General features: G+C 42.9%; 44 protein-coding genes (1 of these 44 running past the window's edge). 25 read left to right on the forward strand and 19 right to left on the reverse strand.

Going from position 1 to position 57,671, the window contains the following annotated elements:
- Positions 1-4,174: VWA domain-containing protein (locus tag CWO13_RS09760; RefSeq protein WP_108082859.1), on the forward strand; the 4,174-nt coding region annotated here is incomplete at its 5' end.
- A gap of 69 nt (positions 4,175-4,243) precedes the next feature.
- On the opposite strand, the gene CWO13_RS09765 is transcribed toward CWO13_RS09760, so the two are convergent.
- Positions 4,244-5,437, reverse strand: a complete 1,194-nt coding sequence (locus CWO13_RS09765; protein ID WP_108082860.1) for a class I SAM-dependent methyltransferase — start codon at positions 5,435-5,437, stop codon at positions 4,244-4,246.
- Between the two features lie 128 nt (positions 5,438-5,565).
- Positions 5,566-6,969 carry a methyl-accepting chemotaxis protein gene (locus CWO13_RS09770; RefSeq protein WP_107899244.1) on the reverse strand — a complete coding sequence of 468 codons (1,404 nt, stop codon included), beginning with the start codon at positions 6,967-6,969 and terminating at the stop codon, positions 5,566-5,568.
- Between the two features lie 88 nt (positions 6,970-7,057).
- Here CWO13_RS09770 and yccX point away from each other — a divergent pair, with 88 nt between their 5' ends.
- Entirely contained in the window at positions 7,058-7,345 is a 288-nt protein-coding gene (gene yccX / locus CWO13_RS09775) for an acylphosphatase (RefSeq protein ID WP_048660773.1), read from the forward strand.
- Positions 7,346-7,404: 59 nt separating this feature from the next.
- Here the strand turns inward: yccX and CWO13_RS09780 are convergent, their stop codons facing one another.
- The 6 genes from CWO13_RS09780 to CWO13_RS09805 all read right to left on the reverse strand — a co-directional run bounded on the left by CWO13_RS09780 (position 7,405) and on the right by CWO13_RS09805 (position 13,047).
- Positions 7,405-7,734, reverse strand: coding sequence for a TusE/DsrC/DsvC family sulfur relay protein (locus CWO13_RS09780; RefSeq protein ID WP_017057205.1), 330 nt, complete (start codon positions 7,732-7,734; stop codon positions 7,405-7,407).
- A gap of 160 nt (positions 7,735-7,894) precedes the next feature.
- On the reverse strand, positions 7,895-8,560 hold the full coding sequence (locus CWO13_RS09785; protein WP_102432721.1) for a Bax inhibitor-1/YccA family protein: 666 nt from the start codon (positions 8,558-8,560) through the stop codon (positions 7,895-7,897).
- A 295-nt stretch (positions 8,561-8,855) separates the two neighbouring features.
- Positions 8,856-9,620, reverse strand: a complete 765-nt coding sequence (locus tag CWO13_RS09790; protein WP_017059704.1) for an amino acid ABC transporter ATP-binding protein — start codon at positions 9,618-9,620, stop codon at positions 8,856-8,858.
- 22 nt (positions 9,621-9,642) lie between these two features.
- A complete protein-coding gene (locus CWO13_RS09795; RefSeq protein WP_048660774.1) occupies positions 9,643-10,740 on the reverse strand; it encodes an amino acid ABC transporter permease in 1,098 nt (365 codons plus the stop codon).
- A 1-nt stretch (position 10,741) separates the two neighbouring features.
- Complete coding sequence (locus CWO13_RS09800) at positions 10,742-11,947, reverse strand: amino acid ABC transporter permease (protein ID WP_048660775.1); 1,206 nt, start codon at positions 11,945-11,947, stop codon at positions 10,742-10,744.
- A gap of 71 nt (positions 11,948-12,018) precedes the next feature.
- Positions 12,019-13,047 carry an amino acid ABC transporter substrate-binding protein gene (locus tag CWO13_RS09805; protein ID WP_004733634.1) on the reverse strand — a complete coding sequence of 343 codons (1,029 nt, stop codon included), beginning with the start codon at positions 13,045-13,047 and terminating at the stop codon, positions 12,019-12,021.
- 480 nt (positions 13,048-13,527) lie between these two features.
- Here CWO13_RS09805 and CWO13_RS09810 point away from each other — a divergent pair, with 480 nt between their 5' ends.
- A complete protein-coding gene (locus CWO13_RS09810; RefSeq protein ID WP_108082861.1) occupies positions 13,528-14,469 on the forward strand; it encodes a precorrin-2 dehydrogenase/sirohydrochlorin ferrochelatase family protein in 942 nt (313 codons plus the stop codon).
- A gap of 190 nt (positions 14,470-14,659) precedes the next feature.
- Here CWO13_RS09810 and CWO13_RS09815 read toward each other — a convergent pair whose 3' ends face one another.
- Positions 14,660-15,142 carry a YajQ family cyclic di-GMP-binding protein gene (locus CWO13_RS09815; RefSeq protein ID WP_004733632.1) on the reverse strand — a complete coding sequence of 161 codons (483 nt, stop codon included), beginning with the start codon at positions 15,140-15,142 and terminating at the stop codon, positions 14,660-14,662.
- 12 nt (positions 15,143-15,154) lie between these two features.
- Positions 15,155-16,213: a 3-deoxy-7-phosphoheptulonate synthase gene (locus CWO13_RS09820; RefSeq protein ID WP_048661946.1), complete on the reverse strand. Its 1,059-nt coding sequence runs from the start codon at positions 16,211-16,213 to the stop codon at positions 15,155-15,157.
- Positions 16,214-16,420: 207 nt separating this feature from the next.
- Here CWO13_RS09820 and CWO13_RS09825 point away from each other — a divergent pair, with 207 nt between their 5' ends.
- Together CWO13_RS09825 and CWO13_RS09830 are read left to right on the forward strand one after the other, a co-directional pair.
- Positions 16,421-17,308, forward strand: coding sequence for a putative PEP-binding protein (locus CWO13_RS09825; protein WP_102432718.1), 888 nt, complete (start codon positions 16,421-16,423; stop codon positions 17,306-17,308).
- A 164-nt stretch (positions 17,309-17,472) separates the two neighbouring features.
- Complete coding sequence (locus tag CWO13_RS09830; protein WP_017082222.1) at positions 17,473-17,958, forward strand: PaaI family thioesterase; 486 nt, start codon at positions 17,473-17,475, stop codon at positions 17,956-17,958.
- 76 nt (positions 17,959-18,034) lie between these two features.
- Here the strand turns inward: CWO13_RS09830 and CWO13_RS09835 are convergent, their stop codons facing one another.
- Positions 18,035-19,390: a hypothetical protein gene (locus CWO13_RS09835; protein WP_061038971.1), complete on the reverse strand. Its 1,356-nt coding sequence runs from the start codon at positions 19,388-19,390 to the stop codon at positions 18,035-18,037.
- A 28-nt stretch (positions 19,391-19,418) separates the two neighbouring features.
- On the opposite strand from CWO13_RS09835, the gene CWO13_RS09840 reads away from it, so the two are divergent.
- Positions 19,419-20,327 (forward strand): CvfB family protein, encoded by a 909-nt coding sequence (locus tag CWO13_RS09840; RefSeq protein ID WP_181359915.1) that lies wholly within the window; start codon positions 19,419-19,421, stop codon positions 20,325-20,327.
- Between the two features lie 303 nt (positions 20,328-20,630).
- Here CWO13_RS09840 and rsmF read toward each other — a convergent pair whose 3' ends face one another.
- The 4 genes from rsmF to CWO13_RS09860 all read right to left on the reverse strand — a co-directional run bounded on the left by rsmF (position 20,631) and on the right by CWO13_RS09860 (position 27,978).
- Positions 20,631-22,052, reverse strand: a complete 1,422-nt coding sequence (gene rsmF / locus CWO13_RS09845; RefSeq protein ID WP_108082862.1) for a 16S rRNA (cytosine(1407)-C(5))-methyltransferase RsmF — start codon at positions 22,050-22,052, stop codon at positions 20,631-20,633.
- A gap of 147 nt (positions 22,053-22,199) precedes the next feature.
- Complete coding sequence (locus CWO13_RS09850; RefSeq protein ID WP_108082863.1) at positions 22,200-24,857, reverse strand: MlaD family protein; 2,658 nt, start codon at positions 24,855-24,857, stop codon at positions 22,200-22,202.
- Positions 24,844-26,127, reverse strand: coding sequence for a paraquat-inducible protein A (locus CWO13_RS09855; RefSeq protein WP_048660782.1), 1,284 nt, complete (start codon positions 26,125-26,127; stop codon positions 24,844-24,846). The genes CWO13_RS09850 and CWO13_RS09855 overlap by 14 nt, the downstream gene beginning before the upstream one ends.
- Positions 26,128-26,181: 54 nt before the next feature.
- On the reverse strand, positions 26,182-27,978 hold the full coding sequence (locus CWO13_RS09860; RefSeq protein ID WP_102432715.1) for an ABC transporter ATP-binding protein: 1,797 nt from the start codon (positions 27,976-27,978) through the stop codon (positions 26,182-26,184).
- A gap of 89 nt (positions 27,979-28,067) precedes the next feature.
- Between CWO13_RS09860 and CWO13_RS09865 the strand changes: the two genes are divergently transcribed.
- From CWO13_RS09865 to rmf, 14 genes are all read left to right on the forward strand, one after another.
- Positions 28,068-28,559, forward strand: coding sequence for a GAF domain-containing protein (locus CWO13_RS09865; RefSeq protein WP_057622357.1), 492 nt, complete (start codon positions 28,068-28,070; stop codon positions 28,557-28,559).
- A gap of 97 nt (positions 28,560-28,656) precedes the next feature.
- Complete coding sequence (gene proQ, locus CWO13_RS09870) at positions 28,657-29,280, forward strand: RNA chaperone ProQ (protein ID WP_017057223.1); 624 nt, start codon at positions 28,657-28,659, stop codon at positions 29,278-29,280.
- Positions 29,281-29,297: 17 nt separating this feature from the next.
- Complete coding sequence (gene prc / locus CWO13_RS09875; protein WP_048660784.1) at positions 29,298-31,292, forward strand: carboxy terminal-processing peptidase; 1,995 nt, start codon at positions 29,298-29,300, stop codon at positions 31,290-31,292.
- A 262-nt stretch (positions 31,293-31,554) separates the two neighbouring features.
- Positions 31,555-32,238, forward strand: coding sequence for a hypothetical protein (locus CWO13_RS09880; protein ID WP_108082864.1), 684 nt, complete (start codon positions 31,555-31,557; stop codon positions 32,236-32,238).
- A 217-nt stretch (positions 32,239-32,455) separates the two neighbouring features.
- Complete coding sequence (pepN, locus tag CWO13_RS09885) at positions 32,456-35,062, forward strand: aminopeptidase N (protein WP_108082865.1); 2,607 nt, start codon at positions 32,456-32,458, stop codon at positions 35,060-35,062.
- Positions 35,063-35,263: 201 nt separating this feature from the next.
- Entirely contained in the window at positions 35,264-35,482 is a 219-nt protein-coding gene (locus CWO13_RS09890) for a DUF2835 domain-containing protein (RefSeq protein WP_004733645.1), read from the forward strand.
- A 228-nt stretch (positions 35,483-35,710) separates the two neighbouring features.
- Positions 35,711-40,552, forward strand: a complete 4,842-nt coding sequence (locus CWO13_RS09895) for an NAD-glutamate dehydrogenase (protein WP_108082866.1) — start codon at positions 35,711-35,713, stop codon at positions 40,550-40,552.
- Positions 40,553-40,881: 329 nt separating this feature from the next.
- The gene (pyrD, locus tag CWO13_RS09900; protein WP_017059681.1) at positions 40,882-41,892 is read left to right on the forward strand and encodes a quinone-dependent dihydroorotate dehydrogenase; all 1,011 of its coding nucleotides are present in this window, start codon (positions 40,882-40,884) and stop codon (positions 41,890-41,892) included.
- A gap of 206 nt (positions 41,893-42,098) precedes the next feature.
- Entirely contained in the window at positions 42,099-42,647 is a 549-nt protein-coding gene (locus CWO13_RS09905; RefSeq protein ID WP_017059680.1) for a cell division protein ZapC, read from the forward strand.
- A gap of 508 nt (positions 42,648-43,155) precedes the next feature.
- Positions 43,156-45,276 carry a bifunctional 23S rRNA (guanine(2069)-N(7))-methyltransferase RlmK/23S rRNA (guanine(2445)-N(2))-methyltransferase RlmL gene (rlmKL, locus tag CWO13_RS09910; protein ID WP_102432710.1) on the forward strand — a complete coding sequence of 707 codons (2,121 nt, stop codon included), beginning with the start codon at positions 43,156-43,158 and terminating at the stop codon, positions 45,274-45,276.
- 25 nt (positions 45,277-45,301) lie between these two features.
- Positions 45,302-45,562 (forward strand): glutaredoxin family protein, encoded by a 261-nt coding sequence (locus tag CWO13_RS09915; protein WP_102432709.1) that lies wholly within the window; start codon positions 45,302-45,304, stop codon positions 45,560-45,562.
- A complete protein-coding gene (locus CWO13_RS09920) occupies positions 45,540-47,456 on the forward strand; it encodes an ABC transporter ATP-binding protein (RefSeq protein ID WP_108082867.1) in 1,917 nt (638 codons plus the stop codon). Before CWO13_RS09915 ends, CWO13_RS09920 begins: the two co-directional genes overlap by 23 nt.
- Before the next feature lie 9 nt (positions 47,457-47,465).
- The gene (locus tag CWO13_RS09925) at positions 47,466-49,160 is read left to right on the forward strand and encodes a DUF3466 family protein (RefSeq protein ID WP_108082868.1); all 1,695 of its coding nucleotides are present in this window, start codon (positions 47,466-47,468) and stop codon (positions 49,158-49,160) included.
- A 160-nt stretch (positions 49,161-49,320) separates the two neighbouring features.
- Complete coding sequence (rmf, locus tag CWO13_RS09930; protein ID WP_017059676.1) at positions 49,321-49,494, forward strand: ribosome modulation factor; 174 nt, start codon at positions 49,321-49,323, stop codon at positions 49,492-49,494.
- Positions 49,495-49,745: 251 nt separating this feature from the next.
- On the opposite strand, the gene fabA is transcribed toward rmf, so the two are convergent.
- Together fabA and CWO13_RS09940 are read right to left on the reverse strand one after the other, a co-directional pair.
- Entirely contained in the window at positions 49,746-50,261 is a 516-nt protein-coding gene (gene fabA / locus CWO13_RS09935) for a bifunctional 3-hydroxydecanoyl-ACP dehydratase/trans-2-decenoyl-ACP isomerase (protein ID WP_017059675.1), read from the reverse strand.
- A gap of 70 nt (positions 50,262-50,331) precedes the next feature.
- Positions 50,332-51,984 (reverse strand): AAA family ATPase, encoded by a 1,653-nt coding sequence (locus CWO13_RS09940; protein ID WP_048661958.1) that lies wholly within the window; start codon positions 51,982-51,984, stop codon positions 50,332-50,334.
- A gap of 189 nt (positions 51,985-52,173) precedes the next feature.
- On the opposite strand from CWO13_RS09940, the gene matP reads away from it, so the two are divergent.
- From matP to CWO13_RS09960, 4 genes are all read left to right on the forward strand, one after another.
- Positions 52,174-52,629, forward strand: a complete 456-nt coding sequence (gene matP / locus CWO13_RS09945; RefSeq protein WP_010440786.1) for a macrodomain Ter protein MatP — start codon at positions 52,174-52,176, stop codon at positions 52,627-52,629.
- A gap of 23 nt (positions 52,630-52,652) precedes the next feature.
- Complete coding sequence (locus CWO13_RS09950) at positions 52,653-52,961, forward strand: DUF3634 family protein (protein WP_017059672.1); 309 nt, start codon at positions 52,653-52,655, stop codon at positions 52,959-52,961.
- A gap of 105 nt (positions 52,962-53,066) precedes the next feature.
- On the forward strand, positions 53,067-53,378 hold the full coding sequence (locus tag CWO13_RS23680; RefSeq protein ID WP_055318438.1) for a hypothetical protein: 312 nt from the start codon (positions 53,067-53,069) through the stop codon (positions 53,376-53,378).
- A gap of 144 nt (positions 53,379-53,522) precedes the next feature.
- Positions 53,523-54,743 (forward strand): hypothetical protein, encoded by a 1,221-nt coding sequence (locus tag CWO13_RS09960; RefSeq protein ID WP_048661960.1) that lies wholly within the window; start codon positions 53,523-53,525, stop codon positions 54,741-54,743.
- A gap of 83 nt (positions 54,744-54,826) precedes the next feature.
- On the opposite strand, the gene CWO13_RS09965 is transcribed toward CWO13_RS09960, so the two are convergent.
- A complete protein-coding gene (locus CWO13_RS09965; RefSeq protein ID WP_048661961.1) occupies positions 54,827-55,429 on the reverse strand; it encodes a DUF2971 domain-containing protein in 603 nt (200 codons plus the stop codon).
- A 905-nt stretch (positions 55,430-56,334) separates the two neighbouring features.
- Here CWO13_RS09965 and CWO13_RS09975 point away from each other — a divergent pair.
- Positions 56,335-56,703: a phage protein gene (locus CWO13_RS09975; RefSeq protein ID WP_108082869.1), complete on the forward strand. Its 369-nt coding sequence runs from the start codon at positions 56,335-56,337 to the stop codon at positions 56,701-56,703.
- 69 nt (positions 56,704-56,772) lie between these two features.
- On the opposite strand, the gene CWO13_RS09980 is transcribed toward CWO13_RS09975, so the two are convergent.
- Positions 56,773-57,671: the 3' portion of a DUF4435 domain-containing protein gene (locus CWO13_RS09980; protein ID WP_108082870.1), read on the reverse strand. The gene runs 85 nt beyond the window's last position; 899 of the gene's 984 nt are visible here — the last part of the coding sequence; its start codon lies off the right edge, out of view — the gene reads right to left on this strand; its stop codon occupies positions 56,773-56,775.

Genomic DNA, 57,671 nt, shown 5'->3' on the forward strand with positions numbered 1-57,671 from the left:
CAATCTGAAAGTGACGGCGACAGAAGCGGGCGGTCTTGGCGATGTGAAGTCGACCGAAATCGACGTGACGCTGAACGAGCAGAACCTGAATGAAGCCCCAACATCATCTGGCGGAGTTATCACAACTGACGAAGATACATCAACCTTCATTGAATGGGATTCATTCGGAATTACCGATGTTGATTCACCTGATTCAGCTCTAGGTATTGAGATTACCGATTTACCAGATAACGGTCAGTTTGAGTATTTCGGTGATGATGGTCAGTGGCATGACATTTCGGTTGGTCAAGTTATTGACAAGGGCGAGTTTGATGCAAATAGAGTTAGATTTACTCCGGATGAAGATGAATCTGGGTACGATAGTCACTCAACTCCAGGTATCGGGGATCAACAACAAGATTATGCACAGATTGGTTTCAAACCAACGGATGGTGTAAACGTAGGCCAAGAGTCGACTATAGCGATAAATGTTACGCCAATTGCTGATGCGCCTAACTTGATTACTAACATAGACGGTATTGAACTACCGGATCAACAATTCAACGTAAATATGTGGAATAGTGTCTCTGTTGGTTCCCAATATGGGGTTGGTAATGGTGTGGACCCTGTTACCTTGATAAATGTCATCGATGGTTTGGATAGCAACAGTAGTTCTCCAAGTAATGTCAACGATGTGCGTGATGCTAGTCAAGGTGCGGGTCAAGCTACACTCATCACTGGCTTAATTTATTTAGAAGCAGGTAAATCTTATGATTTCGTTGGTAATGCGGATGATAGTTTAGCGATAAAAATTGGTGGCGAGCTTACAGATGATGCTCGATGGGGAGATAGTAGTGGGAGTATCCAAGGGATTGCATTTACACCGACTGTGTCAGGTTTCTATCCGATAGAGGTTTACCACCATAACCAGAGTGGCCCTGGTAATTTCGATGTCAATGTTTCTGTAGATGGCGCGAGTCCTGTCAACTTAGATAACACGAACTTTGGTGTAGTCAGTGATGTGTCTCAGCTTGATAATATTGACATAAGAACATCACAACTAATTAACGAAAATGGCGTTGAGTTCTATCAGGTCTATACAACGAATGAAGGTCCGCAAGACACCCTTATTCCACTGACGGAGCTGCAAGCAAATTTAAATGATACTGATGGTTCAGAAACTTTGGCTGTTAATGTAAGTGGTTTCCCTATCGGTTCTGAGTTAAGTGATGGAGTTAATTCTCACACATTCACTAGCACTAATGAGACGTTTGATATCAGTAGTTGGGAGATGACAAATCTAACTGTCTTACCGCCTTCGGGAAGTCACGACGATTTTACTATTGATGTGGAAGCGATCGCTAGTGAAAAGGATTCAACAAGTACTGCTACGACTACGACAAGTATTGATGTGGTTGTTCATGAATACAATGTTACAAACACGCAGCCAGACACCCGTACTGTAGATGAAGATACAAGCGTCTCTGGTAACGTTTTAACAAACGATACTGATGCAGATAACATATTATCACTGCAGTCAATTGAAGTAGGAGGAACCTCCTATAACGTTGGTGAAACTATCACGCTAACTGGTGGTGAGTTGACGGTTGAGCAAGATGGTAGTTACGCGTTTGTACCATCTGATCATTGGTCAGGTAACGTTCCGACGGTGACTTACACTACAAATACTGGTGTGAGCGATACTCTCGATATTACCGTTAGTGCGGTTGCTGATGCTCCTCGCGTAACTATTGCGGTCGGAGAGCTGCAACAATCACAAGCTGTGCCTGAATTTGGTACTTCACCTAGTGATATTAGAGACCTTGTAAGTAGTGGTGAGACATCTATTGGGGGTGTTAACTTCGACCACGTTGATCAGTCTCCAGCTTTCAATAATGGCAATCAAGGCGATGACTTGATGATCGCACCGGACAATGCGGCGGCTCAGCAGTTTGTTGGCGATCAGCAAGCCGTTAACCTGAGTCAGCAGGGTAGCGATACGTTTGTTGGTACTAGTGGCAATGATTCGTTTTATGGTGGTAATGGGTCTCAGGATAGTAAAGTTGAAACGGATACAGTTATCTATCAAGGTAAATTGTCTGAATACGATCTTGATTTTAGAGGCCTGGAGCATAGCCAAGTACCTTATTGGTTAGTTAAAGATTCTCTTGAAAGAGATACATCTAGTGATAATTCACCTTCTACTGAAGATGGTGATCACTTATATGGTATTGAACGAATTATTTTCTCAGATGCTGTTGTTGAGATTGATAGTGAGACCGGAGAATATACAGTCCTACAAGACAGCGTAATACCGCTAGATATTTCAGCGGAACTCGTTGATAACGATGGTAGTGAATCGCTAGGTAATGAATTTACTCTTGAAGGCATCCCTCATGGTGTCGACTTGTACGTTGGTGGTCAGCTTATATCTCCAAACATCGACGGTTCGTATTCAATTGTTATACCTGTTTCTGGTGATGTTAGTGCAGAGCTTCGAATTCCTTATTCTTATGAAGGAGACCTTGATTTTGAGCTTTCTGTATCTGCATCATCTTCTGAATTGATTAATAATGATGAAGCAATAACTATCACGTCAGCAGATATAAGTTTCAGAAGCTATGATTTGGAATCTGGTTCCCACGGGGATGACAATATCAAAGGGACAGAGAACAACGATTTGATTGTTGGTGATGTTCAAGGGATTCAAATTGTTGCCGGTGAGGATTACAACATAGCGTTTATTCTCGATACGTCGGGTAGCATGGGAAGAGATGTCGAAACCGCAAAAGATGAACTGTTGGTTGTTTTTGACGCGATTTTTGCTAGTTCACAGGGGCAACATTCAGGGCAAGTTAATATTCTAATCACGGATTTTTCAAACAACTCAAATACGTCAGTATCTGTCGACTTGAGCAGTCAGAACCCAAGAGAACAGTTTGTCGCAGCACTTGACTCCATCACTGATGTTGGCGGAGGTGGTACCAATTACGAAGCTGGATTTCAATCTGCTGTTGAATGGTTCGCTGACCAAAACGGTGGGAACAACATTTCATATTTCATTTCTGACGGTGAGCCGACTTCCTTTACTGACAGTAGGTTAATGAAAAGTGAGTTCGATGAAATATTGATCGATTATGATTTGAGTTCGAACCAAGTTATAACACTGGCCGATTTGTTACCTACCGGATATACAAGTGGTGTTGTTAATTATAAAGGTAGTGTATTAATTGATGATAATGCCAAGTTATATTCACCATTAACAGGGGATAGAATTGGTGACTTAAGCATTAATGGTAATTCTTACGATTACTATGATAAGGGTGGCGTCAATAAACAAGGTCAACATATGTATCAATTGCTCGCATTGATGTCATCTGTTGATGCTATTGGGCTCGGTAATTCATTAGATGAAGATGTTCTCGAAGATTACGACTCTGATGGCCTAGTTGAAACGTCAATAGACGTAACGAAATTATCAGAGGTTATTCTTGGTAAAGAGGTTAGCTTGTTGCAAGGTGAAGACCAGATCGATGCCTTGGCTGGTGATGACATCATGTTCGGTGACTTAGTGCAATTTGACGGTATTTCAGGACAGGGCGTCGCAGCGATACAGAAGTACGTAGCTCAAGAAACTGGTGAGCAATTATCTTCTGTGTCAGCGCGAGATATACACAACTATATTTCAGATAACGTACAAGATTTTGACCAATCTCGAGTGAACGACAAGGACGATGTTTTATCGGGCGGCGAAGGCGACGATATTTTGTACGGTCAAGGTGGTAAAGATACGCTTATCGGTGGTCTTGGTGATGATATCTTAACTGGTGGTGACGGTGACGATCTGTTCAAGTGGGTCGACGAACCTTTCCAAGGTGATGTCGATACGATAACCGATTTTGCTCTAGGGGAAGACCATCTTGATATCTCTGAGTTGTTACCAAACGAAAGTTCAATGTTTGATCTTCTTGATCATATCACTATTGAAAAGGTTGATAATGGCGGCGGTGATAAAGACCTCGTGATTACCATTTCAGAAAACACAGATAATACAGGCCAAAGTCAAACGATTGTTCTCGACAACGTAGGTAATCAGTTCGACTCGGTAAATTCACAAGGTGATGGCTCTGTTGTTAATGGTGATTTGACCAACTTGGTGAGTCAGTTGTTCGTGAACTTACCTGACCAATACTAAAAAAGGGCCGAAAGGCCCTTTTTTAATACGTCTGCTTTGCTATAAAAGAGAGATTCTAAAGCTCTAAAATTAAAGAACCTTACAAGCAAAGCCTTTCAGGTAGAAACCTTCTGGGTAGGCTGTGTCTGTTAGGTGGTCGGCTGCTTGCTCGAAGCGCTCTACGAACTTAACAGTGCGGCCTGCGTCTAATGCTGCATCAGCGATGATCTTTTGGAATAGGTCTGTACCCATTAAGCCAGAGCAAGAGTAGGTGAGTAGGGTGCCGCCTGGTTTCAGGATTTGCATTGCAAGCATGTTAACGTCTTTGTAGCCGTTAGCGCCTGAAGTTAGGTTGTTCTTGCTTGAAACAAACTTTGGTGGGTCCATGATCACTACGTCAAACTTAGTGCCTTGGTCACGGTACTCACGAAGCAGTTTGAAAACGTCAGCGTTTAGGAATACCGCGCGCTTTTTCGAGATATCAAACTCATTCAGTTCAGCGTTCAACTTCGCTGTATCAAGAGCAAGTTGAGATACGTCAGCGTTGATAACACGCTTCGCGTCGCCTTTGAGTGCGTAAAGGCCAAAGCCACCTGTGTATGAGAAACAGTTAAGGACATCTTTGCCTTTAACGTACTTCATCGATTCTTTGCGGCTATCACGTTGGTCCATGTAGAAGCCCGTTTTGTGGCCTTCCATAATGTTCACGCTGATCTTAACGCCGTTTTCTTCAATCACGATAGACTTCGGTGGTTCTTCACCGTGAAGAACGCCAACAACCTGTTCTAAGCCTTCTTTCTTACGAACTGCCACGTCTGAACGCTCGTAGATGTTACAGTCAGGGAAGCATTCAATTAACGCTTCAACCAACACGCTTTTGTTAAACTCAGCGCCAGCACTTAGCAGTTGGCAAACAAGGAAGTCTTGGTATTTGTCGATTGTGATGCCAGGCAGGCCATCAGACTCTGCAGCTGTTAGACGGTAACCCGTTAGGCCGTCACGTTCGATGATGTCTTCACGTAAAGACTGTGCATCTTGAATTCGTTTTACAAAGAACGCCTTGTTGATTTCTTCTTTTTCAAATGTCCAAACACGAGCTCGAATTTGAGATTCTGGTGAGTAAGCCGCTTTTGCAAGCCACTGACCATTTTGAGCATATACGTCTACAGTTTCACCTTGTTTTGGTTCGCCTTCGACCTTATCGATACCGCGAGAAAATACCCAAGGGTGTTTGCGGCGTAGTGATTTATCTCGGCCTTTAGCTAGATGAATTGAAGGAGTCATAATTTACTCTGTTTGTTGAATTTGAAGGAGGGGTATTGTCGGGGAAGTACAGGTGAAAAGCAAATAAGAAAGGGCTGCAGAAGCAGCCCTAGTATGATTAATCAACACTTAGTGGTTGGATATCAGTATTAAGCTTTAAGACCTGTCAGCAAACCTTCCATCGTATCGCTTTGTTTACGAAGTTGGTCGACATTGGAATTACTCTTACTGATCATCTCGCAGATACTGTCTGATTGATGACGAATCTCTTCAACACTTTGTGCAATGTTGTCAGCGACTACGCCTTGTTCTTCAGCCGCGGTAGCAATTTGAGTGCTGCTATCTGAAATAGACTGGTTCTTTTCAGCTAATGAACCGATCTCAACGTTCACTTCCGACATCAGTGTTTGGCCTTCACCAGCATTGTTTACCGTTACTTCCATCAGTTTGGTCAGTGATTGGCTGTTACGTTGTAATGACTCAATCATACTTTGGATTTCAACCGTTGCTTGTTGAGTACGACCAGCAAGGGCACGAACTTCATCGGCAACAACAGCGAATCCACGACCTTGCTCGCCTGCACGTGCAGCCTCTATGGCAGCATTCAGTGCCAATAGGTTAGTCTGCTCTGAAATGCCATTGATGGTTGCGACCACTTCATCGATCTGCGCCGCGTTGGCATCAAGTTCTTCTACTGCTTGTGAAGCGGATTGGATCTCTTGAGATAGGTTAGAGATAGACTCCAATGTATTTGAAACCTTGACTTGACCACTCTGCGCAACGCCGCGAGCGTCCATCGTTTGTGAACTAGACTCATGAGCAAGGGTAGCTACTTCGCGAATCGTAGCAGCCATTTGCTCCGTTGCACTTGCTAAGCTATTCAGGTGTTCTTGTTGGTTACCAGAGATGTCTGAACTTTGTTGTGTTGACTGGTTTAAGTCCGAGCTGATCTGCTGCATTAGAGCGACAGACTCTTGGATTGACAGAACCATGTTTTGTTCACGCTCTGCTACTTTGTCGATCGTAATAGCGATTTCACTAAACTCATCACGAACTAAGAAGTAGTTCATGCGGCAAGTTAGGTCACCATTAGCCAGTGTGTTTAAAGCTTTGTTCATAGAGAACATCGCACCACCGATGAAGGTCATGATGTAGTAAACACCCAGCGCGATAAGCGTTAGGGTTACAGCGATGATAGAAACCTGAGTCGTAGACAGAGCAGACCAAAGGTTTTGGTCATGGTTAGCAACTAGGTTGAATGCACCATTCATTACCGAAACAGAACCAGCACCGTAGCCCAAAGAGATGGTTTCAGAGCTGCTGACAAGTTGAGCGACTTGATCTTTAGTGAGTTGACCTGCTTCGATAAGTCCTTTCATCAAGAGCATTTCTTCTTGATAAAGGTGAGCAAGCAAAGAGTCCGCGGCGCTATCTAAAACGAGAGTTAATATAACTAGGGCGAGAAGAGGTAATAAGAAGAGTAGATAGAACTTTTCTTGGATTTTTAGGTGAATGAGATATTTGTCAATCCAACGAAATGGGATTTCTTTCATAATCGTTATACTCGAAGTAAGTCCACCAATAAGTGGTGAATGAATAGAAGCTCAACTATATCATTCATATAAATTATGAGGCAACGTTATGGAAAGTTCACAATATATTTTTGTCGTGTCAGGCGTAGTTCAATGTGTTGGGTTTCGTTACCACACCAGTAGGCAGGCGCAAGCTATGGGTCTCTCAGGCTATGCGAAGAACTTAAATGATGGTCGAGTTGAAGTATTAGCTGTCGGAGAGAGTCAGCAAATAGAGAAGTTGCATGCTTGGCTCAACATAGGCCCTTCGAGTGCAATCGTAGACAACGTAGAGATGCATCAAGTTAAAGATAGTGAGCGCCAAGACGTACGTGTAGGGACGTTTAAAATACTGTAGTTATGGCACTACAGTATTTATATCGAGCGTAATTAAATAACTTAAAGCGGGTTAGGTTTTTACAAGCACTTTGCTGGTTTAGGTAAACCGGCGAGCTTGGTTGCTTGTTTTGCCGGCCCTTTTTTGAATAACTTGAATAGGTACTTGCTGTTACCTTTTTCTGGGCCGTGCGCTTTTTCCATCGCTTTAACTAGCATACGAACCGCTGGTGAGGTATTGAACTCTTCGTAAAAGCTCCTTACAAAATGGACGACTTCTAAGTGTGCATCCGTAAGTTCAATAGCTTCATCTTGAGCAAGTATTTCAATCATACCTTCTTCCCATTGCGTGTAATCCAATAGGTAGCCTTGAGCGTCGGTTTCGATTTGCTTGCCGTTATATTCAAACATGTTTAATCCAGAATCCAATTAACTATGCGGGTAGGGTACATGACCAAGTTTATCTTTCTCAACTGAAATTGTAGCTATCCATAGAAATATCGTACTTATAGATACAAAAAAGCCCAAGAGGTAGGCTCTTGGGCTAGATATTCTTCAATGATGGGAACGATTAGTCGTCGTTGCCCATGATGCCTAGGATGCTTAGCAGGCTGATGAAGATGTTGTAGATTGATACGTACAAGCTGATCGTTGCAGAGATGTAGTTTGTTTCACCGCCACGAATGATGTTTTGCGTTGTAAGCAAGATAACACCAGTCGAGAATAGGATGAACATACCGCTCATTGCCAATGATAGTAGAGGCATCTGTAGGAAGATATTTGCAACCATACCTACAAGCAGTACTACAAAACCAGCTAATAGCATGCCGTTAAGGAACGACAGGTCACGCTTAGTTGTTAGCGCGTAAGCTGATGCGCCCATAAACGCCAGTGCTGTACCGCCAAGTGCAGTTAGGATGACATCACCCATGCCTGCGCCAACGTACATATTAAGAATTGGACCAATGGTGTAGCCTAAGAAACCTGTAAATAGGAATGTGAAGACTAGACCCATGCTGTTGTCACGGTTCTTCTCTGTTAGGAAAAGTAGGCCGTAGAAGCCAACAAGCATGATAATAAGACCCGGGCGAGGAAGGTTCATCGCCATGGATACGCCTGCTACAACAGCAGACCAAAGTAGTGTCATAGACAGTAATGCGTAGGTGTTACGCAACACTTTATTGGTTTGCAGAGCACTTTCTTGAGATGCTGTGCGTGAAAACATAGGGCTGTTCATAATCTTCCTCGTAAGGTGACTTCAATAGTTATTAGTACATTTATGGGGGTGAAAGTTCGAAAAATCAAGTCTTTCATTCCTCCTGTATACGTAAAATAATAATAAAAATAGTCGGTTAAGTGTTTCTGAAGGTGTAACAAAGTATTTCTTTAGGCTGTAATTAAGTATAGCTAAAATACGATCTTCAACCTTTAGTCGTCATAGCCAGTTATTTAGAACTTTAGAAAACCATCTATAACCTTGAAAAATAAAGAGGCGACCTAAGCCGCCTCTATAGTTTATGCATCATAACACATTAATGGTGTAAGATTTGACTTAAGAAGTTCTGCGTTCTGTCTGATTGTGGGTTTTCAAAGAAGTCGACAGGGTTGTTCTCTTCTATGATTTCACCGGCATCCATGAAGATAACGCGATCTGCTACCTCTTTAGCAAAGCCCATCTCGTGCGTCACACAAAGCATTGTCATGCCTTCTTCCGCTAGCTCAACCATTACGTCTAATACTTCACGAACCATTTCTGGATCGAGTGCCGACGTTGGCTCATCAAACAGCATCACTTGAGGGTTCATACACAAAGAGCGAGCGATAGCTACACGCTGTTGTTGACCACCTGAAAGTTGACCTGGGAACTTGTCTGCTTGCTCAGGAATTTTCACACGCTCTAGGTATTTCATCGCAATCGCTTCAGCTTCTTCTTTCGGCATCTTTTTGACCCAGATAGGGGCCAAAGTACAGTTCTCTAATACCGTCAGATGTGGGAACAGATTGAAGTGCTGGAAACACATGCCTACATCTCGGCGAACGGCTTCGATGTTCTTGAGATCTTCCGTCAATTCATTACCTGAAACAAAGATATGACCCTTTTGGTGCTCTTCTAATCGGTTGATACAGCGGATCATCGTTGATTTACCTGAGCCGGAAGGGCCACAGATAACGATTTTCTCGCCTTTTTTAACTTCTAGGTTGATGTTCTTAAGTACGTGGAATTCACCGTACCATTTGTTCATGTCTTTCAACTCGATCATAAGACCTTGAGAGTTGTTTTCTGTCTGCTGCGTCATAATACGTCCTTGATCTTGTTAATTATCGTTTGTGACCGGTGTGAAGTCTGTTTTCTAGCCATATCGAATATCTCGACATGCCAAAACAAAACACCCAGAACACTAACGCGACAAATACATAACTTTCTGTTGAATACCCAAGCCATTCAGGGTCGGTATTCGCGGCTTGGCCAATTCCTAACACATCAAACATACCAATAATTAAAACAAGACTGGTATCTTTGAACAAACCAATGAAGGTGTTCACAATTGAAGGAATCGTGATTTTAAGAGCTTGAGGAAGAATGATAAGCCCTGTCTTTTTCCAGTAGCTTAGTCCCAGAGCATCAGCCGCTTCGTATTGGCCTTTTGGTATTGCTTGTAAACCACCACGAATTACTTCTGCCATGTAGGCTGCACTGAATAGTACTACCCCAACAAGTGCTCTAATCAGCTTATCGGTTTCTGTTCCTTCTGATAAAAAGAGCGGGAGCATAACTGAGGCCATGAATAGAACGGTAATGAGCGGTACGCCACGCCAAATTTCGATGTATACGGTACACATACTACGAATGATCGGCATCTCTGAACGACGCCCAAGCGCAAGTGCAACACCAATAGGGAGTGACACTACAATACCAACAAGTGCGATGATCAGTGTGACCAGTAGACCACCCCATTTATGGGTATCGACAACTTCTAATCCAAAGACACCACCGTATAGCAAGCCAGCAATGATAAATGGGTAGATGTTTACGAAGAACAACCAGATCCACGTACGTTTAGGTGTTTTTTCGTAGGCCAGTAAGGCCACAAAAATGGCTAACGTAGCGTAGAAGAGGCGAGGTCGCCACAGTTCAGCTTCTGGGTAGAAGCCATACATGAATTGCTCCCAACGAACGCTAATAAAGACCCAACAAGCGCCTTCGCTAGTGCAGGCATCGCGTGTGGTTCCTATCCAGTCGGCACTGATGAATGCCCAATCCGCTACTGCCCATATAAGGGTAAAAGCAAAGTAAGCAAGAACCACAGTGACGACGCTGTTAATTGGTCCATTAAATAGATTTTTTCTTAACCAACCGACTGGCCCAACGGTATTCGCTGGAGGCGGAAGATCAGGTTGAAATTGATGTGTACTCATCTTATCTCTCCACCAACGCTACTTTGCGGTTGTATATGTTCATTAGAGCAGATGTTAATAGGCTCAAGGTCAGGTAGACGCCCATTGTCATCGCGATTACTTCGATAGCTTGTCCAGTTTGGTTTAATGTTGTTCCTGCAAATACAGAGACAAGATCAGGGTAACCAATGGCCATCGCAAGTGATGAGTTTTTGGTCAGGTTTAGGTACTGACTGGTTAGTGGTGGGATAATAATTCTTAATGCCTGTGGGATAATGACAAGCTTAAGGGTTCTAGATCGTGGGATTCCTAGAGACATAGCAGCCTCTGTTTGCCCATGGTTTACGGCGTTAATACCTGAACGAACAATCTCGGCAATGAACGCTGCTGTGTAGATACTTAAAGCAAGCATCAATGCAGCAAGCTCCGGGATTATGCTAATACCACCCTTGAAGTTAAACCCTTTTAAAACAGGGTAATCCGCAGAGATAGGCATACCCATAACAAAGTAAGTCACCAACGGTAAGCCTAAAATCAACGCTGCAGCAATTCGAAACATCGGTGTTTGTTGGCCGGTAAGTTTCTGTTTGTTATTCGCCCAAATGTTGATAATAAACGTAGCGATAATACCAACAATCAATGATGCGATAACAATGCTACTGCCTTGCTCTAACACTGGTGCAGGGAAGTACAATCCACGTACGTTCAAGAAAATTGCTTCACCTAGGCTCATGCTTTGACGAGCAGAAGGCAAGGCTTGCAGAACGGCGAAGTACCAGAAAAAGATTTGCAAAAGAAGAGGGATATTTCGGAATATCTCAATGTAGACAGCTGCAAATCGGCTAACTAGCCAGTTTGAAGAGAGTCTAGCGATACCCATACTAAAGCCCAGTATCGTGGCTAGCATGATGCCTAGTACTGAAACTAAAGCGGTATTGAGAAGACCGATAAAGAATGTACGACCGTATGAGAAGGTCTCGTCGTATTCAATTAGTGTTAAGCCGATGCCAAAACCAGCTTCTTGGGAGAGAAAATCAAAACCAGTGGCGATACCACGGGAATCTAAGTTAGTGAGCGCATTATTTACAATCGTGTAAAAGAAAGCACAAAGCGCCCCGACGGCGATAATTTGGAAAATGATGGAGCGAAAAGTGGGGTTGTAAAATAAGTTGGCACTTTTGGGCTGTGGCTTTGCCTGCGCTGGAGAAATAGTTTCATTAGGTTTCATACTACTATAACCTCAAATCCATTTAATAAATAGGGCGGAAAACTCCGCCCTAATTGATGCTTGAAAATTTATTAACGGATTGGTGGAGCGTACATAAAGCCGCCCGCATTCCATAATGCATTTACACCACGAGAGATTTGAAGTGGAGAACCTGTACCAACAGTACGCTCAAAACTCTCACCGTAGTTACCAACTTGCTTAATTACTTGGTAACCCCAGTCGTCACGAATGCCAAGGCCTTTACCTTTAGGACCGTCTACACCAAGAATACGTTTGATGTTTGGATCTTTTGACTTAAGCATTTCGTCTGCATTTTTAGAAGAGATGCCGTATTCTTCCGCGTTAATCATTGCTGAAAGTGTCCACTTAGCAACGTTAAACCATTTGTCATCATCTTGACGAACAACAGGACCTAGAGGTTCTTTAGAGATGATTTCAGGAAGTACTTGTGCAGATTTAGGGTCAGCGAGGTTTAGGCGAAGTGCGTATAGACCAGATTGGTCAGTCGTTAGCACGTCACAACGACCTGCGTCGAAGCCTTTAGATGTTTGTGCTGCCGTATCGAATACCACTGGCTTGTAAGACATGCCACTGTTACGGAAGTAATCGGCTAGGTTAAGTTCAGTTGTTGTACCTGATTGAACACATACAGAAGCACCATCAAGCTCTTGAGCACTTGTTAGGCCAAGCTCTTTCTTAACCATGAAGCCTTGACCATCGTAGTAGTTAACGCCTACGAAGTTCAGACCTAAAGCAGTGTCACGATGTAGTGTCCATGTTGTGTTACGAGATAGTACGTCGATTTCGCCAGATTGAAGCGCAGTAAAACGCTCTTTTGCGGTTAGAGGTACATACTTAACTTTAGTCTTGTCACCGAGTACAGCCGCTGCAAGAGCTTGACAATACTCAACATCAATTCCTTCCCATTCACCTTTTGAGTTAGGGTTAGAGAACCCTGGAAGACCTGTACTTACACCACAAGTTAGAAAACCTTGAGATGTGACTTTGTCCAGAGTGCTTTCTGCCGCTGATGCTGATGTTGCCATCATCGCAGTTGATGCAGCTACTACTGAAGCAAGAAGTGTTAGTTTATTTGTCATTTGTATCCTTCCTTGTTAACCAGGTGACACCTGATACTCGTGCTCGTTTGAGTGTCTCTTATGTGTTGCGTTTTCTATGACCTTGTTGCTCAAATTACAAGAGTTGCATTTTGCAAATGAAACTGTGTGCGATTTAAGCAACTGTTTATAAGGTTAGGAAAGGATCCGTAGTTTCACAAATGTATAATTTAAAAAGAATTTTGAATGAAATCACAAATCCGAACACAATTAGAATGACCAAATGTTAACTGAATGTAAATAGTGCAACAGTTCACACTGTTGGTGCAACGAGATTTAGAGTTTTATATTGATAATTGACTAGATAAATATTCTGAATGAATGTCACAGTTGTGGAGCATTAACCTTAAAAAAGATTGAAATTTGGTCAATAAATATTTTTATTGAACTTCGATAGTTATGAATATGCTCCAAATTTGGTAGCATGGCTGAATAGTTATTGAAGTAATCTCAAGGAAGAACATGCGTTATTTCCCAATGTTTTTGGATGTAGAAAATAAGCCAATCTTAGTGGTTGGTGGAGGTGAGGTTGCTTGCCGTAAAGTCGACAGCTTGTTACGCGCTGGGGCTGATGTGACTTTGGTATCTCCCAAGGTCGCACCTTACTTAAAGAAGCTTGTTGATGAAAATAAACTTCACTGGGTGCAAAATTTTTACTCGTCACAGATTATATCGAATAATTACCTGCAGGTGTGGGCGACGACAGACAACCCAAGCTTGAATCATCAAGTACATAATGATGCAAAAAAATTGGGTATTCTTGTCAATGTGGTTGATGATTTACCCTATTGTGACTTCATTACGCCATCAATGATTAATCGCGGAAGGATCCAAATTGCCATCTCTAGTGGCGGTGCATCACCTGTTTTGGTGAGAAATATTAGAGAAAAACTCGAAACGGTATTGCCACAAAATATAGGTTTGATAGCAGATTTCGGTGCATCAAAACGCAATTCGATCAAAGAGTCATTCCCAACCGTCGACGAGCGTCGTAAGTTTTGGGAGCGTTTCTTGTCATCCAGTTTTATCGAGCAGGTGACTGACAGAGAGCAGTTAGAGTCTTACTATCAGCAAGCGCTAACGGAAGGCATTGATAGCGAAGGACAGGTGACTTGGATTGAATTCGAGCAGGACGTTGAGTTGCTGTCTATGAAGGCTTTACGTTTGATGCAAGAGGCAGAACTCGTACTTTCACCGAGCGATTGTCCATTTGAATTTATCGACCTGTGCCGTCGAGACGCAGAAAGAGAGAGCTATGCTAACAGCGGAGAGCTATCAACCAAGCTTGAGCAGGCAAGAGCTGAGAAATTACGAGTGTGTGTCTTTATTCCACCAGCAAGCGTAGAGTTTAATCTGTTGGTCGGTAAAGACCTAAAATTGTCAGCAGCCCAAGTACTCAGTTGAGGTAGTTGTTTCTAGTTGAAATAAGAGCTTTCTGGTTGTTTTAAATCGGCTAGAGGCTCGGAATAAAACTAAAACTGGACCTGATAAATAAAAAGCCACTTCCGATAAAGAAGTGGCTTTCTGCTATTTCATACACGACATTGTGATGATGAATGAGCAACTGAAACAAGCGGTCGCTCATACTCAAAAATTAGTCGCGGAAGTTGTCAAACTGGAATGGTTGACCAAGCTCACCGCTGCGAACTAGAGCCATAACAGCTTGTAGATCATCACGTTTCTTACCTGTTACACGAACTTTGTCGCCTTGGATAGAAGCTTGAACTTTAACTTTGTTGTCTTTGATTAGTTTAACGATCTTCTTCGCTACATCAGTTTCAATGCCTTGCTTAAAGATAACCGTTTGGTGCCAAGTGCGACCTGTTTGGTCTGCCGCTTTTGCTTCCATCGCGTTAGGATCAACATTACGCTTTGTTAGGTTGCTACGAAGGATATCGCGCATTTGCTTCAGTTGAAAATCGTCTTGAGCAGTCAATTTTACTGATTCATCTTTGTAATCAAAGCTTGCTTCAACGCCGCGGAAATCGAAACGAGTCGATAGTTCACGGTTTGCGTTGTCTACCGCGTTACGCAGTTCTACTGCTTCTACTTCAGAGATAATGTCAAATGATGGCATTGTGTTGTTTCCTTAAGCTAAGTTTCTATCTTTAATTGCTGTTGCAAGCATGTCTAGCATTGTTGCCGTATCTTCCCAGCTTAGGCATGGGTCAGTAATTGACTTGCCATATTCTAGGTTGTTGATGTCGGTCATTGGTTGGTTACCTTCAACAATGAAGCTTTCTGCCATGATGCCTGCAATTTGGTTCTTGTTAGATTTAATTTGCTCACAAATGTCTTGTGCAACTTCTAACTGCTTACGGTGCTGTTTCTGACAGTTAGCGTGGCTGAAGTCTACAACCAAACGTTGAGGCAGGTCGAATTCAGCCAGTTGCTTACATGCGGTATCTACAGATTCAGCGTCGAAGTTAGGGCCTTTATCACCACCGCGTAGAATAACGTGACCGTATGGGTTGCCAGAAGTACGGTAAACCGTCATGCGGCCATTCTTATCTGGAGAGTAGAAGTAGTGTGACGCATGCGCTGCACGAATTGCATCGATAGCAATCTTGATATTGCCGTTGGTCGCGTTCTTGAAGCCAACTGGGCAAGACAGTGCAGAAGCCATTTCACGGTGAATCTGAGATTCAGTTGTACGAGCGCCAATCGCGCCCCAAGTGATAAGGTCTGCAATGTACTGACCTGTGATCATATCAAGGAATTCAGTTGCTGTTGCTAAGCCAAGCTTGTTGATGTCTAACAGAAGCTTACGAGCTTTGTTTAAGCCCGTTTCAAGTGCGTATGAACCATCAAGGTTTGGATCGGTAATCAAACCCTTCCAACCTACAACCGTACGAGGCTTCTCGAAGTAGGTTCTCATTACAACGAACAGTTCATCTTTGTACTGGTCTTGAATCTGGCTTAGGCGCTCAGCGTAATCAAGTGCCGCATCTGTATCGTGAACAGAGCAAGGGCCTACGATAACTAATAGGCGGTTATCACGACCAGTTAGGATGTCTTCGATTTGGCGGCGAGAATTTTTAATGCGCTCAGCAACGTCGTCAGTAATAGGGTGTGCATTGCCTAGTTCGGCAGGAGTTGGCATAGGACCCAGAGCTTGGGTTCTCAACTCATCAGTTTTTAATGGCATGTGATAGCTTTTTTATTCTATTGCGAAGTGGTTAAGATAACGGAATTGAACAGAGGAATAAACTCTATTGAGTCAAAGTTATCTCAGTTATTGCTAATATTCTTATTTTTATCAGCAGGCCAGCGTCAAATAAGGGATTTTCACTTGTATTAACAGGCAGCTATCGGTATTTTCGTTTGAACACAACATAAAAATGCTGGAGCAGCAATGACTCAAGAAAATCAAAGCACTTTGCACCCAGAACTTGTTTTAGGTGATGTGCTGCCTTCTTACAACGATAATAATAATTCCAACCACTTATACGTTTCATTATCCGAATTGGTAATGGACCGCGTCTTCTACCACCCAAGTATTGAAAGTCATTTAGATACACTTACTGATATCGAAAAAACGTCTTTAAATGCGATCCTTGGTGATAAAACAGTTGATGAGCATTTTGTTTCGACCTTGGTGATTGCGATTCAAGCTGCCGTTCAGCCAAATCACACTTCTGTTCGTATCGCATTAAGCAGTGCAGACAGTTATGGCTTCCGTTCGCTGCTTGGCGGTAACTGTGAAGCTGAAGAGATTAACCCAGCACTAGGCGTTCGTGGCGTTGCTCGTTACGCGACACCAGAGTACAGCAAGGCTTTCGCTTTAGAGTGTCAGGTCATTAAAACGTTGCGAGAGCAGGGCATTAACGTTGAAGTGGTTGTACCGTATGTACGAGCATTAAGCGATGCAGCTAAGATTATTGATCTGCTTGCAGAGCAAGGCTTACCACGCGGCCTGAATGGTTTGAAAGTACTGTTCTCATGTGATGTGCCGTCTGCAGTGTTACTGAGCGAACGTCTATTGCATTACTTTGATGGTGTTGTGGTAAACGTTGATAGCTTAGCGTCTTTCACTTTAGGTGTAGATAAGGACAATGAAGCTCAGAAACACGCTTTCGATCCACAAAACGAGGCCGTTATTACCTTGTTAGATATGATTGTTAAAGCGACGCTGCATGCGAAGAAGCCTGTACTGCTGGTGACTCAAGGCTTGGTGGATTACCCGCGTCTACAAGGTTACATTGCCGATCTTGAAGGCGTAGAAACGGTCGTGACTGCATAAATCGGCTTGCTGTTTAAGTTAAATCAACTTGCTTGAAGCGCTAAAGCTTTGAGAATGAAAGAGATATCATTATGCGATGATATCTCTTTTTTGTAACATTTTTTTGACATCTCTATCGCTAATCGATTAACTGGTCTGATGACTGATTTGACTAGGTAATCCGAATGTTGACCCCTCTACAAAAAGCAAATTTCTACTTGAGCATGTTTGGTTTTTTCAAAGTGCCTCTGATCTGGCTGTGCAGGCCAAAATTGCTCGCACTGGATAACCAACATGTTGAGGTCAAAATCCCTCTTAAAAGACGAACGAAGAACCATCTTAATAGCATGTACTTTGGCGTATTGGCTGTGGGTGCTGATGTGGCGGGGGGCTTTCTTGCGATGAGCAAATCTCAGCAGCAAGGTGAAAAGATTTCGTTGGCATTTAAAGAGGTGACGGGTAACTTCTTAAAGCGTCCAGAAGGCGATGTGCATTTCACTTGTAACGACGGTGAGTTGATCAACACTATGCTAGCAGAAACCATGTCCACTGGGGAGCGAGTGAATCAACCCGTAACTATTATCGCGACTTGCCCATCTTTGCATGGCGACGAGCCGATGGCCGAGTTCACGCTAACGCTTTCGATTAAGAAAGTCCCGTCTCGAAAATAGTTTGAAAGTAAAAGGTAACCGTTGAATTAGTGACAAGAACGGTATGTGAATTGAATATCCACATACCGTAACAAGATTAAGATTCTTGAGTGATTTGCTCGATGTCGACGATCTTTGAACGGTTCATCACGATTTTCCAACGGTAATAGGTCGGTTCGTTATCGTGATTATTTTCTTTAATGATCAGGTTGAGTAAGTGGCGCTTTTCTACTGATTCACGGCTGACTTGCCCTTCATTCAAGCGATATACCTTATTTGAACCCTTATCCATTAATCGTGTCAGCGCTCTTAAGCTGATGGATAAAGTTTCACGGGTCTCTTCATAACCACTCATGAACGTCGATGTCGACATCTCAGTATGAGAGCGATAATGCAAGATCTGCTCTTCACGTTGCACTACACGCTTCTTACGAATTGATTGAATACGATCTGCAAGCTTCGAAAAGTTCGCGTAGTCCAACCATTCCAGTTTATGGCCGACAGACTTATTGGTCGTTGGGTCATAGTAACGACGCTTCCATTTCGGCTTGCCTTTACGCAGCCATCGCCACAGGATGTCTCTCAAGTCATCTTTGAAGATTTCACGCAACGCATAGATGAATGACATCGCCACGATGAAGGAGGCGGTAATCTCACCAAGAAAGTCACGAGCCAAGATTACGGTAGTGGTCACGACAACCATCACCAAACCTGTCGCAATACCTTTAACGGCACGTTTGACGTTCTTACCCATCGATGTCGTCTTTTCTTTAAGCACTATAGGGTGCTCAATCAAACGACGCAGCAAACGCATCTTGTTACTCAAGCGAGTAACGTCTTCTCGAACTCTCGCTGAGTTGTAGCGGTTCAGTTTACGGTGTGCAGTCTCTTTATCACAAAGCGTTAAGAGTCGTTCTTTAATCGTTGAATACTCACTGCCACGTGGCATATGCGAAACCAGCGATAAGAACTTTTGCTCTGTGTACCATGAAAGGTAGTTATCAATGTTTGCGTAGTAGCGTTTGAGGTTCTCTTCATAAGGAATACTACGACGAAGCTTTTTCAGTATGTCTAACGCGAGCTCAATAACTTCATCTACTTCATCAGCCGTTACGTCGTCACTATCATTTTTATTCAGGCTACTCACCGCTTTATCTAACGCGATAACATATTGATAGGCGAACAAACTCAAACTGACACGATACTGCGTAATCGACAATCGTCCACGCTTAGCTAAGCGACTGTGCACCAAAGGTAAAAGTGTTTTGTCACTGTAGTAGGCACGTTTTTGAGTGATTGAGCTGTAGAAAAAGGCACTTTCAGAAAGTACTTCAGGAGTCAGTCCAAGTTCACCGGGAATGAATAGATAAACGTCCATGTCGAGCTTTTTTGTCTTAGCCATGGCATGGTTAATTTTAAGTGTTATCGCATCTTGTTTATCAACGGTGATCAACGATGTCTCCTAGAATGTAAAAATATGAATGAAACTAGCGAAAGCATATCAGAGATCACGTATAATCTCCGCCAAATTTAAAGTAGAGACAATCTTGATGATTAATATTGGTCAAATAAACAACTTAGAAGTGGTAAAACAAGCAGACTTCGGTGTATTCCTTGACGCTAGCGACTATGGAACCGTGTTGCTGCCGAAACGATTTACTCCTGAAGGTGTTGAAATTGGTCAAAAGCTAGATGTTTTCTTATACATTGATTCTGACAACCAGATCGCTGCAACCACTGAAAAACCGATCGCTCAAGTAGGCCAGTTTGGTTTAATGACGGTTGAAGGTGTTAACAGCACTGGTGCATTCATGAGCTGGGGCGTGAAAGGTAAAGACCTTCTTGTTCCTTTCAGCGAGCAGCGCGGCCGTTTAAACGAAGGTCAGTCAATCTTAGTATATGTCTACATTGATAAAGCATCGAGCCGTATTGTTGGTACCACGAAGTTCAACAAATGGTTAGACAAAACGCCAGCGGCTTATAAGCAAAATGAACAAGTCGATCTAATTATCGCTGAGCGCAGCCAATTGGGTTACAAAGCGATTGTGAACGGTGAACACTGGGGCATGATTTTCCCGTCAGACATCATCGGTAAGCTATTCATTGGTAAAACGCTAAAAGGCTACATTAAAAACGTTCGTGAAGAAGACGGTAAGATTGATCTGTCTCTTCAGAAAATTGGCGTCGCTAAGATGGATGACCTAAGCACAAAGGTTCTTGACCTGCTTGAGAAGAAAGGCGGTTACCTGCCTTTGAATGATAAGTCTTCACCCGAGGTTATTTTCTCTGCATTCAGAACCAGCAAAGGTACGTTCAAGAAGACGATTGGTGGTTTGTACAAATCTGGCAAGATCACGATCGACAAAGAAGGCATCAGCTTAGTTAAATAAGCGATACTCTCGGTCAAAAAAAAGCCCAAATCTTCCTGTTTGGGCTTAGGGGAAAGGGCTCCGAAGAGCCTACGCTAATCGTTTTAATTCTTTAACTGTTAGATTGAAGTCTAGTTTAAATTCTCCAATAAGCGATTTTTGTTATTAAAAATAGTGACTTGAATTGATATTTGTATAATTAACTATTGATTTACAATGCTTTCCCTCGAAATAAAGTTGCCGACAAGAATAGAAAAAGCCCAAACAATTAACGTTGTTTGGGCTTTTTGTTGTTTCATTACAGTGCGAGCTTTTATCGAGCGACTAGAAAAGGTTCTTATCGCGGACGAGTTCGCGTGGTAAACCATTCTTCACTCGGATGCCAACCCACTTACCAAGGCCGATGATTGCACCATTGTACTTCACTAGTACTTCGCCTTTACCTGACAAGCCTTCAGGGCGAACATCTCGTCCCATGAACCACTCACGAGCATCTTGGATGCTCAGGTCTACAATGTTGGCTTCATTGCCTGTGGCTAGCGTCGTTGCGACTTGGTGTTGCCAGCGGTAGCCCTTTTTATGGGTTTCTGCGATCTTGATTCCCATACGAGAGAAGCGGAATTCACCGATCATCGGCTCTAGCGCTTCTGGGAATAGCCAAACGTCTTTGTCGCGAATCCAAACTTGAGTGTCACTTGGCAGTTCGATATCGAGAGTATTCATTAGTTGCTCAGCAACTTCTTGCTGAGTTTTCTTTGATGCTTTTTCAAATGGGAATTTACCCATACGTTTTTTAACTTCCGGTGGAGTAACAGACGCTAGTTTGCGGATACGTGCAACGAAGAAACCTTCTGAGTCATACACCTGTGGGAAGATATGAAGGAAACCTTCCTCTGTCGTGGTTGCTTTTGCGTTGTCGAACAGTGACTCCAGAGATTCGAATTCAACCGCATCACCAAAGGTCTCTTTTAAGTGATGACACACTTGTTGGTTCTCTTCGGTGCTAAGCGTACACGTTGAGTAAACCAACACACCATTAGGTTTAAGCGCGTGGAATGCACTTTCAATCAGATCTTTTTGCGTGTCGGCAATGTCGACCACAGATTGATACGTCCAGTTCTTCATCGCATCAGCGTCTTTACGAATGGTACCTTCGCCAGAGCAGGGTGCATCAAGCAGTACAGCATCAAATTGTTCTGGTAACCAACCACCGAACACTCGACCGTCAAAGTTACTTAGAGCGGCATTACGAACGCCACAACGTTCAATGTTAGCGTGAAGGACTTTCACACGGCTTGCTGCGTATTCGTTGGCAACCAATACGCCGCGATTATTCATTAGCGCAGCGATTTGCGTTGTTTTAGAACCGGGTGCAGCCGCCGTGTCTAACACCGCTTGGTAATCAGCTTCGCCTTGGAAAAGTGCCGAAGGTGGCATCATCGAGCTGGCTTCTTGGATGTAGAAAAGACCAGACATGTGTTCTGCCGTATTACCTAGTGGCGCTTCACTTTCGTCCGCTGTAATCCAAAAGCCCGTTTCGCACCAAGGTACAGGTTCCAGTTCCCAGCCTTTCTCTTTTGCTCGTACTAGGAAGTCTTCAACACTGATTTTCAATGTGTTGACTCGAATACTTTTACGAAGTGGTTTTTGGCATGATGCGACAAAAGAAGCCATATCTAGATGACTAGGCATGATTGCTTCGATGTGCGTTAGGAATTCTTCAGGAATATATACGTTAGCGTGCAAAAGAGTATCTCGATTTATTGCATTAATACGTGGAGTTTAAAGCAAAATGAGGCCGCCCTAAACCATATTTACAGCAAACAACAAAAATGCAGCCTAATGGCTGCATTTTGATGAAGAATTAATCTTCCTGGAATGTCAGGGGATTCACTATGGGCGAGGAATCGCAGTTCTCCATGACTTCCACTCATCTTCGGCTTTAGGATAGAGGTAGAAAGACTGATCTTCGCTTGCCACTGGTTGAAGTTCATTCGTCGGTGGCGTTGAGAATGTAATACCACCTCGTAATAAACTGTCTACCGTTCCAGCTTTGATGTTTGCGCCTGACAGACCGATAGAGACATCGACGCCCGATACGTTCCAGAACACAGTGTTTGCGCGGATTAGGTAGGCATAGTCTGGCTCGATTTGAATTGTAGAGATGATACGGTCAGCAAACTCGCCTAGCTGAACATCGATAACACTGCCGATTTCTAGCTCACGGAATAGGATAGGTGTGCCTTCAGATACCGAGCCTCGCGTTTCGCTTTGTAGCTGGAATATCTTACCTTCAGGCTGCTCTGGTCCTTTGCTGAGCTTAAATTTCGTGTTTCTTTCGCCTTTGCCAGGATCTACATTTATGTGCTTAGAGAGCAGCGCAGAGACGTTTTTGATGCCGTTAAGGCCAATCTCAGGTTCAGCTAACCAGAAGTGACTGTTCGCCACGGCAATCTTGTCGACGTACTCTGGTAAAATACGCGCAGTAATTTCAATACCGCCCTTGTTGAAGTTCGGAATCACCAAAGTAACCTCACCAACAGTGACACCTTGATATTTGATCGCCATGCCCTTGCTGACTTCTTGATCGCCGGAAGAGGTGATGGTAATCGCGCGGCCAAATTTTCGAGCGGATTTCGAATCTTTATAAAGCTTCCACACATCGCCGAGTTTGTTGTCGATTCCCGGCAGAGAGTCAAAAGCAATACCGCCTTGGATAAGGGTTTTAACCGGTGCAGCTTTAATACTTATACCCGATAGCGACGCATCAACCTCAACGCCTGAACGGTTCCAGAAAACGGTATGTTTATTGAGTAAGTGCGTGTAACGATTTTCGATCGTGACCTTAATTCTTACGCCACCGTCTGCAAGCTGAAAATCAGAAATACTACCCACTTGTAGGTTGCGGTAGAGTAGTGGGCTGCCTTTAGAAATTGATGGCAGTTCACTCGCAAACAACGAAAGCGTCTTTGAACCAGACTGATTAAACTTGGCGATTTCTGCTAACGATTTACTTTGGAAAAGCTGGTAATTCGTTCTAGCCTCAGATTTTCCTTCACTCACAAAGCTAATTGAGCCAGTAAGAAGCTGCTTCGCCGGTGGGACCGTAACACTCAAGCCTGACTCGGTTAGCTCTGCCGTCGCACTGCCTGTCACAAAGAAACGGTTGTGGCTTTTGATAAGGTGCGCGTATTCATTATCGATAAGTGCATCCATGAACACTTCGTGCTTATCAGAGCCCGTCCCAACACCATCAACTAATCCCACATGGATGATAGAGCCAACAGCAATACCTTTGTAAAGAAGCTGTGTACCGACATCCAGCCCGAATGAATTGTTTGAGGTTAAGCGAATCGCGACCGACTTTTCTTGTTCCTGACTGAACTCGTTTTTACGGATCGCAGTAAATCGACGTGCTTTTTCACCTTCACCCGGTACCAAGGTTAAAAAGTTACCTGTCACTAAGTTGGCAATATTTTTCATGCCTGTAAGCGATAGTTCTGCTTCTTCTAGAACGAATTTACTGCCGTTATTTAAAAAGTCACTGAATGCCGGCTGGATAGCGGCAGATGCAACCACGTTCTCGCGCCCTTCACTCAGCGACAAGTCAGTGATTTGACCGATTTCGATGCCGCGATACATGATCGGAGCACCTGTTGCACTGATCTTGTTGTCGTCAGGAACAGCGATCTTGATAGAAATACCACGGCCCGCTGTTTTCAAATCTGGGTAGAGTTTGAACTTGGTGTTCATCTCAACCGGTTGGCCTTCTCCTGGAGAGTCTACGGCGATAGAGCCACCTAATAGGGCACTTAGGCTTTCTAAGCGAACATCAACACCAGAAAAACCAATACTTGCACCCAAACCACTGACATTCCAAAAGCGGCTTTGGTCGGTGATGATATGGCTGTATTCGTCTTTAATCGATGCTTGAATCGTAACGGATTTAGCGTTGTCGTTTAGTTGGTAGTTGTAAACCTCACCAATTGGAATTTTGCGGTAAACGATTTGAGAACCAACAGACACACCGCCTAGATCTTTGGTCGTCAGTGAAATATTCAAACCTTCAGAAGCCAGTAAGTCGGAAGGGGATGATTCTAAGGCTTGGAAAACGGTTTCTGGGTCTTCTTTGGTTTCGCTCGGGTGTATAGCAATATAGTTACCTGAAACAAGAGCGTCTAACCCTGAGATACCCGACAAACTTGCCGTTGGCTTCACAAGCCAAAAACGAGTGCCTTTTGAGAGAAGCTTCTTCGCTTCTGGGTAGATGTCAGCATCAACGTAGATGCTCGATAAATCTTTGGACAAGGTGATGTCACGCACCATACCCACCTCTAAGCCTTGGTAACGAATCGTTGTTCGACCTGCGACTAAACCTGCGGCATCTGAGAAGTATATCTGCACACGTTGCCCAGCATCGTGTATCGATTTCATGACCAACCAACCGGCTAATGCAACGGTTAATATCGGTAGAATCCACAAAGGTGAGATGCCTTTGTTTTTCCTTACTTCTGGTGAATATGACGTTTGTGATTGGTTATCGTTGTTCATTCACTGACTCATCTTTAGAGGTATAGTTATCCCAAATTAGCCTAGGATCTAAGCTTTCCGCTGCCAGCATCGTGAGAACAACTACGACGCCAAAAGCGACTGCACCATAACCTGGTGTAAAGTTTAAAATCTGTCCACGGTCGACCAAGGTCATCATGATCGAAATAACGAACAGGTCCATCACCGACCATTTCCCCACCCATTTCACAATGAAATAGATGGTCATGCGTTGTCTGTGGTAAACGGCGCGCTTCATCTTGATACAGATTAAGATGTACGCGAGGCCGAGTATTTTCGCGACGGGCACTACGATACTGGCAATGAAAATGATCGCTGCAATGCCGTACATATCGCTATTTATCAGCGACGCGACACCAGAAATTATGGTGTCTTCTAGCCTTTGTCCGTTTGTTATAAGGATAGAAATCGGAATAACGTTGGCTGGCACAATAGCCACTGATGCGGCAAACAGCAGAGCCCATGTCTTCTGTATAGAGTAGGGCTTGCGGTGGTATAAGTCATGGTGACAACGCACGCAAGTATGTCCATCCGGTTGAGATAGGTGGCAGTTGTGACAGTGTATGTTCTTACTTTCAGCAAAAGAGTAGTCCGATTCTTTTGCCCAAGCTTCCCAGTAGCGACGCACACTGATACGGCTTACCAATAATACGCTGAAAAGTTGCAGAAGAATCAAGCCAACCAATCCTGGGCCTACAAAAATATCTGAGTAATCTTGCAGTTTGAAACATGAGACCGCCAAACTTACCAGAAACACATCCAACATCATCCAATGTTTGAGGGTCTGAATAATGGCTAATGCATAGCGAAAGGGTGTGAAGATCTTAAAACGCAGTGATACATGGGTGATGAGCACCGAGCTACATACAAGCAACGGAGCGATCGAACTGCAGAACAGAATCAGCAAACCAAGCAAAGGGAAACCTTCGCCCATTAAGGTAAAGACGCCGGATGGTAAAGTCGCGGGTATCATGACACCAATCAAGCGAATACTGATGAATTCGAAAAAGTGCGATGGGATAAATAGCAATAAACAAGTGACAGCGATTGCTAGGTTTCCAGACAGGCTAGGGGTGCCGCCTCTATAAAGCTGAGTGCCACACCTTGGGCAGTAAGCGGATTTCCCTAAAGGGATGTCCATTTTATCAACGGGGAGTTCGCAGCCCTGACAAAGGCGCACTGAGCTACTATCGCATTGATGCTGAGTTGATAAAGGGTTGGTGGGGAATGGGGAGGTCACGCGACCTCCCAAGTTGAAACGTCAGTTAGGCTCGATGCCCGACTTAAATGCTTAGGACTACAAACATCAGGCGTGCGATTGCACACTGCCGTAGAGTGTTTGATAAAGTCCTTGTTGTTCAACCAATTCACCATGTGTTCCCGTTTGTGTGACTTGCCCATCTTCTAAAACATAGATTAGATCGGCTTGTTTCACCGCTGATAATCGATGAGCCACTATCAAAGTTGTGCGATCTTTCAAAAACTCGCTCAACGCTTTATGCAGTGCTGACTCTGTTGCTGTATCGAGTGCAGATGTCGCTTCATCAAGAATAACAAACTTAGGATTGCTCAGCACCATACGAGCTATTGCTAAGCGTTGTCGTTGACCGCCAGACAGTCGGACGCCATTCCTACCAATCTGTGTATCTAAGCCATTGCTGAGTTGCTTGATGACATCTTGCATTTGAGAGACTTCAAGCGCACGCCACAACGACATTTCATCGTATTCAGCACCAAGGGTCAGATTATGCCTCAATGTATCGTTAAAGAGTATAGGTTGTTGTAAAACAACGGCAATTTGATTACGTATTACATCAAAGCTGATGTCGTCGGTTGTTTCACCGTTATAGCGAATGCAACCTGAGTCCGCTTGGTAAACCCCAATTAGCAACTGGATTAAGGTAGATTTACCACCACCACTCGCACCCACCAAAGCGACTTTCTTACCTGCAGGGATGTGTAGTGATAGCCTATTTAAAACAGTGTTTTCTAATGTGTAAGAGAATGTAACGTCTTCGATGTCGACTGTCACTTCTTGATCTTCATAAAACGGGTTTACTTTGCTAATCGGGCGCTTCTCTTCTTCTAATTGAAGTAGATCGTTGATGCGTTGCAGTGCCGCTTTTGCACTATACCAAGAGAATTGAATCCCTAGCAGCTCTTGAACCGGGCCCAACATGAACCATAAGTAACCAAATACCGCAAAAATCTGACCAATGGTTAAGTCACTGAATAGAACCATTAGCATAGCGACAGCGCGGAAAAGCTCGAAACCTAACAAGAAGAGGAGAAACGAAACGCGGCCAGCAGCTTCAGATTGCCAAGCGTATTTGTCGGCATCGATTCTTACTTGGTTTGCTTGAATCTTAAGCTCATCGAGAAAAATGCGTTCTTTATTCGCTGCACGCAGCTGATAAATACCATCTAAGGTTTCCACCAAGCGATTCTGAAAACGTTCGAAAGATTGGTTCTCGTACTTTTTAAGGTGCTTAACCTTGCTGCCTAGTTTACGAGAGAAATAAATAACAACAGGATTGACCAGTAGAATGAACAACCCTAAACGCCATTCTAACCATAACAACACGATCGCGGTGCCGAACACAGTTAAGAAGCTGATGAGGAACTTAGAGAGCGTTGAGCCAATGAACTTATCGATTGTCTCTATGTCTGTTATTAGGTGAGCATTAATGCCGCCGCTGCCTTTGGTCTCGTATTGTCGAATACTAATACGGCCAAGTTTATCTATCATCTTGCTACGCATTTGATAGGTAATTGTTTTGGAGACGAGCGTGAATTGACGCCCTTGTAAAATGTTCAACGCTTGGCTAACGGTACGCATGATAATGACTAACAGTAAAGTCAGTGCAATATAGCCAGTGGGTGTCTGCAACGATGTTGGAAGTAGGTGGTTCATCATATCTAAGCCAGAAGCCGGCTTATCAAGTAATACTTCATCAACCATTAATGGCATGAGCAACGGGATAGGGACACTGATGAGAGTTGCAAGTATGGCAATAATGTTAGCAAACAGTAATTTGGACTTGTGTTTTTTTACTTGAGTTATTAACCAAGAACGGCTAATAGTGTCTTCTGAATCGTTCATTGTAATGAGAATAAGTCCTATTTAGTTTGATGGTCGCATTCTACTGCGTTCTCTTGATAATGGAAGTCTCAATTTAATTGGAAGTTAATATGAAAATAGAACATTACCAACGCTTAACCAAACAAGCCGTTGCATTAATTGAATCAGAAATCGATCTAACTGCTAATCTTGCTAACATCAGTTCATTATTATTCATGGAATTGGATGACTTGAATTGGGCGGGTTTCTATTTAATGAAGCAGGATCAAGCTAAGGAAAAAGACGAACTTGTACTGGGTCCTTTCCAAGGTCAACCTGCTTGTGTGCGAATTCCGGTAGGGCGTGGAGTGTGTGGAACTGCGGTTGCGACGAATACCGTTCAGCGTATTCATGATGTTCATGAGTTCGAAGGTCATATCGCTTGTGACGCTGCAAGTAACTCTGAAATCGTAATTCCGTTCTCTATTGGTGGAAAAATAGCGGGTGTTCTTGATATCGATAGCCCAAATGTTGGCCGTTTTTCTCAAATTGACGAGGACGGATTGACATTTTTCATGGCAGAAGTGGAAAAGCTGCTTAATTCGCACGCGAACAAGGCATAAATTATTCTCTTACTGTGGTTTTTCCCAAGCATCTCTCTATAATACGTAAAAATATTTTCTTAATGCTCGCGGAAAACCGCAAAAACCAGGAACCCACATGGAAAACACTGAAAAGTTAAAAAACAGCAAAGAAGTTATCGCATATATTGCTGAATGTTTCCCTAAATGCTTTACTCTAGAAGGTGAAGCGAAGCCACTTAAAATTGGTATTTTTCAAGATCTTGCTGAACGTCTTAATGAAGATGAAAAAGTAAGTAAGACTCAGCTTCGTGCAGCGTTAAGACAGTACACATCATCATGGCGTTACCTGCACGGCGTAAAAGCTGGCGCAGAACGTGTTGACTTAGACGGCAACGCGTGTGGCACTCTAGAAGAAGAGCACGTTGAACACGCTAAAGCTACACTTGCAGAAAGCAAAGCGAAAGTTCAGGCTCGTCGTAAAGAACAAGCACAAAAAGCTCGTGAAGAAGGCAAAGCGAAACCTAAGGCGAAGAAAGCTCAACAGCCTCGTCGTCAAGCGCCTAAAGCACCAAAAGTAGAAAAGCCTGTAGAAACACGCGCTTTGAACGCTGACGAATTCATCGCTGGCAAAGAAGTAAATGTGAACATGGGTAAAGGAAACATGGCTGCGACCATTGTTGAAATCAATAAGGAAGATGTGCGTGTTCAGTTAGCAAACGGCCTACAAATGGTTGTTAAAGCGGAGCACTTGCGCGCTTAAAGGAGATACTCCTACGCATGAAATGCCGTTCAAAATTGACACTGATTGCTGCTAGCTTTTGGCTAGCAGCTTCAGCTCAGGCTCTCGAAGCCAAATTAGATCAGGACGATTTACCTCTACTCGCTCCTGAGGTCCAACACGAAACTGCTAGTAAACGTGTTACTTCTCGATTTACTCGTTCTCACTATAAACACTTCAATCTCAACGATGATTTCTCTCAAGCTATCTTTAATCGTTACTTAGAGATGCTGGATTATAATCGTAATATCTTCACTCAAGCTGATATTGACTCTTTCGCTGCGTCATCTACACAAATTGATGATCAACTGAAAGCGGGTAATAACCAGATTGCATTCGATGTTTATAATTTGTCTATGCAGAAGCGTTTTGAACGTTTTCAATATGCATTGTCTTTGCTAGATACAGAGATTAAGTTTGATACCGATGAAAGTATTGAGCTAAATCGTAGCGAAGCGGAATGGCCAAAAGATATCGCTGAAGTGAATGAGCTTTGGAGAAAACGCGTTAAATACGATGCGTTGAATCTAAAACTTACTGGTAAAGAGTGGCCAGAGATTCAAGAAGTTTTGGAAAAGCGTTACAACAATGCGATGAAGCGTATTACGCAATCGCACAACGAAGATGCTTTCCAAATCTACATGAACGCATTCGCGCGAGAAGTTGATCCGCACACCAGTTACCTTTCTCCAAGAAATGCAGAGCAATTCCAATCCGAGATGAATCTATCTCTAGAAGGTATTGGTGCTGTACTTCAGATGACAGACGACTACACCGTTATTCGATCTTTAGTTGCTGGTGGCCCTGCGTCAAATAGCAAACAATTGAGCGATGGCGACCGTATTGTTGGAGTTGGTCAAGATGGTGAAGAGATTGTTGATGTTATCGGCTGGCGTTTAGACGATGTAGTGCAATTAATTAAAGGACCGAAAGGGACTAAAGTTAAGCTACAGATCTTGCCAGACGGTAAAGATGCAAAAAGTCACGTTGTCACAATTGTACGCGATAAGATTCGTTTAGAAGACCGCGCTGTTAAGTCAGAAGTTATCGAGAAAGATGGCAAGAAGATTGGCGTACTAGAAGTACCAAGTTTCTATGTTGGCCTTTCTAAAGATACCGATAAACTGATCACCGAGCTTAAAGAGCAAGGTGTTGAAGGTATTATTGTTGACCTTCGAAACAATGGTGGTGGTGCACTGACTGAAGCAACCGAACTCTCTGGTTTGTTTATCAAAGAGGGACCTGTTGTTCAGGTTCGTGATAGCTACGGTCGTGTTAAAGTGAACAGTGATACCGATGGCCAAATCAGTTACCAAGGTCCGTTAACGGTATTGGTGAATCGCTATAGTGCTTCAGCATCTGAAATCTTTGCAGCAGCGATGCAAGATTACGGTCGTGCAATTATCTTGGGTGAAAACTCTTTCGGTAAAGGTACGGTGCAACAGCATCGCTCTTTGAATCATATTTATGATTTGTTCGATAAAGAGTTGGGTTACGTTCAATACACAATCCAGAAATTCTACCGAATCAATGGTGGTAGTACGCAAAACAAGGGCGTAGTGCCTGATATTGCTTACCCAACGCCAATTGATCCTGCCGATACTGGTGAAAGTGTTGAAGACAATGCTCTTCCTTGGGACAGCATCGACAAAGCGAAGTACTCAGTGTTACAGCGTAACGATGAGCAAATCGCAGCGTTGACGGCTAAACACCAAGCTCGTATCGCAACAGACATGGAATTTGGCTTTATCGCGCAAGATATTGAAAAATATAAGGCAGATAAAGACGACAACGACCTTTCTCTTAATGAAAAGGTTCGTCAACAAGAGAGTGATGATGCGGATGCGCTTCGTCTAGAGCGTATTAACCAACGTCAAAAAGCTGCTAAATTAGAGGCATTTAAAACGTTGGATGATATTCCAAAAGACTACGAAGCCCCGGATGCTTATCTTGATGAATCAGTTGCTATCATGCTGGATATGATCAAGAAATAAACAGAATGCCTGTTAAAAGACGTACTATTTTAAAAAGCGAGCTTAGGCTCGCTTTTTTTGTGTCTATGATTTGACAGGAATATCTGATTGTAACCGTTGAGATTGTCGTAAAGAACACGCAATATTAAGGGGCATTTAGCTCTGTTTTTCGTTGAATAATGACATTTAAGTTACTTCGCACTTAAAATTTAGTGACTTGGATCATATTTTTTCGCTTTCTAATCATTACGAGCCTAAGCTTAAAGAAAACGAGGGGGCGCGTATGAAATGGATTCTACTAATTTTATCTTGTTTAAGTTTTGTTGCTTTTGGGAGCGAGGTTGCTTCGAACAGTCAACAAGCAAAAAGTGATAGTAATCTATCTCATTTTGACCTTCCTCTGTTGCTTGGCGATTGGTATTTGATGAATCCAGATCCTGAGCAAGGTACTGAAAACTTTAGAGCAATCAAACTCACTCTCGATTCAAATTACTCATTCACTATCGATATCCAAAAGAAAGACTATAGTGTTGATCATTGGGAAGGTTTGTATAACGCCAATGAAGATACGATTATTTTGGGTTTGAATACTTCTGAGCCCCAAGTTTACGCGTACAGCAGCAATCATAATATGCTGAATCTTAATGGTGTTATGTTCACCAAAGCCTTGCCCAACGCTCTGGCTGGAATATGGTCAAGCGCCGAACTGTCTGGAAGCGATTTGCGTGCGAGTAACATTCAAAAAATGGATTTAGTGCTTCAACCTGATTTTATTTTCATGTTTCGAGTATCAGATGAAGAAGGCGGTGAAGTCATTCGTCGCGGTGTGTATTACACCGAAGGCGACCAGCTAGTGTTACTTTATGAGAACGGTGAACACGGTACTCGATATACACTGAACAGTGATGTGTTGACGCTGCAAGGTGAAGAGGGAGACATGTTCGCAGTGCTTAATCGCATACGTTAAGTACGAGTTTTATCCATAACATCGGCTCGTTGAAAATATGGTACACAGTTCATTTCTTAGCCTTTCCTTTCTGATTTGATTGATAAAATAGCAAAACATGGAGGCATTTTCTTACAATGCCTCCTTTTTTTAATATTCCTCTTGTGTTCTTGGCGTTCAACCTTTAGATATATACAGTTAACAAATAATTACGTATAACGATCAAAAGGAACCCGTCATGGCACATACACCTCAAGCCAAGTATCGTAAAGATTATCAATCACCATCTCACACTATTTCTGATATCGATCTTACTTTCGATTTATACGATTCAGCATCCATTGTTACGGCTATTTCTAGTGTTAAGCAGGAGAAAGACAGCGCGACATTAGTACTTGATGGTGAAGGCTTGAAGTTGGTTTCTGTTTTGGTTGAAGGCAACGAATGGACTCAGTACGAGCAGTCTGAAACTCAACTGACGCTGAATGACCTTCCAAAAGAATTTACTCTAACCATCGTTACTGAAGTTAACCCTGAAGGGAATAGCGCACTTGAAGGCTTGTATAAGTCGGGTGGTGCGTTCTGTACTCAGTGTGAAGCCGAAGGTTTCCGTCGTATTACTTATTACATGGATCGCCCAGATGTGTTGGCGAAATTCACCACCACAGTAATCGCAGACAAAGCAGAAAACCCATTCTTATTAAGCAATGGTAACCGTGTAGATGAAGGCGAAGCTGAAAACGGTCGTCATTGGGTGAAGTGGCAAGACCCACATCCCAAGCCGGCATACCTATTTGCTTTAGTTGCGGGTGACTTCGATGTACTTCGTGACGCATACACTACACAATCGGGTCGCAAAGTTGACCTAGAAATCTTTGTTGATAAAGGCAATCTAGACCGTGCAAACCACGCGATGGTTTCTTTGATTAACTCAATGAAGTGGGACGAAGAGCGTTTCAATCTTGAATACGACTTAGACATATACATGATCGTAGCCGTTGATTTCTTCAACATGGGTGCGATGGAAAACAAAGGCCTGAACGTATTTAACTCTAAGTTTGTTCTAGCAAACGACCAAACTGCAACGGATACAGATTACCTTGGTATTGAAGCAGTAATCGGCCATGAATACTTCCACAACTGGACTGGTAACCGAGTGACTTGTCGCGATTGGTTCCAGTTAAGTCTGAAAGAAGGCTTAACCGTATTCCGCGATCAGGAGTTCTCGTCTGATCTTGGCTCTCGCGCAGTAAACCGAATCAGCAACGTTCGTATGATTCGCGGGCCACAATTCGCTGAAGACGCAAGCCCAATGTCACACCCAATTCGTCCTGAAAAAGTGATAGAAATGAATAACTTCTACACATTGACTGTTTACGAAAAGGGCAGCGAAGTGATCCGAATGATCCACACATTGTTGGGTGAAGACGGTTTCCAAAAAGGCATGAAGCTTTACTTTGAACGTCATGATGGCACGGCTGCAACATGTGAAGACTTCGTCGCGGCAATGGAAGATGCATCTGGCGTTGACCTATCTCAGTTCCGCTTATGGTACAGCCAGTCTGGTACGCCGACGCTGTCTGTTGAAAGTCATTACGATGCAGAAAACAAACAATACACGTTAACAACTCGCCAAGTAACGGCACCAACGCATGAGCAAACTGAAAAGCAGGCTTTGCATATCCCTCTGGATATCGAGCTGTACACGGCTTCAGGTGATGTTGTTGAGTTACAATGTAACGGAAAGCCAGTTAATAACGTATTAGATGTCAAAGAATCGGAACAAACCTTCGTGTTTGAAAACGTTTCTGAACAACCAATCCCATCACTACTTCGTGAATTCTCTGCGCCAGTGAAATTGGAGTACGACTATTCAGATGAAGAGCTTATCTTCTTGATGGTGAATGCGCGCAATGAGTTCTCTCGTTGGGATGCTGGTCAAATGCTATTGGCTAAGTATATTCGCAGCAACGTTGAGAAGGTTCAACAGGGTCAAGCATTTGAGCTTTCTGATTCTGTTGTTGATGCATTCCGTGGCGTACTGCTGAGTGATTCACTAGAGCCTGCGTTTATCGCAGAAATGCTTTCACTGCCAAGCCATAATGAAGTATCAGGTTGGTACGAGCGTGTTGATATTGATGCGGTTGCATCTGTTCTTAACTCAATGAAAGTAACATTAGCCGCTGAACTTAAAGACGAGTTAGCTGCGGTTTATCACAGCAATGCTCTCACTGAATACACAATCGATCACGATTCGATTGGTAAGCGCACTTTACGTAAAGTTTGCCTAAGTTACTTAGCGCACACAGAACAGGGTAACGATTTGGTTGTTGCAATGTACCAACAAGCAAACAACATGACCGATACAATGGCAGCAATGGGTGCGGCAAACAGTGCGCAACTACCATGTCGTGAAACCTTGATGGCGGATTACAGCGACAAGTGGAAACACGATGGTCTTGTTATGGATAAGTGGTTTGCTCTACAAGGTACAAACCCAAGTTCCAATGCTCTTGAAGTGATCAAAGCATCGATGTCACATCAAGCGTTTAGTTTGAAGAACCCGAATCGAACTCGTAACTTGGTTGGTTCATTCTTAAACATGAACCCGGTACAGTTCCATGACAAGTCAGGTCAGGGCTATGAGTTTGCTGGCGAGATCTTGCGTGAGCTTAACAGCAGTAACCCGCAAGTTGCTTCACGTCTGATTGACCCGCTTCTTAAATTCCGTAAGTACGATGATGAACGCCAAGCTCTGATCAAGAAAGAACTTGAGACTTTAAAGGGGATGGACAACCTAGCTAAAGACTTATTTGAGAAAGTAACGAAGGCACTAGAAGCTTAAGTTAAACGTACTCAAGTAACGGTTTACTTATCAAGAAAAGTCGTCAGTGGTAGAGAATATCTGCCACTGATTTTTTGTTTCTGGTTCATCGAATTTTCGATAAGCTAGAGCAGTTTCAAGTTCAGTTGCAAGCTAGGTTTCACAGTCAGACATCGTCAAGTGCCAAAAAATACCGGCACTGTATATTTATACAGGTATCGTATGAATCGCTATATTTTCCAACTTAACATCTCATATCAGCAGTTTTTAGCCAGCTATTCTGGTGCGGCAAGTAAAGTTCAAGTGATAACAACAACAGGTTTACGTTTACAGTTACCTGCAACTCGATTCAGACCATTTCTTACACAAATAGGGGTTAGAGGGCAGTTTAGGCTGACAACTGACCAAAAAAATAAGTTTATTAAGTTGGAAGCTCTGTAAACCTTGGCGTGCCTAGTGAGTTAAAAGGAATCTTAATCACATAATCAAACATTTCACCTCTTACCACCTCCAAAACAATTAACTATTTTTCAATAATGCTTTTACAATAAATGAATGCATTACCTTTGCTTAACTCGTTAGTAGAAAAGCGCTCAGCGGCACGTTTCAAACACTAGCTTAAGTGATCCCCCTAATAATAAAATATAATTCTAATTGTGGAGTGTGACTATGACCGCACGTGAAACTGTGGTTCCAGTTTTACTTGAAAAAGTTTACAAGCTGATTCAAGACAAACTTGACCTTGCTCATCGACCTCTCGTAACTCAACTTGCTCAACACTTGTTTAGTAACGTTTCTCACGACGATCTAACTCAGAGAAACGAATCCGATTTATATGGTGCTGTAGTTAGCTTATGGCATCACATCAATGAAAAGAAAGCCGACGAAATCTCTGTACGCGTTTTCAACCCGACGGTAAGTCGTCAAGGTTGGCAGTCTACTCATACTATCGTTGAGATAGTCGTTCCAGACAGTCCGTTCCTTGTTGATTCTGTAAAAATGGCACTTACTCGCCTAGACCTTTCTTCTCACCTTATGCTTCATAACCCAACACAAATCTCTCGCTCAGATAAGGGCAGTGTTGTCGGTGTTAGCAATAACGAAGGTGCATTCCAATCGCTTTTCCATATCGAAGTAGACCGTCTTAGCAGTAAAGCTGAAATGACAGCTCTTAAAACGGAGCTACTGGATATCTTTACCGATACTAGCTTAGTTGTGAACGATTGGTTGAAGATGGTTGAAAGACTTGAAGAAGTAACCAATCAAGTAGAAAAGCAGAAAGAGAGCATTCCTGTAGATGGCCAACGTTTTAATGAAACGTTGGCGTTTCTTCGTTGGTTAGGTGAACACAACTTTACATTCATGGGTTATAAGGAATATGACCTAGTTTCAGTTAACGGCGACACTGAACTGCAACCGACCAAGGAGCAAGGTCTTGGTTTGTTTGCGAATTCAGATCGTGTACGCAACGTTAAGTTGTCTGAGTTTTCTGATTCGGCACGCCTTGAAGCGAAAAAGCCTTATGTACTTATTGTAACCAAGGGCAACACGGCTTCACGCATTCACCGCCCAGCTTACAACGATTACATCGGTATTAAGAAGTTCGATAAGAACGGTAAGGTCATTGGTGAGCACCGCTTTACTGGTCTTTACACGTCTGCTGTTTATAACCAAACCGTTGAAACGATTCCTCTTGTTCGTGAGAAAGTAGACCGAATCTTAGACGCGAGTGGTTATCGTGAGGGTTCATACTCTTACAAAGCACTGCACAACATTCTTGAAAACTACCCACGTGATGAACTGCTTCAAGCTCGAGAAGAAGAGTTACTTGAAGTGGGTACTGGCGTAGTACAAATGCAAGATCGCGATCTTCTGCGTCTGTTCGTTCGCAAAGACCCGTTTGGCCGTTTCTTCAGCTGCATGGTTTACGTAACAAAAGATCGTTACAACACTGAGCTTCGCCGCCAAACACAACGCATCTTGAAACAGTACTTTGGTTGTGAAGAAGAGGTTGAATTCACAACTTACTTCTCTGAAAGCCCACTGGCGAGAACGCACTATATTGTTCGTGTTGATAACAACAACATGGATGTGGACGTGAAAACAATTGAGCAAAATTTAATGGAAGTATCGTCTACGTGGGATGACCGCCTGTCTGAATCAATCATTGCAAACTTCGGTGAGAGCAAAGGGCTTCCATTGTCGAAAGAGTACATGCGTGCATTCCCACGTTCGTACAAAGAAGACATGATGCCAGGTTCTGCAGTTGCGGATATTGAGCGTTTAGAAGCACTAAGTGAAGACAACAAATTGGGTATGCTTTTCTACCGTCCTCAAGAAGAGGCGGCAGATTCAAAAGCAGTTCGTTTGAAGTTGTTCTACCACAGCGATGAGCCAATTCACCTTTCTGATGTTATGCCAATGCTTGAAAACTTTGGCCTACGCGTTATTGGTGAATCACCTTATGAAGTGCGTAAAACTAATGGTGTGACATATTGGATCCTTGATTTCTCGATGTTGCACAAGAGCGATAAGACTATCGATCTTCGCGAAGCGCGCGATCTTTTCCAACAAGCGTTCGCAGCAATTTGGGCGGGTGAGTTAGACAGCGATGGTTTCAACCGTTTGGTACTTGGCGCTGGTCTTTCTGGCCGTGAAATCTCAATTTTACGTGCTTATGCTCGTTACATGCGTCAAGTGGGTTTCCCATTCAGCCAACAATACATTGAAGACACATTGTCTCATTACCCAGAGTTAGCAAAAGGGCTAGTGAGCTTATTCGGCAAGCGTTTCGATCCTAAACTGAAGGGCAGCGTGAAAGGCCAACAAGATCTTATTAAGAAGATCACTGAACAGTTGGATCATGTAGAGAGCTTGGATGATGATCGTATCATTCGTCGCTACATGGAAATGATCACTGCAACGCTTCGCACTAACTACTACCAAGTAGATGAGAACAAGCAGTCTAAACCTTGGTTGGCTCTGAAAATGAGACCAAGCGAGATTCCAGATATCCCTGCGCCGGTTCCTGCGTTTGAAATCTTCGTTTACGCACCAGATATTGAGGGTGTTCATCTACGTGGCGGTAAAGTAGCACGTGGTGGTTTACGTTGGTCAGACCGTCAAGAGGACTTCCGTACTGAGATTCTAGGTCTAGTTAAAGCGCAACAAGTTAAGAACACGGTTATCGTTCCGGTTGGTGCTAAAGGTGGTTTTGTTTGTAAGCGTCAACACACTATGTCTGGCCGAGATGAGATCTTTGCTGAAGGTCAACGTTGTTACAAGCGCTTCATCCGTGCCTTACTAGACGTATCAGACAACATCATTGAAGGTGAGGTTATCCCACCTAAGAGTGTTGTTCGTCACGATGAAGATGACCCGTACTTGGTTGTAGCTGCCGATAAAGGTACCGCGACATTCTCAGATCTAGCGAACTCGGTAGCTGAAGAGTACAACTTCTGGTTAGGTGACGCGTTTGCCTCTGGTGGTTCTAACGGTTACGACCATAAAGCTATGGGTATCACGGCGAAAGGTGGTTGGGAATCTGTTAAACGTCACTTCCGTGAAATGGGCATCAACTGTCAAAGCACAGACTTCACTGCAATTGGTGTAGGTGATATGGCGGGCGACGTATTTGGTAACGGTATGCTGCTATCTAAGCATATTCGCTTACAAGCTGCGTTTAACCACATGCATATCTTCATTGACCCGAATCCAGAGTCGGCATCAAGCTGGGTAGAGCGTGACCGTCTGTTTAATCTGCCTCGTTCAAGCTGGGAAGATTACAATAAAGACCTGATTTCTCAAGGTGGTGGCATCTTCTCTCGTCGAGCGAAGTCTATTTCCCTAACACCTGAAATTCAGAAAATGCTGGGTACCAAGAAAGCTTCTATGGCACCAAACGACTTGATCAAAGCGATCTTGTCTATGCAGGTTGATCTACTTTGGAATGGCGGTATTGGTACTTACGTTAAGTCTTCTAGCGAGACTCATACTGATGTGGGTGACCGTGCAAATGACGTGCTACGTATTGATGGCCGTGACCTAAAAGCTAAGGTTGTTGGTGAAGGCGGTAACTTGGGTATGACTCAATTGGGTCGTATTGAATACGCTCTAACGGGCGGTCGAGTGAATACTGACTTTGTTGATAACGTTGGTGGTGTAGATTGCTCGGATAACGAAGTTAACATTAAGATCTTCTTGAATGGCTTAGTGTCTAATGGTGATCTAACCGTTAAGCAACGTAACCAAGTGCTTGAGTCAATGGAAGATGAAGTTGGTGAAATCGTACTAGATGATGCGTACTGCCAAGCTGAGTCCATCTCTGTGACTGAGCATCAAGGTGTTGGCTTAGTGAAAGAGCAAATCCGCTTCATCCACACAATGGAAAAAGCAGGGTATTTAGACCGTGGTTTGGAATACATCCCAGATGACGAAACGCTGTTAGAGCGTGAGAAGCAAGGCCAAGCACTAACAAGACCTGAGCTATCAGTATTGATCGCTTACGGTAAAATGGTTCTAAAAGAAGATCTTGTAAGTGATGATATTGCGAATGATGAGTTCCATGCTCAACAACTGATGCAATACTTCCCAACGGAGTTACGCCGTAACTACTCCCAGCACATGGATAACCATCCACTACGTGCCGAGATCATTGCAACTGCGCTTGCTAACCAAATGGTTAACGAGATGGGCTGTAACTTTGTGACTCGTTTGCAAGAAGAGACGGGCGCGAACATTGTTGATATTGCGAATGCTTACGCGGCATCACGTGAAATCTACGGTCTAGGTAAGGTACTAAAGAGCATCCGTGAACTGGACAACATCTCAAGTTCTGAAGCTCAATACGAATTGCTTTACCATGTGCGTCGTACGCTTCGTCGCCTAGCACGCTGGTTGCTAAGAAACCGTACGGGTAAACAGTCAGTGAACGCATTGATTGAGCTTTACCAAGGTGATGTGGCTGCGATTACTGAAAAACTGGACGAAAACCTAGTCGCATCAGAAGTAGAAGAGCATCAAGCAATGGCTCAACTATGGATTGACCAAGGTGTAAACGCTGAGCTAGCTAATTCAGTGGCTCGTTTGTCTAGCCTGTACTCAGCACTGGATATATCCACAGTAGCTCGTGAAACAGGTAAAACAGTACAACAAGCGTCTAAGCTTTACTTCAACCTTGGCGACCGTTTGTCACTGCACTGGTTCTTGAAGCAAATCAATGGCCAAGCTGTAGACAACAACTGGCAAGCGCTGGCACGTGCTGCATTCAGAGAAGATCTGGATTGGCAACAACGTCAGCTAACTGGCCAAGTACTTAACTGTGGCTGTGCTTCAGACATCGATGTGATTAAAGCGCTTGATGACTGGATGGAAAGTAACTCTGTTTCTCTGCATCGTTGGGAGAGCATCTTGAACGAATTCAAAGTGGGTTCTGTTCATGAGTTTGCTAAGTTCTCAGTGGCGTTACGTGAATTGATGTTGTTGAATCTAAACTGCATGTCGAAAGACTAGTCACTAGATAAAACGAAAAATATAAGGGCAGGCCACAAGGTCTGCCTTTTTCGTTTCGGTAAAGTGGGATCAATAGAACTAACGATTTTTGAAGGACCAACCTCGACGGACACGTTGTTTGTTGTTAAGTGAGTTGGTGGCTGTACTAAGGTTGAGATTAGAAATGGGTTAATAACCTGAAGAAACGATAACGTTTGCTTAATAATGAACCTCATTCGTTAGCAAACTCGATTATCTTACCCTTACAGACAGTAATAGATTGAATAGTTGGGTAAATAAGTAAATAATATCGCCCCGTTTACACGGGGCTTTTTTCTATCGGAGGCACAATGCTTTACCGTCTAGCCAGAACTGGCTTTTTCCAACTTGATGCCGAAAAGGCACATGATCTTGCAATTCAAAATTTCAAACGCTTTACAGGCACACCAATTGATCTTTTGTATCGCCAACAATTACCTCATCGACCTGTAGAGTGCATGGGTCTTACTTTTAAAAACCCAGTTGGCCTCGCGGCAGGCCTAGATAAAAACGGCGAATGTATTGATGCATTTGGCGCTATGGGTTTTGGTTTCGTAGAAGTAGGAACAGTGACTCCACGTCCACAAGCGGGTAACGACAAACCTCGTTTATTCCGTCTTGTAGAAGCTGAAGGTATCATCAACCGCATGGGCTTTAACAACCTAGGCGTCGACAACCTTGTTGAGAATGTTAAGAAGTCGAACTACGATGGCATCTTAGGTATTAACATCGGTAAGAACAAAGACACACCAATTGAAAAGGGCGCTGAAGATTACTTGATCTGTATGGAGAAGGTATATCAATACGCTGGTTACATTGCTGTGAACATCTCTTCACCAAATACTCCAGGACTTCGTTCTCTACAATACGGCGAAGCTCTAGACGATCTGTTGTCTGAACTTAAAACCAAACAATCTGAACTGGAAGAGAAGCATGGTAAATATGTGCCTCTTGCTCTTAAGATTGCTCCGGATCTAAGTGACGACGAAATTAGCCAAATTTGTGAATCATTGATCAAAAATAAGATCGATGGTGTGATCGCAACAAATACAACATTGGATCGTTCAATCGTTGAAGGTATGAAACATTGCGATGAAGCGGGTGGCCTAAGTGGACGTCCAGTTCAATCTCGCAGCACTGAAGTAGTTCGCAAACTTCACGAAGAGCTTGGTGACAAACTGCCGATCATTGGAGTAGGTGGTGTTGACTCGTATGTTGCTGCAAAAGAGAAAATGATGGCAGGCGCGAAGCTTGTACAAGTTTACTCTGGTTTCATCTACAAAGGTCCAGGCCTAGTTGGCGACATCGTTAAAAATCTATAAGCTTAAAATTGCTTTTATTCTTGAAAAGCGACAATCTGGCATCGTCTTACTAAAAGAGACACTGTAACTTACTGAGTTGTAGAGAAAAGCGATAAGAAAGAGGAATTCATTTCCTCTTTTTTTTTGCCTATTGCTCAGTAAAATTACTGTAATTGAAGGTAATTTTGCGTTTTACCTAATGGAATGGTTCAACAGTGTGAGACGAAATGATGCTTAAACCTAGCGATACATGGAGTTGGTATTACGATGAGCAGCAATGTTCATTAATGCTAAACCTCGGAGAGGATATGATTTTCAAAACGAATCTGGTCCGCAATAAGCTGGTGGACTGCGCGTTTAGAGATAATGAATTCACCGTTGATGACGCATCTTCATACCAAACCTTCAAAGAACAAATTTCTGGCTTAGAACTGTCTGAGCCTCGTCAAGCTGAACTCGCGCTTTATTGTGTGGCAGCAAAACGCTTCCATAAGCCTGTACAGCCTAAGAGTTGGTTCTTCGACTCACAGGGCGCTGGGCATGAATATCCTCAAGAAGGGGATATCGTACAAATGAATAACGAACATAGCTTAGGGTATTTCATTGTATTAGAAGTGGGAGAGTGCGCGAGCCTATGTGCATTTGTCGACCTAGAAGAGTTTCTGCTTACACCTTCAAAAGGGTTACGCTTTGGCGACTCGATTAAGGTCATGCACGATAGAATGATAGACGCGAACGCTATTCTTCATCAAACGCACATTGCGATGGTCGGTTAGCCTTCTATTCAGTCCATCATTTCTCACACACATCGCAACGCGTAAACCTGTCAAACCTTCCCCAAAATCGGCTCAATAGCCGATTTTTTTGTGCCTAAAAAACCTCATCCTGATAAATACATCACTGCTTAACCATTTAAATAGTGAACTTACGACTATTTTTTCGCCTTAATTTCAGTTTTTTTTCATCGCTAGAAGTGTAGTTGGTCCATCTTTATTCCCTGTTTTTGGTCTTTTGTAGCTAAATTTCACCCACAAATCCCTCCTGGTATATACCAGTTTAAAGGTGAATATAAATTCACATTGCTGTTTTGGTTAACAAATGGTCAGAAATGGAGTTGGTTCGATAGGTCTTGTGTTCTAAGGGGATGTGGGTAAGCGATCGCTTCAAGACTGTGCATTTGCTAGCCAGTTAGTCGAAAGATTCAATGAAAAGACGCGTTTAGTGTGATGCTCTAGTTACAAATTCAGGTATAATCGAGCTCATTTTTATCAATAAAAGAACACTATGAATCAATATCTAGCGGTTACCTCAAACGGCCTTGAGAATTTATTAGTTGAAGAACTAACCCAACTAGGGATTACAAACGCAAAACCTGTTCAAGCAGGTGTTAAATTCAAAGCGACCAATGAGCAAATTTATCGTTGTTGTTTGTGGAGCCGTTTGGCTTCTCGATTTGTACGTGTCCTTTCTGAATTCACTTGTATGGACGACATGGATTTGTACCTATCAACCACTGCGGTTAACTGGGTAAATCAATTCCATAGCTCTAAGCGTTTCGTTGTTGACTTTAATGGTACGAACAACGAAATCCGTAACAGCCAATACGGTGCGATGAAAGTAAAAGATGCCGTTGTTGATTGCTTCGAGAAGAAGTCTTTGCCTCGTCCTTCTATCAGTAAAGAGAACCCAGACATTCGTATTCACGTTCGTCTACACCGTGATAAAGCGATTCTTGGTGTTGATATGGTGGGAAGCGGTCTTCACCAACGTGGTTATCGTCCTGAATCAGGTCGCGCACCTCTGCGTGAAACGCTTGCTGCAGCGATTCTTCTTCGTAGTGGTTGGGATGCAACGAAACCATTCTTAGACCCTATGTGTGGTTCAGGTACGTTAGTGATTGAAGCGGCAATGATGGCTGCAAACATGGCTCCTGGTGTTAAACGCCAGAAGTGGTGTTTTGAATCACTAGAAGATTTCGAACCAGAGCTTTGGGCTGAAGTTAAAGCTGAAGCGAACGTTCAAGGTCGTCGTGGCGTTAAGAAAGTAGAATGTAAGTTCTATGGTTACGACAACGATGAACGCATGATCAAAACAGCGCGCGACAATGCTCGTCGTGCTGGTGTAGAAGATCTGATTGAATTCGAAGTAGGTGATGCAGCAAAGCTTAAGCGCCCTACGGAATTTACTGATGGTGTGATTGTTTCTAACCCACCTTATGGTGAGCGTCTGGGTACAGAGCCTGGCCTAATTGCACTTTACACCGCATTCGGTGCACAACTTAAAGCGGAATTTGGTGGTTGCAACGCATCTATCTTCTCTAGCTCAGACGAGTTACTAAGCTGCTTACGCATGCGTGCAGACAAACAGTTCAAATTGAATAATGGTGCGTTACCGTGTCACCAAAAGAACTACTCAATTTCAGATCGTCCGATGTCAGAACGTCCAACGGGCGAGCAAGAACAGCTGATTGCTCCTGACTTTGCAAACCGACTTAAAAAGAACATCGGTAAAATTGGCAAGTGGGCTAAGAAAGAGCAATTAGATTGTTACCGTATCTACGATGCTGACTTACCAGAATACAATGTAGCGATTGACGTATACCCAGGTCACCTTGTGATTCAAGAATACGCAGCGCCTAAAGATGTTCCGGAAGAGAAGGCAAAACGTCGCTTAACCGATATCATCCGTGCTTCTATTCAAGTAACGGGCGTTGAAGCGAACAATGTGGTTCTAAAGGTTCGTCAGAAGCAGAAAGGCCGTTCTCAATACCAGAAGATGGCTCAAGACTCATCTAACCTAGAAGTGAACGAATACGGCGTTAAGCTGATTGTTAATCTTCATGATTACTTAGATACAGGCTTGTTCCTAGATCATAAGATCACTCGTCGTCGTATCGGTGAGATGGCTGCAGGTAAAGATTTCCTAAACCTGTTCGCTTACACAGGCAGTGCATCTGTTCATGCTGCTGTAGGTGGCGCGCGTTCTACAACAACGGTTGATATGTCTAATACCTACCTTGAGTGGGCAAAACAGAACATGGAGCTTAATGGCCGTGTTGGTCGTCAACATCAGTTTGTGCAAGCTGACTGCTTACAGTGGTTGGTTAAAGAGCAGGGTTCTTACGACCTGATCTTTATTGATCCACCTACGTTCTCAAACTCAAAGCGTATGGATCAATCTTTCGATGTTCAACGTGATCATATTCAGTTGATGGAAAACCTTAAGCGTCTTCTTCGTGAAGAAGGCACGATTGTGTTCTCTAACAACAAACGTCACTTCAAAATGGATCTAGAAGGTCTAGAAGCGTTAGGTCTTAAAGCTCAAAATATCTCAGCTAAGACGCTTCCATTGGACTTCTCTCGCAATAAGCACATTCATAACTGCTGGTTGATTACACATAAGTAGTTAAGAGATTGTATAAGGATATATAGTGCTGACTCTCTACAGTACAGAAGGGTGCCATCTATGTGAGATGGCATTCCAACTCACGGAACAGTTAAACATTAGCCATCACGTCAACGTTGTCGACATTGCATTTGATGATGAGCTCTTTTCCCGTTACGGGGTCACTATTCCGGTGCTCAAATTTGAAAGCTCTGACCTTTCTCAAAGCTCAGAGCTTAACTGGCCATTTGGCTTGTTAGAACTTAAAGATTGGTTAAAGAAGAATGGCATTACTTACAATTCATAATGGGCAATTAGCGTTTGGCGATCACCCGTTATTAGATCGTGCGGACTTCGCACTGCAAGAAAACGAACGTGTGTGTTTAGTAGGGCGCAATGGCGCAGGTAAGTCTACGTTGATGAAAATCCTGTCTGGGAACATCATCATGGACGACGGCAAGATGCAAATCACACAAGATGTGGTTGTATCTCGCCTTGAGCAAGATCCACCGCGCAATGAGCAAGGTACCGTTTATGATTACGTTGCTGGTGGCCTAGCGGAAATCGGTGAACAGTTGAAGATCTATCATGATCTTCTGGATCTCATCGGTACTGACCCTAGTGAAAAGAACCTAAATCGTCTTACTCGTGTTCAAGAGCAATTGGATCATGCGAATGCATGGCGCTTTGAAGATCGCGTAAGCAACGTATTGGCTGCACTTAAGTTGACAGCTGAAACAAAGCTGACTGATTTATCTGGTGGTTGGCAACGTAAAGCGGCGCTTGCTCGTGCGCTTGTATGTGATCCTGACGTGCTTCTACTTGACGAACCGACTAACCACTTGGATGTTGCGACCATTGAATGGTTAGAGGGTTTCCTGAAAGACTTCCGCGGTTCAATCATCTTTATCTCGCATGACCGTGCGTTCATTAAATCGATGGCAACACGTATTGTCGATCTTGATCGCGGTAAATTGAGCTCTTTCCCGGGTGATTACGAAAACTATCTTGTTGAGAAAGAAGAAGCGCTTCGTGTTGAAGAGATGCAGAACGCTGAATTTGATAAAAAGCTCGCTCAGGAAGAAGTATGGATTCGTCAAGGCATTAAAGCTCGTCGAACTCGTAACGAAGGCCGCGTACGTGCGCTTAAGAAGCTACGTGAAGAACGTTTGAACCGTCGTGAAGTGCAAGGCAAAGCGATCATCCAAATCGACGATGGCCAGCGTTCAGGCAAGATTGTATTTGAAGCTGAGAACATTAACTTTGGCTTCGAAAGCAAAGAGATTGTTAAAGACTTCAGCTTCAACATCATGCGTGGTGATCGTATCGCTCTGATTGGTCCTAACGGTTGTGGTAAGAGTACGGTACTTAAGCTGCTTCTTGACCAGCTTAAGCCTGATTCAGGTCGTCTGCATTGTGGTACTAAACTTGAAGTGGCTTACTTCGACCAATACCGCGAAATTCTAGACCCTGAGAAGTCTGTAATCGATAACTTAGCGGATGGTAAGCAAGAAGTCACTGTAGGTGGCCGTGAGCGTCATGCACTCAGCTACTTACAAGATTTCTTATTCTCTCCAAAACGTGCTCGTACTCCTGTTAAAGCACTATCTGGTGGTGAGAAAAACCGTCTGTTACTAGCTCGTATCTTCCTTAAGTCGAACAACTTATTGATTCTCGATGAGCCAACCAACGATCTAGATATCGAAACTTTGGAACTTTTAGAAGATTTGCTTGCCAACTATCAGGGTACGCTTCTTTTAGTGAGCCACGATCGTCAGTTTGTTGATAACACGGTTATGACAAGTTGGATCTTTGAAGGTAATGGCGTTATTGAAGAATTTGTTGGTGGTTATCACGATGCTCAGCAGCAAAGAAAACAAGCATTAGAGTACCGACAGGTTGAAAAGCCATCAAAGCCTGAGAAAGTAGTTGAGGAAACTCCCAAAACTGCGCCAGTTAAGGCTAAACCTAAGAAGTTATCGTATAAGCTACAACGAGAACTAGAAGCGCTACCAATGCGTTTAGAAGAATTGGAAACTCAAATTGAAACTCTTCAGGAAGAAGTCAACGATCCAAGCTTCTTTTCAAAATCTGTAGAGCAGACACAACCAGTATTAGATAAGCTATCTGCAGCAGAGCAGGAGCTTGAAGTTGCTTTTGAGCGCTGGGAAGAGCTCGAGGCACTACAACAGGAAAGTTAAGAAGTAATAATGACTTGTACTAAATTTAAATTAACAACAGTTGCAGCATTAGTTTTTGCTGCAACTAACGCCAACGCAGCGCTTTACAAGGTAGTGGAAGTAACTCCTTCGATTACCGGTGCATCTGAAATCTTTGGTGTTGCGATTCAGCCAGCGACTGTTTCTGGAACAGAGAGTTGTTTTACTACTGGTACTGTCGGTGGAGTTGCATGTGACAGCTTTAAATTAGCTGGTGAAACTCGCAATGCAATCGATGGAATCGGTTATCGTGAAGAAGTTCCGTTTGCTATGGATGCGCCGTTTCAATACATTCAAGAGCGCGACGATTTTGAAAACTACTGTTACCGAGAGCTGAGGTATTCTACATGTGAAAGTTGGGCTGACAATCGTTGGGCTACCTGGAGTAAAGAAAGCGACCTCAGCTATGTAAACGCGAAAGCTTTTGTTGGCGAGGGTGGCAGTTCTATCAGTTCGTTTAACGTATCGATTACTGGACTTGATGATTCTGGCGCACCATTGGGTATTGAATCGAACGGGAATGATATTCGCTATAATGCAGTGACAACTGTACCTCTTACCGCATCGTCAGAGTCTCGCGCTTGGGGAGCTTTAACTGTTAATGATGGTACTACAGACATAGTTTATAACTTTGGTAGCATTTCGGTACAGGGACCTAAAACGGATACTTCTGATACGACATTCAGCTCTAAAGCTGCTATCTGGAAAGACGGAGAAGTTCACCAATTTATTTGGAAGCAAGGTGATATCCCCCAAACTGGAGACTACTTTGCTCAGGGAAGCATGCGTGGCCTTGCGGAAAACTCCGGGAAGTTATACGGCGTAGGTTTCGATACAGTGAATGGTAATGGTGATTTACAAGACATGAATGCAAGTGTCTTTGTGAGTGACGCGTTAGATATTACTGGTGCGACCTGGGAAACTAAAATTATTAGCGGTGCCGAGGTTAAGTCAGGCTCGTCCAACGATGATGCTAGATACAGTAACTCTGTAGCGACTGACATCAACGATAATTTGTTCGCTGTTGGTTATTCTAAGCGTAATGGTTATGTACCAGAGAGTGGTAGTGCAGGTAATAAGCCTTTCGTTGTAATTGATGCCAAAAACCCAACAGCAACGTACTTGTCTGGTGGTATCTTCTTCGGCGGTTCGAGCGGTGAAGCTAAAGCAGTTAACAACTTTAATGAGTTTGTTGGCCAAATAGATGCAGAAACCACTCGTGAGGTTGATGGTAGTGAAAGAAGACACAGAGGCTTTATATATCCTTATAACGTGTCTTCATCAACTGAAGCTCGTCGTGTAGACATCTTTAACGGTCAGGCTTGGTGGTTAGATGATCTAACAAATGATGGTAATGTTTCCGGAGAGAACAACAAGTTCCGAATTATTGATGCTACTGACATTAACGATGCTGGTGTGATCTCTGCTACTGCTATCAAATGTACAGTTGGAGGAACGACTCAACCGTATGACACAACGTCTCACAACTCATACTGTGGTGGCGCGTCATCTAACGCGGTAGAAGAGGTTGTTGCAGTTAAGCTTGTACCAATTGCCGGTGCAACTAAAGCTGATATCCAAACTCGTAGTGCCGACTCAGAGAAAGTTGATCGTCAAGGTGGTAGCCTAGGTTGGTTAACTTTGACTGTGCTTGGTCTGTTAGGGTTCCGCAGAAAATTTAAATAATTTATCTCTTGGGCCCGAGTTCACAATTCTGAACTCGGGCTTTTTTTCGCCTTGAGAAAAGTGAAAATCTGATCGATTCTTAAAGTTGGAGTCACAAAAACTCCGCAAAGTTGTAATCATTGTATGTTAGTAAATGGAACACCCGTATGAGGACTGCACTATGAAGAGACAAAAGCGTGATCGACTAGAACGAGCACAATCTCAAGGCTACAAAGCTGGTTTAAATGGTAGGTCGCAAGAAGCTTGCCCATATAGCCAAATGGACTCTCGGTCTTATTGGTTAGGTGGTTGGCGTGATGCCAAAGATGATAAGCAATCAGGTCTCTATAAGTAGATAGGGCGCAAAGAATTCAAGGTCAGGGCTCCATTGTCTGTTGATTACAACGGCTGGAGCCTTGTTAGTTTCAGAACAATACAAAGATTCCCAGAGCTATGTAGCATTCTAGTTTCGCTATCATAAGCGTATCGCTGGTGGATTTATCCTGTTTCAAGGTTAACATGTGATACCTTAATGCACTATAACTAAATTTATTACAATAAAATAAAGCAGCCATGGGCTGCTTTATTAAAAATCTAATAGTTAGATTAGAATGCTGACGTATCTTGGAAAAGGCCAACTTTCAAATCTTTAGCAACGTAGATCTCTTTACCATCAACAAGTACGCGACCATCCGCAAGGCCCATAACTAGGCGACGGTTAACAACACGCTTCATGTGAATCTCGTAAGTTACTTTTTTCGCTGTAGGTAGAATTTGACCAGTGAATTTCACTTCGCCAACACCTAGAGCACGACCTTTACCTTCGCCGCCAACCCAACCAAGGTAGAAGCCAACAAGCTGCCACATTGCGTCAAGGCCTAAACAACCCGGCATTACAGGGTCACCTGGGAAGTGACAATCGAAGAACCATAGGTCAGGAGTAATATCCAGCTCAGCAAGAACTAAACCTTTACCGTAATCACCTTCAGTTTCAGACATTTTAGTGATGCGATCCATCATTAGCATGTTCGGTGCTGGTAGTTGAGGACCTTGTGGCCATAGTTCGCCTTGGCTTGATGCTAGAAGCTCTTCGCGAGTGTAAGAATCACGTTTGTTTTGCATTATCAATTACTCCGATTTTTGATAGGTGCATATTAGTGAACAGGTGTACGCTAAACAAGTCCGATCAGTACTAGACAAACCAGTTTTTAATGCGTCCAACGATTCCAATAGGGTGCTCATGTCTTTCAAAGTTTTCAATACGTTCCGCGATTTTGCTCAGAACGCTTTCTTGTTCATCGTCTCTAAATGGTTTGTTCATAATGAGAGGAATTGCTTCATCTACATTAGACACAGACCAAATATGGAATTCTTCATTCTTAATGCTTTCAATAAGGTCTGGCTTCAGTGCGAGGTGCCTTAAATTCGATCTTGGAAGGATCACACCTTGTTCGCCAGTTAAGCCATTGTGCTTACACACATGGTAAAAGCCTTCGATTTTCTCGTTTAGCCCACCAACCGCTTGTACACGACCAAATTGGTCCACTGCACCAGTAACCGCAATTTGTTGATTGATAGGGTATTCAGACAAAGCACTCACCAAAGAGCAAAGCTCTGCTAGAGAAGCACTATCGCCATCTACTTCGCAATACGATTGCTCAAATACCACAGAAGCGGCATAAGGTAGCGGATCTTCTAGGTTGAGTGCGCTGCTCACAAATGCTTGCATGATCATCATACCTTTAGCATGAAGATTACCACCAAGTTCGGCCTTGCGCTCAACATCGGCAATATCACCATCACCAAAGTGAATAACACAGGAGATTCGTGCAGGTTCACCATACGATATCGGGTGCCCAGGAACATCGATGACTGTTAGGCCATTAACCTGACCAACTTGTTCACCTTCAGTTTCAATAATGACTTGGCCATCTCGAATATCATCAAGAGCGCGTTCTGGTAGGTACGACTCTCGGTTGTATTTGTGTTGTTGAGCTTGTTGGATATGGTGAATATCAATCTCACCATTGTTAGCTTCAATCAAAGCTTCGTTCAATAACGCATTGTGCCAAATAGGGCATAATGGAGTATAGCTTTGATCTTCAGTCTCTCTTGCTCCGGCAGTAAGAATGCCCGTCAACGCTTGTTGCGTGATGGTTGGCAGTTCATAGCGTAGTTGAAGCCACTTAAGGTAACCAAGATATTGAGTCAAACTCTCTTCAGAGATCTTGATATCTTGCTCAATTTCGCTAAATAGGCAAAAACCGGTTTGAATATCGCTGTCTAGATAATCAAGGTCACCTAATTGAGCTCTATCACCAACCACAATCAACTTAATGTTGTAGGTAAGAGGCAAAGTTGGAGATTGGTTCAAGTGCTCAGGGTTGCTACTGATAGGCTCTACGGCTTCACCAAGCAGCGCAGATTTAAGCAGTAACCAGCTTCCTGGGTTTGCTAAGATCAAGTTTGCTGAAACGATCAGATAACCGTTGTTTGCTCTAGCCAGGAGGCCAGGTTTTGTCGCAACAACCTTACCGTCTTTCGATTGAACTTGGTCAAAAAGAGAGGCAGCATTTAAAGATTCAGTTTTTATAACCGGTAGAGTGTGATCATCTAAAGCAGTGACTAGAGATTCAACAATCATTTGACGATAGATCGAATTGTCCGGAGCGTTTACAAGTAAAACACGCGAAAGGTTAGACAAACGGACAAAGCGGGTTAGCGCATCTTTGAATCTATGTTGAATATCTGAAAACGGGAAAGGCGAGATGTCAGGGAATTGCTCTAATTGAGCGCTATATTCGTCGTACTGAGGCGTAACATGTCGCCAATCTACTTGAGTCATTTAAGTTTCTGATTATGATAATGAGGTAGGGAGTATATAGAAAAACCGATCTCGCTTGTAGCTCTATGTGGTAGTTACTAATCACTAAGCTAATATAAGTATGATCTTGGTCTATTCTTTCAAGACAATAATTGTTAAACAGCCCATTTTGGGTTACGCTGTCACTAGGATTAACTCTCGAGATTAGACATGAAATATCAGCAACTTGAAAACTTGGAATGTGGTTGGAAATGGAACTATCTGGTCAAAAAATGGAAAGAAGGTGAATCGATCACTTGCCATATTGATTCAAGTGAAGCTGACGTTGCTGTTCAAGCCTTATTGAAGCTGGAACACCAGCCTACGGGTGTTCTTGAGTGGATCTCTAACAACATGTCTCCTGAGCTCGATAACAAGCTTAAACAAGCGATCAGAGCTAAGCGAAAGCGCCACTTCAATGCTGAACAAGTTCACACCAAAAAGAAATCAATCGACCTTGATTATCGTGTATGGGAAAAACTATCTCAACGAGCGAACGAGCTAGGTTGTACGCTTTCCGACGCCATCGAGTATTTGGTTAGCGAAGCGTCTCGTAGTGAACAGGCCAGCAAGACGGTGACTAGCCTTAAAGAAGACTTAAGCAAACTCCTTTCTGACGATAAATAACCATCAACAGTAGTGGTGACATTATGATGTACGTAATATTAATCGGTGCGGTATTAGTTTTTTGGTTAGTAGCAGTCGATCGACCGGTGTTGAAAATTAAATTTAGTGACGGGGCGATCGAACAAGTTAAAGGGCATCTTCCACCGAGCTTTAAGCATAACCTTCAAGAGATTGGTCATAACAATACCTTTAAAGGTGAGCTAAAAGTGTATGCAAAACGTTCTGGCTACAATCTCAAGTTCACTAAAGATGTGCCTAAAAACGTACAGCAACGTATTCGTAACGTGTTCCCGCATAATGGTTTTAAGTCTAAAGGCTCAAAGAAAGCGTAATCGTTGAGAGTTACGCGCTAGCTAGTCAATCTTCATACTAAGTTAATCCTTCATTTCTCTTAAATCTCCGCATACTGTTCTCACCCTCAACAAAGAGAGAGCAGTATGAGATACCTAGTATTACTATTATGTTTTTTATCCCCAGTCGCTTTTCCCGACGATGCATTGGTTAATCCTGTAGCCAAAAAGATAAAAGTCACCGTCATGAAAGGGCTCAACAAGAGTAATGTTGATTTCGAGGGTTATTGCGATCTGATGATTGAGATGAAGCACTCTAAAGGTTACGCAAGAATCAAAAAGGTGAGAACGTCTGGAGATAGTAAAGTTTGCAAGCAGGCAAAAAAAAATCTACCGACGAAGAAAAGGTTCAAATACAGCTTTCCAGAAAAGTATATCCGGCTACATATCACACACTAGCCACTCTCAACGCACTATAACTAAATATCCTTAATTTTATTGAAACAATTTCGTGAACCAATCTCTAATTTCTATTAATATTAGTTTTGTTATAAAGGCAGGATATGCCGATACAAGAGCATTTACGGCAAAGGAAAGTCACGGTTGTTGTTAGCAAATAAAAGTTATACCCCTGAAGTCGTTGAGATCTCAAGGAAGGTCTCAATCAATGTTGAAGCTCGCTTTAATCGATGGTTAATCTCACCTGAATATAAGCTCGCACAATCTACAGTAGACACGTTACTAAGTTTGGAAAATAGGTATTGTGATAGCGTCATATTTGATGAATCTGACCGCATATCTCACAACCAACGTATTTTATTGCGCTGCGAGCAGGATAGAGTCAATGCTCATCGCGAGAAAGTCGACGCGAAGCAACAAACCTTACGATACGTTATCGATGATGTCAGCAATGCCGCTTCTGCGCTAATGCTTGAGAAGCTTCAAGGTACCTTAATAAGTTCGTTGTTTTCAGACTTACCCGATTACAATCAATTCGCTAGTGTTGCGTATTCGCCATCTTTAAACTTTTCCAAACTCCATGAAATATCCGCGAAAAGTAGGCCATTGAGCTCAAGTTTAATTGAGTTTGTTTCCAATCAAGAGTTTGCAGATAAATATGGAAAGAAATCTAAGGTGATTCTCGATCCAAAAATTGCAGCACGACAGATAGGTATTGAAAATTGTCGTTTATTGTTCCCATTGTTAATGAGTCAACAGCTGATCAAGTGGAATGATGGCAATATTAAACACATCACACCTAAGGTTTGGCAGCACTTGGTCGTGACGTCAAATGCGACTCGAATTCGACTTCAAGAAACGTCGGTTAAAGATCCAAACGTAGGAATTTTACTTGGCGTGTTGCGAGTTCTGCCTTTGTTTCTAATTTGTAACCACTTTTCTTCCACGTTTGAAGACGCATTGGTAAAAACGATGCTTGGTTATCGTGAAGCAAGTGACAAACATGACGAATATTATGCTTGTACTGAGGTGATGCCAAATACACAGTTTCTCGAAGCGATGGTCGAGCAGTTAGAGCTTAAACTACTAAAAAACCTCGTTGAATTTATAGATTGGAGCCCTGGAAACCAGTTCATAAAGAGGGCACTTCTAGAGGAAGTGAATGACACTCCTGTACTTGAGCGAACGGTTTATGGGGCAGCTTTGGCTCAAGGTAGGAAGTATTCTGTTTTCGAAGCGTTAGAGAATAGTGAGTTATTTAACGTTAAGCACCGACCTTATTGGTTTTCAACTGTTCAAATGTCTATAGCGACGATTGAGCAGATGCAAGATCAAGTGCCTGGAAAACTGACGACGAACATGTAAAAAGGGAGCCACATTAAATGTGGCTCTCTTTTTTGTTGCACTGTAACTTAATGAAAGCGCCTGTAAATCTTGCTGTATACCGTTTAACAGACCACTTCGAATGTAAACGACTCCTGCTTGGCAATTGCATGCTTAACGGGTATACCAAGGCGCTGGCAAGTCATCAGAACTTTCAACTTCCTGTCGGCAGGAGCGTGCTCTGACAGAATCACCGAGCTTAGGCATTCTCTATTAAGGTAGAGCTTATTACCGATCATTTCCTCATCAGATAGCACCCAACGGTATTCCTTTTCGTAGCACCAATTAGAGTGCTTAACCTTGAACATTTCAGATCCCAATTCAGATCCTTGCAATTCCCCCAACGATGCTGAGTGGAACATGCTTGGCTCATCTTCGTATTGGACTTCGAAACAGTTGAGATTGGCCTCACCGTTATAGCAGTTGAGGTCATACTCGATGCACATACCTTTAAAGTTGTCGCCATACTGAGACCATAGTATAGGGTGGTCGCTGGATTGAGAAAAACACATAACCTTGAAATTGTTTTGAAGTTCATTCTTGAATATGTGGTTAGATTCAAAAGGGTTATTGAAAGTTTTAGCATAATCGAACCACAGCGAACACTCGGCAATCGACTGTATGTTTCTATCATGGAGGGATCTGAACTTATAAAGTTTAGGCAACATATCAAACACCTAGTTTACAAAATTGCCTGATGTTAACACTTTAATTCATAGCTGAGACCTGAATGCATAGCATTTGATTGCCTAATCACCAAATATATTCATATAACTGTTTGATAGATCAAAATTTAAACATGAAATAGTAGCCTGTTTAAGTGGTTTATCTGGCAGCTGAGCGACAGTAATCTAACATTCGCTTGTTGAAAATAAGATACAACGTAACTTTTAGTTTGTCTGGGTGAGGTTGGTAAACAGGGACTGCTGAGTTTAATAATCTTCGTGTAAATACCTGAAAGATATCGGATATATGCTCTAGATCGATTCCAACGACATCCCATAAACTAAGCGTGACATTAAAGTACCCATGTGAAACGCGTACGCATGTTAACGGTTTTAGATGTTAGTACGAACATTGGCGCCAGAAGAAGAGCCACATGAAAAGTTGGTGACGGTTGTAGGTAAAATAATTCAATTTGATTGGCTACTGATAAAGGTGTCGTTTTGGTGTTATCAATAAAGATGGTCGCCTGTGTGAAATCTGAAAAGAAAACAACAACCAATGCCCACAAGATTCACACACAACACAGCAAAAATGACTACAAACATGAGCATGAATCAGGAAACGAGAAGAGAAAAGCTTTCTGTTGATAAGGTTTGTGTGCACGGAGATCGAATTACGGACGGTACATACGTTGGGTACATATAGCTATTTGTTTTTTGTGATCTTAAAGAGCGCTGCTGCATGCTTAAAAAGACCAATACGTTAGATTAGGCGGATATTTTAAAGTAGTTCAAACCGGACATTAATAAATTGCTCTAACAAGCCAACTGCGTATTATGTCTGATTATGTTTAATGGTGCATATCTTATAAAATCAGTGCAACCTCTTGTATTTAGAGGTTTTATCATTGAAGTATCGCGAAATGAGTAAGAATTACATTTTTCGAGAGTTAGAGTGCCAAATGACGAAGGAAGAGGTTGCTGAACTGTGTTTTAAAACTGTGAGGACCGTCACGGGTTGGGATGAAGGAAAACCGATACCTCCGGAGTGTAAAAGACTTATGCGGATGGCCAAAGGTCGGGAACTCAGCGTAAGTGAAGATTGGGAACAGTTCAAAATGTTATACGACAGGATGGAGCTGCCGACTGGCCAAGTGGTTCGGCCACAACAAATATTGGCAGGGATTGCGCTATTGGGAATTCAATCAGAGTTAGAAATTAAAACTTCGACGCATCTACTTGGTCTTGCGCGTGCTATTGCGAAAATAAGGTCATAACTAAGCTTCTAGAGGCTTGAATGGTCATAGATTCGAAGGGCTTAATGGTAAGCCCTTCTATGCTACTGACTAATTTTGCAGACACTCCAGCTGGACTCTTGCGTGGGTGAATAGTGGTTCAAGTTCAAACTTGTTAGAGGTACTTCTCATAGTGGAGAAGTTTCTTTCATTTTTGAAAAAGTTAGCTATCTCATTTTTTCGATTGTTGATGTCTTGACCTTTTGCACCGGAGCTTATAAAACTGTCCAACGCTTCGACCGATAAGCGCCTTCTGATTTCGTTAACGATACAATCAATAACTTTGTCTTCAAGGACATGTCCGTTTATATACTGATAAGCGGTATCTTGGGTCAAATTATAGGAATGACACATAGCAAAGTGTTCAGTTAGGTCAACACCTTGTAACGCAATATCAAGGGTAGCTTCGTAGGTCTGTAAATTGCTTATAAATTCAGAGTGATCTGATTCAAAATACATTGTAAACAGCGTGTCGTACCTTGGCGTGATTGCGTCATGAAATACACTTTCGTCAGAGAAAGCAGGGTCAGTGTTTAACAGATAAAGATATTTTACAAGAACATTATAAATTGAATTTGAATATGATTTTAAAAAGTCACAAAACACCAAACCTGTTGGTTTATAAAAAGCGTACTTTGATAAGCAGTCGTTTAACACTGATGGGCTATTTAGGTAGCTTTCTTTACTGTATCCGTAGGTATGTATAACAAACTTATTGTCACAAATTTCTTTACATTTTGGGAAGCGACTTGGTGTTAAATGATCAAAATCTGCATCTACAGCAAAAAGCGCTAGCTTATTAGCTTTTTTTAATAAGTCTTCAAAACGCTTCTTACCTCTTGCTGAATCCTCTTCAGCCCCTGGACCAGAACTCATATTAAACTCATAATTTTTGAGAATGTCAGGGCCAAAAAACAACTCCCAAAAACAAATATCCTTTTCATTTTCAA

Origin of the sequence: Vibrio sp. ZF 223 (assembly GCF_003050585.1) — a bacterium.
GTDB classification, from domain to species: domain Bacteria; phylum Pseudomonadota; class Gammaproteobacteria; order Enterobacterales; family Vibrionaceae; genus Vibrio; species Vibrio crassostreae.

Bases quoted from the DNA above. Each gene is read 5' to 3' on its own strand.
- CWO13_RS09765 (WP_108082860.1), bottom strand. From the start codon at position 5,437: ATGACTCCTTCAATTCATCTAGCTAAAGGCCGAGATAAATCACTACGC.
- CWO13_RS09770 (WP_107899244.1), bottom strand. From the start codon at position 6,969: ATGAAAGAAATCCCATTTCGTTGGATTGACAAATATCTCATTCACCTA.
- yccX (WP_048660773.1), top strand. From the start codon at position 7,058: ATGGAAAGTTCACAATATATTTTTGTCGTGTCAGGCGTAGTTCAATGT.
- CWO13_RS09780 (WP_017057205.1), bottom strand. From the start codon at position 7,734: ATGTTTGAATATAACGGCAAGCAAATCGAAACCGACGCTCAAGGCTAC.
- CWO13_RS09785 (WP_102432721.1), bottom strand. From the start codon at position 8,560: ATGAACAGCCCTATGTTTTCACGCACAGCATCTCAAGAAAGTGCTCTG.
- CWO13_RS09790 (WP_017059704.1), bottom strand. From the start codon at position 9,620: ATGACGCAGCAGACAGAAAACAACTCTCAAGGTCTTATGATCGAGTTG.
- CWO13_RS09795 (WP_048660774.1), bottom strand. From the start codon at position 10,740: ATGAGTACACATCAATTTCAACCTGATCTTCCGCCTCCAGCGAATACC.
- CWO13_RS09800 (WP_048660775.1), bottom strand. From the start codon at position 11,947: ATGAAACCTAATGAAACTATTTCTCCAGCGCAGGCAAAGCCACAGCCC.
- CWO13_RS09805 (WP_004733634.1), bottom strand. From the start codon at position 13,047: ATGACAAATAAACTAACACTTCTTGCTTCAGTAGTAGCTGCATCAACT.
- CWO13_RS09810 (WP_108082861.1), top strand. From the start codon at position 13,528: ATGCGTTATTTCCCAATGTTTTTGGATGTAGAAAATAAGCCAATCTTA.
- CWO13_RS09815 (WP_004733632.1), bottom strand. From the start codon at position 15,142: ATGCCATCATTTGACATTATCTCTGAAGTAGAAGCAGTAGAACTGCGT.
- CWO13_RS09820 (WP_048661946.1), bottom strand. From the start codon at position 16,213: ATGCCATTAAAAACTGATGAGTTGAGAACCCAAGCTCTGGGTCCTATG.
- CWO13_RS09825 (WP_102432718.1), top strand. From the start codon at position 16,421: ATGACTCAAGAAAATCAAAGCACTTTGCACCCAGAACTTGTTTTAGGT.
- CWO13_RS09830 (WP_017082222.1), top strand. From the start codon at position 17,473: ATGTTGACCCCTCTACAAAAAGCAAATTTCTACTTGAGCATGTTTGGT.
- CWO13_RS09840 (WP_181359915.1), top strand. From the start codon at position 19,419: ATGAAACTAGCGAAAGCATATCAGAGATCACGTATAATCTCCGCCAAA.
- CWO13_RS09850 (WP_108082863.1), bottom strand. From the start codon at position 24,857: ATGAACAACGATAACCAATCACAAACGTCATATTCACCAGAAGTAAGG.
- CWO13_RS09860 (WP_102432715.1), bottom strand. From the start codon at position 27,978: ATGAACGATTCAGAAGACACTATTAGCCGTTCTTGGTTAATAACTCAA.
- CWO13_RS09865 (WP_057622357.1), top strand. From the start codon at position 28,068: ATGAAAATAGAACATTACCAACGCTTAACCAAACAAGCCGTTGCATTA.
- proQ (WP_017057223.1), top strand. From the start codon at position 28,657: ATGGAAAACACTGAAAAGTTAAAAAACAGCAAAGAAGTTATCGCATAT.
- prc (WP_048660784.1), top strand. From the start codon at position 29,298: ATGAAATGCCGTTCAAAATTGACACTGATTGCTGCTAGCTTTTGGCTA.
- CWO13_RS09880 (WP_108082864.1), top strand. From the start codon at position 31,555: ATGAAATGGATTCTACTAATTTTATCTTGTTTAAGTTTTGTTGCTTTT.
- pepN (WP_108082865.1), top strand. From the start codon at position 32,456: ATGGCACATACACCTCAAGCCAAGTATCGTAAAGATTATCAATCACCA.
- CWO13_RS09890 (WP_004733645.1), top strand. From the start codon at position 35,264: ATGAATCGCTATATTTTCCAACTTAACATCTCATATCAGCAGTTTTTA.
- CWO13_RS09895 (WP_108082866.1), top strand. From the start codon at position 35,711: ATGACCGCACGTGAAACTGTGGTTCCAGTTTTACTTGAAAAAGTTTAC.
- pyrD (WP_017059681.1), top strand. From the start codon at position 40,882: ATGCTTTACCGTCTAGCCAGAACTGGCTTTTTCCAACTTGATGCCGAA.
- CWO13_RS09905 (WP_017059680.1), top strand. From the start codon at position 42,099: ATGATGCTTAAACCTAGCGATACATGGAGTTGGTATTACGATGAGCAG.
- rlmKL (WP_102432710.1), top strand. From the start codon at position 43,156: ATGAATCAATATCTAGCGGTTACCTCAAACGGCCTTGAGAATTTATTA.
- CWO13_RS09920 (WP_108082867.1), top strand. From the start codon at position 45,540: ATGGCATTACTTACAATTCATAATGGGCAATTAGCGTTTGGCGATCAC.
- CWO13_RS09925 (WP_108082868.1), top strand. From the start codon at position 47,466: ATGACTTGTACTAAATTTAAATTAACAACAGTTGCAGCATTAGTTTTT.
- rmf (WP_017059676.1), top strand. From the start codon at position 49,321: ATGAAGAGACAAAAGCGTGATCGACTAGAACGAGCACAATCTCAAGGC.
- fabA (WP_017059675.1), bottom strand. From the start codon at position 50,261: ATGCAAAACAAACGTGATTCTTACACTCGCGAAGAGCTTCTAGCATCA.
- CWO13_RS09940 (WP_048661958.1), bottom strand. From the start codon at position 51,984: ATGACTCAAGTAGATTGGCGACATGTTACGCCTCAGTACGACGAATAT.
- matP (WP_010440786.1), top strand. From the start codon at position 52,174: ATGAAATATCAGCAACTTGAAAACTTGGAATGTGGTTGGAAATGGAAC.
- CWO13_RS09950 (WP_017059672.1), top strand. From the start codon at position 52,653: ATGATGTACGTAATATTAATCGGTGCGGTATTAGTTTTTTGGTTAGTA.
- CWO13_RS23680 (WP_055318438.1), top strand. From the start codon at position 53,067: ATGAGATACCTAGTATTACTATTATGTTTTTTATCCCCAGTCGCTTTT.
- CWO13_RS09965 (WP_048661961.1), bottom strand. From the start codon at position 55,429: ATGTTGCCTAAACTTTATAAGTTCAGATCCCTCCATGATAGAAACATA.